Below are 55,522 nucleotides of genomic sequence, written 5' to 3'. Positions count from 1 at the left end.
TTCATGATCAACTGGATGGGGGGACGGCGCGGCGGGTGGGGGAGGGGATCCAGTCGACGAGCAGCAGGGTGGCGTCGTCGCGGGCGGGGCCGTGCTGGAAGTCCAGGACGCGGCGGGAGAGCATGCGGAGGGTTTCGGGGGCGGGGAGCTGGGACTGGGCGGCTTGCTCGGCGATGTCGGTGAGGCGCTCGACGCCGAACAGGTCGCCGTCGGGGTCGCGGGCCTCGATGACGCCGTCGGTGTAGAGCAGCAGGCGGTCGCTGGGTTCGAGCTGTTCCTGGCCCAGGTGCGGGATGTCGCTGTCGATGCCGAGGGGTAGGCGGCGGCCGCCGTCGAGTTCGCGTACCGCGTGCTGGCCGCGCAGCAGGAGCGGCGGCGGGTGCCCGGCGTTGAGGTAGCGCAGGCGGCCGTTGTCGAGGTCGAGTTCGGCCAGCACCGCCGTGGCGAATCCGGCCTGGCCGAACTGTTCGCGCAGCGCCTCGTCGGCGGCGCGGGCCATGGTGTGCAGCCCGTGCCCGTCGCGCCGCGCCGACCGGATCGCCGCGAGCGCCGTCACCGCCATCACGGCAGCCTTGAGTCCTCGGCCCATGGCGTCCAGCACGTGGAAGCGGGCGGTCGACCCGTCCAGCGCGTAGTCGAAGCCGTCGCCGCCGACGTCGTAGCTGGGCTGGAGCAGGCCGCTGACGACCAGCCGGTCGCAGGTGAACGTCAGCGGCGGCAGCATGCCCAGCAGCAGTTCGGCGGCGACGGTCATGGGGCGGGTGCGCCGGGTCTGGTGCAGCGTGTCGCCGTACGGCAGCTTCACCGCGATCAGGTGACCGGCCAGGTTCACGAAGTCCTGCGCCCAGCCCGGCAGGCTGTCCGGGTCGACCGCCTTCGGACCCCAGGCCAGCTCGACCACGCCGAGTCGCTCGGTGCCGTCCACCAGCGGCAGCCACAGTCGGCTTCCGTCGCCGCGCTGTGCCCGCACCAGCATGAACGCGCGTCCGGCGACCGTTCCGTCCACGGAGATCGGCTCACCGGTGGGCAGGCTGCCGCCCGGCAGCGGGTGCAGGCGCTGCTGCTCCTCGTCGACGAGATAGCACGTGGCGGCCAGGTCGAGCGGGGCGAGCGCCTCGCTGACGCACCCGGCCACGTCGTCGCCACGGGCCAGGTGGGTCAGCTGCAGCAGCCGCAGGATGGCGCGGTGGCGCGGGTCGTACTCCACCTGCTCTGTCTACCGCCGCGAGGACCCGGGCGTGTCCCGAATGGGCAGCTCAGCCTCCGACCGCGGCGCGGCGGACCTGCTTGATCACTTCGCGGGCCAGGTGGTCGGTGGGCAGGCTGTGGTAGTCGACCCGGACACACAGGGCGCCGTCGCCGCGGCCGTTGACCAGCCACGGCTCGACGACCAAGTACTTGATCAGGTGGCCGAGGCGGTCGGCGGCGACGGCGTCGGGCGCCTCGTAGACCAGCACCGCGTGCGGGTGCCTGTCGCCGGAAGCCGGGGTGCCCAGCGGGACGTACCCGTAGGCGCGCACGCCGGCCATCCGGCCACCGGTGTGCTCGACCGTGAACGCGAACGGCTCGACTGGGCAGTCCAGCGCGGCGGCGGCCTGCTCGGCAGTGACGGCGAGGTCGGCCAGGCCGTGCGGGAACTGGGCGGCGTGTCCGCCGGGGAAGTCGTTGACGGGGTCGGGCAGCCGCAGCGGCCGCAGGTGGGACACGTACCGCACCATCGGGGCGACCTTGAGCCGCACCTGCGCGCCATCCATGACCGAACGGAACTGGTCTCGGGTGACCCGGTGGCCGGAGATCCTCGTGGACCTGCCGTCGGTGTCGACAGCCAGCCAGTACTGGTGGGGCCCGCCGTTCTCGCCGGGCCGGATCCACCGGTGGATGACCTGGCCGATGACGGTGCGCCGCTTCGCGTACAGGGCGAGCGCGCCGCCCGCCCCGGCGAAGCCCAGCAGCGTGACCAGGGCCAGCAGTACCGTGCCGGTGCTCTGCCAGGCGCCGGGCTCGGTCAGGTTGGTGATGAGCAGCGCCAAGGCCGAGCTGCCGACGCCGAGGGTGACCGCCAGCACGGCGGGCCGCCATGGCGGTCGGCCGTGCCAGCCGCCGCGGCGGTAGCGGACGCGCACCGTACGCGGGACCCCGTACGCCGAGCGCACCTCGGCCCAGCTGACGGCGCGCCGCTCGCGGATGCCCAGGACCAGTCCCGCCAGGACGACCGCCACCAGGGCCGCGAGGCCGACGGTCTCGACCAGAGTCATATCTGGGAATGTGTCACAGCCTGCGATGCGACCGCATCGGACGGTCGGTGTAGGGGCGGCCGAACATCTCATGAACATCAGCGGTGCGCGCTGGTGCGTCCGGGTTGACCGGTGGCGTCATTGGAGGCCGAGCAGTTGCTGGAGCTGCGCGGCGTTGCGTTGGGCGTAGTCGGAGTAGCAGTTGTTCATCAATATGTGCGTCTGCCCGGCCTCGTCGGCGAGTTCGCGCAGCTTGGGTGCCCAGTCGCGCAGCTCGCGCGGCGAGTACAGGTAGCCGAACTTCTCGTGGATGTCCTTGCTGGTCCACTTGTCGCTGTGCCCGTGGAAGCGGATCGCGGCGACGTCGGCGGTGGCGGCCACCACCGGCGGCACCGACGAGCTGTGCCCCTGCGGCATGTCCACGCACACGTAGGGCAGCTCGTGTTCGCGCAGGAAGTCCAGCGTCTCGGCGGTGTTGTCGCCGTCGAACCAGGTGTGGTTGCGCAGCTCGACCGCGACCCGTAGCGGCGCGCACCGGCGGGCGACCTCGGTCAGGTACTGCTTGTTGTCGCGGCGGATGGTGAACCAGGGCGGGAACTGGAACAGGATCAGGCCGAGCTTGCCCGCGGCGTGCAGCGGCTCCAGCGCGGACAGGAACCGCGACCACACGTCCTCGTACGCCTGCGGGCTGAGCGCGTCGGGGTAGACGTTCTTCTTGTCGGTCTCGGGCCGCAGCTCCTTGGGCAACGCGGACACCTTGGTCGGGTGGCCGGTGAGCAGGCTGAAGGCCTTGATGTTGAAGGTGAACCCGGCCGGGGTGCGCTCGGCCCAGGACCGTGCGGTCGCCTCGGCGGGCGGGGCGTAGTAGGTGGCGTCCACCTCGACCAGGTCGAACTTGCTCGCGTAGTGGCGCAGGCGGGACTCGGGCGTGGTCGCGCTCTGCGGATACCAGCCGGAGGCGAGCAGGGTCGGATCGGTCCACGACGCGGTGCCGATCCGGAGCTCGCCCATACCCCCAGTTCAGCGCGGCTGGGCGCCGAACCGGGGGCGAACGGCGGAATCAGCCGTCGAGGCGGCGCACCATGTTCATGATCGTTTCGAGCTGCGGGCCGCCGTGGATGGGGTAGCTGGTGTAGCCGAGGTAGCCCCACCAGTCCCAGCAGCCGTACGGGTTCACCCCGGAGGCGGTGGCCTGCGGGTAGAGCACGACGAGGCGGTTGGTGTCGGCGTACTGGGCGAGGTTGGCGCGGTCGACGAAGGCGGTGCCGACGGCGTCGTACCCCTGGCTGCAGCCGTGCAGGGCGACCAGCAGCTTGCAGGCCTGCCCGGCCGCGCATGCGCTCGGCACGTACGCGAAGCCGCTGGTGCCCATGCTCAGCCCCGGCGCCCAGCCGTTGGTCGCGAACGTGCTCTGGTCGAACCGGATCAGGCTGCCGGACAGCGGCCCGGTGTTGCGGGCGCTGACCGAGCCGAGCAGCTTGCCGAGCATGGCCTGCTGCGGGTCGATGCCGCAGTCGTTCAGGAACGGGCTCGCGGTGACCGTGCACCCGCCGGTGCCGTACGGCGTGACCCAGGCGTGCCCGGCCGACGTGGTCGAGTTGTACTGCACGCTGGCGCCGAAGTACTGGTAGAACTTCACCAGGTCGTCGTTGACCGACTTCTTCACGGTCGTGTCGCTGTTGCCGTGGAACACGTAGACCGGCTTGCCGGACAGGTTGGAGATCGGGTCGATCCAGCCGTAGCCCGACCACAGCGACGCGTCTGCCTCCAGGGTGGCCAGCTGGTCGGACCAGATGTTGTCGCCGCAGGCGTAGAGGGCCTGGTTGGCGTTGTTCTGGGCGCAGTAGTAGGGCCCGGCGGCGAAGATCCCGGCGCCCTTGATCCGGCCGGAGTACGCCACCTGCAGCTGGGTGGCCATGTAGCCGCCGGAGGAGACCCCGGCGACGTAGACGGCGGAGATGTTGTACGGCTTCAGCGTTCCGCTCACCGGCGCGACCGTGTATGGCGTTGCCGCGCTTGCGGGGCTCGGCAGTCCTAAAACGACGGAAAGCGCCGTGATGAGGCAGATTGTCATCCGGGCACGTTGTAACATGACCGACTCCTTTCCGTAACGAGTGCGGTCACCGTACGCGTCCGTCCGTTCACGGCACAGCCAGTCGCGACACACCGTCGGCAGAGCGGAAATGGGGCCCGCCACCATGGCATTTCATCGACAGGTGCGAAACAACTGTTGAAAGAAACCGACCAGTGATGGTGGAATGTCGGCAAGAATTTTCACCCCCGCCCCCATGCCCCCCACGCGGCGGCCCGGACCCCTCCCCGCCGGGCCGCCGCTCCCCCCGAAAGGCAACCCATGCGCAGACTGCTCAAGGCTGGGGCAGCGTGCCTGCTCGCGGTCGGGCTGGTCACCGCCTCCAGTGCCGCCGCGCAGGCGGTCGTGGTGCCCACCCACGCGATCAACATCTGCCAGAGCGCCAGCTTCTACGACAACTACGACTCCGCCGGCGGGCCGTACGGCCTCAAGCGGGTCCTCGGCTACGGCGACAAGATCGGGCACACCCCCGGTGCCCACCCGGTCTACAACGGCTGGGCCGCCACGTTCGACTTCGGCCCCAACGACTGGGGCTACATGCGGATCGAGTGCATCGGAGGTTACAACTCATGGTGAGTCTGCGTCGCGCGGCGCTGGCCGCCGCGCTCGTCGCGGCCATGGTGACCGCGGTGCCCGCCCCCGCCCTGGCCGCCAACGGCCGGATCGGGGTGCGCGAGACCGTCTGCGCTCAGTCGCTGTTCGTGCGTACCGACCCCGGCGGCGCCTGGATGGGCACCCTCTACCAGGGTGAGACGTTCACGGTGCAGGGGCCGCGCAGCGGCGGCTACATCTACGGCTTCGCCTACGGCCACGTCAACCGACACGGATGGGTGCAGGACGGCTGGTTCTGCTGACCCGTGGTCAGCTCACCCGGCGCCGGTGCGGCGGCGCCGGGTGCTTCGCCGTGCCTGAATACAAAATCCCAGGCAGAGCCCGATTTTTGATTGAAAAATTCCAGTGTATGTATTGACGCATGTGTCCTTTTGTCCGCAGGATGTCAGCCATCGTCGATGGGCCCATCGCCGACCCGAAGAGGTAACCCACACCTTGAAAGGAGGCGACCATGGCAGCTCTCACAGGTGAGATGTCCTGGTTCTGCTGCGGCAGCTCATGGGGACCGTGTGGCACCGCCGGACACGGCGCCTGCGGCACCTGCAATTCCGGCAACCGCCAGCACGCCTGGCCGAACACCTCGGACGCGTGCTACGCCATCACCCGCCCCGACAGCTGCGGCATCAGCGGCATGTCGCGGCGTGGCTGCGGCTTCCAGCACACCACCACCAACCGGTGCAACGGCAAGTCCGTCACCACCTCGATCGCCGACTGCGGCCCGCAGACCGACCTGTTCTGCGGCGAGCGCGCCTGCTGCGGCGGCGTCTGCGGCACCAACCGGGTGATCGACCTGACCCCGGCCGCGTACAGCCTCATCGCGAGCCTCTCATCCGGCCTGCAGCCCTGCACGATCACGGCCTGACGGGAGACATCGACATGACCGACAACACCATGGACCGCCGCCGCCTGCTCACCTCCGCCGTCGTCGGCGGAGCGAGCCTGGTCGCCGCGACCGCGCTCGGCTCGCTCGCCCCCGAGGCGGCGTTCGCCGCCCCGCAGACCATCGACGCCGGCGCCCCCGACCCGAACTTCGCCGAGGGCCGCATCACCGGGATCGCCGCCGGGATGCTCTTCGTCACCGGCTCCGACACCGCGCTGCACCGCATCCGGATCACCAACGCCACCAGCATCTGGAAGCTGATCCCCACCGGCATCGACGCCGCCGCCGTCGGCGACGGCCTCTACGCCCGGGGCCTGCGCATGGACGACGGCACCCTGGCCGCCGACGCGGTCTGGATCAACATCGTCAACCTCCAGGGCCACATCGCGGCCATCGGCAAGAACCAGGTCCACCTGGACCACAAGGGCAAGCGCATCATCGGCCACGTCGTGCCCGGCCGCTCGGCCGTCAGCTACAACAACACCCCGGCCGTGGCCGACATGTCGATGCTCAAGGTGGGCCGGCACGTCCAGGTCATCGGCGCCTGGGTGCCCGACACCAACGAAATCCAGATCGCCACCGTGTACGCGGGTACGCACGGCCACTGACCACCCGGGGCGGGTGCCGGTACGGCGCCCGCCCCCACCCCCGAGGAGGAGTCATGCTCTCGTGGATCCCCGCGGTGCAGCCGCTGCTGCTCGCGGCCGTGCTGCTGTGGTCGGCCCGGCTCAAACTGGCCCACCCGCAGGCCGAGGCCGCCGCCCGGCGCTCGGCGCTGGCCCAGCTCGTCGGCGAGGCCCGCGCGCTGCCCGCGTACCGGGCGGTCGGCGCGGTCGAGGCCGCCGTCGCGGTCGCGCTGCTGGTCCCGGTCACCCGTCCGCTCTCCGGCTACGCGTCGGCGGCGCTGACCACCGGTTTCGTCGGTTACCTGATTTACGCGCGGGTCGCCGCGCCCGAGTCGTCGTGCGGGTGCCTGTCGGCGACCCGTACCCCCGTGAAATGGCGGGCCTTCGCCCGCGCCGCCCTGCTCGTCGCCGCGAGTGTGCTCGCCGCCACCGCCACCACCGGCTGGCCCGCCGTACTGGCCGCCCACCGTGGGGCGGCCGCCGCCGTGCTGCTCGCCGAGGTGGCCGCGGTGCTCGCGCTGTCGGCCGAGCTCGACCGGCACTGGCTCGACCACCTGCGCCAGCTCCGGGTACGCCTCACCCACCCGCTGCCGTCCGGCGGCTTCGACATCCCGCTCGCCTCCACCGTCGAGCAGCTGCACCGCAGCCCGGTCTGGCACGACACCGCCGGACTGCTCACCTCCGACCTGCGCGAACACTGGGACGAGCAGGAATGGCGGCTGCTGCTGTTCACCGCCCGCCACGGCGAGCACAGCGTCTCGGCGGTCTACGCCGTGCCCCGGCTGCGCTACGAACCGGCCTCCGTGCGCCTGGCCCTGGTCGACGAGCAGACCGGCCAGACCGTCGCCACCCACACCACGACCCCGGACACCCCACTACCCGACTGGGTACGCGACCGCCAACCCGTCGCCGCCTGACCCGCGGTCCACCTCGTGCGCGCTCGCGGCGGCGCCTGTCCCGCCGGCCGCGACGCCACGATGGTCAGTCCGCGAAGATCCGGTTCTCGGCGTCGGCGATGATCTCGTCCGGAGTCGGGGGATTGAGCAGGTGGCCGACGATCGCGTCACCGCTCGGGTCGCCGGTCATCCGGCACCGGTCCACGGCCTCCTGCACGTCGTAGCGGGTCTCCCGCAGTTGCACGTCCGGCCCGAGCAGCGCCCAGTACGCCGTGCCGGGCATGCCCAGGTGGTAGGGGAGCCCGACGCTGCCGGGGTTCACGCTGCGGCGTTCGGCGACCCGCCGGTCGAACTGCAGGTGGGTGTGACCGGTGACGATCACCTGCTCCTCGACGCCTTCGGACAACTCGGCGAACCGCTGCTCGCTGGTCTGCGGGGTCACGCACTCGGTGTCGTTGCGCGGCGAGCCGTGGCAGAACCGCACCGCGCCCAGGCCCTCGATTTCGACGGCCATGTTCAGCGGAAGCGCGGCGAGGAAGTCGACCGCCTCGGGGGTGTGCTGGGCGGGCATCCACGGATCGCGGGGCCTGGTGTGCTCACGATCGCCCCGGGCCAGCTCGACCACCGCGCGGTCGGCGTTGCCGCGTACCCCCACCGCCTTGGAGCCTAGGTCCTGGATCAGGTCGAACGTGGTCTGCGGCTCGGGTCCCCAGGTGAGGTCACCGAGGAACACGATCAGGTCGGCGCCGACGGCGTGCACGTCGTCGAGCACCGCCAGCAGCGCGGGGACGTTCCCGTGCACGTCGGCCAGGACGGCGACGCGGCGGACCGGACCGAGGCGCGGTGTCGTCACGGGCTCGATGCTCTCACATCACCTCCGCGCCCGTGCCCGGCGCCGGAAAGCCGGACGCCCTTTCGGTGGCTGCGGTTTCGGGGAAACCGCGCGAATCAGGGCCAAGATTCCAGCGCTTTCCGCGAAACTGCAGCCAGCCTGACGTGCCTGAGGGAGCGAGGTCGCGGGAGGTCGTCAGGTGTGCAGGCCGCGTTGGCGGGCGTTCGCGGCGACGGTGTCGAGGTGGGCGCGGGCCTGTCTGCTCGCCTCGAGCGCGATGTGCAGGGACTCGGCCTGTGCGTCGGTCAGGGCCTGAGCCGCGGTCGGGTCGTCGAGGAGAGAGATCTGGTAGCTCAGCAGAGCGTGCGCGACCTGGGCCGCGTCGGCCGCGCCCGCGATCGCGGGCACCGGGTGGCCGGACACCACGGAAGGCGGACGCAGCTGGTCGGAGGCGACGCCCAGCCGCTGGGCGACGAGCTGGACATCGGAGAGGGCATGCCCGGCGAGCTGCCGACCATAGGCGGCGGTGAACCGTTCCAGTTCGCGCACCTCGTTGAGGTGGTCGTGGACGGCGGCTTCGACCGTGGCGGTCAGCGCTCCGAGCAGGGCCGGGATGTCGTCGTCCGGAGGCTGGTCGGACTTGGCCACCGGCGCCCCGAGCGCGGCCAGGGCGCGCCGCAGCATGTCGGCGGTGAGGGCACCGCCGGGTCGCGTGCCGGGGACGTTCATGGAGATCACTTTAGGGTGTCTGCCTGGGCGGTGCCCGGCTATGGCGAGGTCACGGGATCCTTGCGCGCGGTCGCGTAGGCCAGGCCGAAGAGGCCGAGGCCGCCGAGCATGGTCAGCGCACCCATGACCCAGCCGAGCGGGTCGTGCCTGGTGAGGCACTCCGGATCCCCGGCGAATTCCGAGCCCGCGACGACCTCGACCGCGGCGGCCAGCAGCCCGAGCGGCACGGCCAGCCAGCGGGCCTGGCGCCGGGCCACCATGAGCACGATGCCGACCGGCAGTGCCGTCACGGCGGCGGCGAAGCCCGCGAACGTCACGGCTGTGCCCGCCGTCGGCCCGATCGCACCGCACATGGCGTCGGGGGAGTCCAGCCACAGGAAGGCGGGGCCGGCCAGCAGCACCCCGGCGACCACTCCCGAGTAGATCGGCAGGTCGCGGCGTGCCGCCTCAGCGGATCTCACCATGGATCCTCCGTACCGCAGAAGTCCGGTGAGGACAATGTACTGACCGGTGTCATGCCGCACCACGGGCCGAGGCCGGCCGTCCCGAGCCCGGCTCGTGGCGTGGGCCGCGACCGTAGAATCGAGTGGTGCCGGAGATCGTCGAGCTGCTGGCCTCACCGGTGCGCCGCTACCAGGGCCGCCCGAGTGACGGCCCGGCACCCGCGCCGCCGGGCGAGCTGGTCCAGCAGGTGCGAATCCGGGCGGGCCTGGGCATCGTCGGCGACCGGTACTTCGGCGGGCGGGCGCACCGCGACGCGAGCGTGACCGTGATCGCGCGCGAGTCACTGCCGCCCGGCGCCGGGCTGGCCCAGGTGCGCCGCAACATCCTGCTCGCCGGGGTCGACGTGGACAGCCTGGTCGGTTCGGTGCTGGCCCTGGACTCCGGCTATGGTCCGGTGCGGCTGCGCGTGAACCGGGCCGCCAATCCGTGCGCCTGGATGGACGTCGCCATCGCCCCCGGTGCCTGGCGGGCGCTGCGCGGTCGAGGCGGCGTCCGGTGCACCCCGCTCGACGACGGGGTGCTGCGGGTGGGGCCGGTGCGGGTCGTGGTCACCGACGCCTGAGCCGGGTCAGTCGCCGACCAGCCGGTAGACGTTGGTCTCGCGGAGCTGGAACCCCATCCGCAGGTACAGCCGGTTCGCCGCCTCGCGGGACGGCCGGGACGTCAGGTCCACGGTCCCCGCCCCGGCGGCCCTGGCCAGCCTGATCGCCTCGCGGGTCAGCGCGGCACCGACGCCCGCACCCCGGGCGGCCTCGTCCACGACCACGTCCTCGATCCAGGCCCGTACCCCGGTCGGGATCGGGAACAGCACGAGCGTCAGCGCTCCGACGATCCGGCCGTCGACCCGGGCGATGAGCAGGTGGTTGCCCTGCCATGCCACCAGCGTCGCCAGCGCGTCGAGATCGAGCGGTTTGGCAGACCGCGAGAGCTGCGGCAGCAGCCGCCCGAAAGCCTCGACGACCTCGTCGTCGACCTCCTGCAAGACCTCGACGTCCACACTCATGGCAGCGACTGTAGCGGTCCGGTGGTGACCCGGCGGTCCGTACACCACCGGCCGATCCGATGCCTCCGAACCAAATGTGACGCAGCTCACTGGAAGCATTCGATGTGGGACTGGGTTCACGCGGTCCGAATGGCGGCGCCAAGGGGTCTGGTGTCGTTTTGGAGTGCTCGGACACCATCGCTCGTATCCCCCTGAAGGGTCGCGCACTTTCGTGGGTGTGGTCGTTCTCTGGAGGCGATCCGGAGTCGCGACAGGCGGTCGAATCGGCGCCGCACCGTCACTACCGTGGCCGCATGCCTGAATTGATCCTGCCCACCACCCGCCTGCACGCCGCCTTCCTGGAGTGCCACGAGGAGTGGGGTCCCGGCCTGCACGAGGACGGCTTCGGCCTGGGCGCCGACGATGAGGTGAGGTCCCCGGAAGGCTTCGCCGCCTGGGTGGACGAACGGACCCGGCTGACCCACGCGCCCAGTGTGCCCTGCCCGCCCGAGCGGCACGCCTCGCCGCGATGGATCGTCGAGGACGGCCGGGTGCTCGGGGCGATCGCGCTGCGGCACTGGTCCGACCCGCTGCGCGGCTGGATCGGGTACGGGGTGCGGCCATCGGCGCGCCGCCGCGGGCTGGCCGCGTGGGCGCTCGGCGAGATGCTCAAGGAGGCCAAGGCGCTCGGCGTCGAGCGGGCGCTGCTGGTGTGCGGTGGACAACGTCGCCTCAGCCCGGACGATCGAACGCAACGGGGGCGTCTTCGGTGATGTCTGGGACGGCGGCCTCGGTCCGATTCGCCGGTACTGGGTGGATCTGTGACCGGCGGGACCGGCGCGGTGGCGGCCCGCGCCGGTCCCGCTTTGCGCGTCAGCCGAAGACGCGCAGCTCGTAGATGCGGGTGGCCACATCCGTGGTCTGGGTGGGGGTGCCGATGTTCAGCCGGACGTACCGGCCGGAGACGGTGACCGGGTGGACCGTGGTGGCGGCGGTGTTGGCGGTGACGTTGACGGCCTGGGTCCAGGTGGTGCCGTCATTGGAGACCGAGATCGTGAACGCCTTGGTGTTCAGTGCCGCAGCCTCACCGCCAGCCTGCGCGTGCGCGACCTCGAACCGGCTGATCGATTGGGTGCTGCCCAGGTCGACGCGCAGCCACGCCGCGGACACCGCCGAGCAGAACTTGTCGGAGTTGCCGCCGGTCACGGTGCCGTTGACGGCCTTCTCGGGGCCTTCCGAGGCGGCGCAGGCGGTGGTGCCGGTGGCCGGGCGGTTGAGGGCGAGGTTGACGCCCGCGCCGACGGCCGGGCCGACCGAGACGTTGTCGAAGGCGGCGGCGGCGTTGAAGACGCGTACGCCGTCACCGCCGGAGGCGTAGGTCGCGTCGGTGGTGTTGATCTTCGGGGTGGCCATGTCGTCGACGTACACCTTGATGGACGTGCCCACGGCCGTGACCCGCAGGTGGTAGGTCGTGCCGACGGCCACGGTCAGCGCGGTGGAGGCGAGCTGGGTCCAGTTGTTGGCGGCCCGGCCGAGCACGACCCGCCCCGTCGGGCTGATGCCCGCGTAGTAGCCGTGGTAGCTGTCGGTGCCGACCGCGGGCGCGCTGGTCCGGAACAGCAGGCCCGCGTCGCCGCTGCCGGAGGTCACCGACACGTCGGCGTCGTAGGTGAAGTCGCCGAAGTTGGTGTCCAGCAGCGCCTTACCGCCCAGCGAGCTGCCCGCGAGGTAGCGCCCGCCGCTGACCGACCAGGTGCCGCCGTAGGTCTTCCAGCCCAGGGCGTTGCCGTCGGCGAAGTTGTCCTTCACGCCCATCCTGATCCGCGGGATGGTGCCGTCGGCGTTGAAGTACATGCGGTCGTAGGCGAGCTGGCGGTGGTTGCCGTCGGTCTCGGCCAGCGGCCTGCGGTGGTAGAAGATGTACCAGATGTCGGTGCCGGGCACGTTGACCACCGAGTTGTGCCCGGAGCCCTTGGCCACGGCCGGGTCCTGGGCCAGCACCTTGTCCAGTTTGGTGAACGGGCCGGTCGGCGAGGTCGACATCGCGTACGACACGGAGTAGTCCGGGCCGGTCCAGCCGCCCTCGGACCACATCAGGTAGTACTTGCCGTTGCGCTTGAACATCTGGGAGCCCTCGACGTAGCCCGACGGGGTGATCTCCTTGAAGGTGCTGCCGTCGCTGAACGTGCCGAGGCTGGTCATGTCGGCGTTGAGCTTGGCCACGTTGGCGTGGCCCCAGCCGCCGTAGTAGATGTAGGCCTGGCCGTCGTCGTCGATGAAGACGTCCTGGTCGATGGGCTGCGCGCCGTTGTAGAACTGGCCGATCAGCGGCCTGCCGAGCGCGTCGCTGTACGGGCCCTGCGGCTGGTTGGCCATAGCCACCCCGATGCCGCCGAGGCTGGCGTTGTTCTGGATGTCGTTGGCCGCGAAGTACAGGTAGTACTTGCCGTTGCGCTGGACCGGCGCGGGCGCCCACATCGCGTACGACGCCCAGGAGACGTTGGCCTTGGTCAGCACGTTGGGGTATCTGGTCCAGGTGACCAGGTCGGTGGAGGCGAACGCGTCCAGGTAGGTCTGCTCGCTGTAGCCCTTCGACGTGGTCGGGAAGACCCAGTAGGTGTTGTTGTAGACGGCGATGTCCGGGTCGGCGTACCAGCCGTCGGCGAACGGGTTGCCCGCCTCGTTGGTGGTGAAGTCCGGCGCGGCCTGGGCCGCGCTCGCGGGCAGCAGTGCGGTGGCGAGCAGGCAGGCGGCCAGGGCGGCGACGGCTCTGGCGGCGATTCCTCTCGGGTGGGCGGTCATGTGAACTCCGATTTTCGGGGGACGGGCACGTAACACGCTGGTCATCGGCCCGTTATCCCGACCCGATCGGAATCGGATCGCACACGGTCCGTTTTGGAGTTATTTCAGATGTTGACATCGATGTCAATAACGTTCAATCTCGATGCAGCATTTGCGCGCGCAAGATCATTCGTGTTCACAGACTTCTTCATGATCGGGCAGGTGAACCATGTCCGGGTTCCGGCGCAAACAGGTGTGGCTCGGGATCGTCGCGCTGGCAGTGGGCTTCGCGGTCGGCGTCCCCGGCCCGGCCTCGGCCGCGGCGAGCGACTTCAGTTCCGGCTTCGAGGCCGGTGACGTCCAGCCGACCTGGACGAACACCAGCGAGACCAGCGCGAACATCGGCGGCTACTGCTGCGGGCTGACCGCGATGGAGAGCGGCACCCGCGACGAACGGGGGCACACGGGCACGGCGGCGCTGATGTACTCGGGCAACGACCTGAGCACCACGTCGTCATACTCGTACCAGCGGATCTTCGACGTCGACGTGTCGGTCTCGCCGACCACCACGCTGTCCTACTGGGTGTTCCCGCAGTCCGGCGGGCATCTGGACGTCGCGGTCGACCTGCTCTTCACCGACGGCACCCACCTGCGCGATTCCGGGGCCGTCGACCAGCACGGCGTGCGGGTGCACCCGACGTTCCAGGGCAGCGGCTCGGTGCTGAACTTCGACGTCTGGAACTTCGTCACCAGCAACATCGGTGCCAACGTCGCGGGCAAGACGGTCGACCAGATCCTGATCGGCTACGACCAGCCCCTCAACACCGGCACCTTCCGCGGCTATTTCGACGACATCCAGCTCGCGGCCAACGCGGGCGGGCGGCTGTCGGACTACCTCGAAACGCGGCGCGGCACCAACAACCAGGGCTCGTCGTACTCGCGCGGCAACACCTTCCCCGGCGCGACCGTGCCGCACGGGTTCAACTTCTGGACCCCGTTCACCAAGGGCAACAGCGACAACTGGCTGTACGAGTGGGCCGACACCACGGTGCAGGGCTTCGGCGTCAGCCACGAGCCCAGTCCCTGGATCGGCGACTACGCGCAGCTGCAGGTCATGCCGATGACCGGCACGGTCAAGTCCACGCCGGACGCGCGCAAGTCGACCTACAGCCACGCCAACGAGATCGCGCGGGCGCACTACTACAAGACGCAGCTGGACACGTACGGCATCACTGTCGAGATGGCGCCCACCGACCACGCGGGCGTGCTGCGGTTCACGTTCCCGTCCGCGGCGGAGTCGGTGATCCTGTTCGACACCATCGACAGCGGCACCGGCAGCCTGAGCGTCGACACCGCCAACCGGGTGATCTCGGGTGACATCACCCACCGCGGCCAGAAGATGTACGTCTACGCCACGGTCGACAAGGCCATCGCCGCCTCGGGCACCATCACCGGCCAGGGCGTGACCAGCTGGATCCGGTTCGCCACCAGCGCCGGCGAGAAGGTCACGCTGCGCATGGCGACTTCGTTCATGAGCGTGGCCCAGGCGCAGAGCAACCTGTCGCAGGAGGTCGGCACCAAGAGCTTCGACACGGTACGCGACGAGGCCGCCGCCCAGTGGGACAGCGCCCTCGGTGCCGTGAAGCTGGAGGGTGCCACCAACGACCAGCTGATCACGTTCTACTCGAACCTGTACCGGGCGTACATGTACCCGAACAACCGGTCTGAAATGGTCGGCGGGGTGCGGCGCCACTTCAGCCCGTACGACAACGTGGTCCACGACGGGCAGATGTACGTCAACAACGGGTTCTGGGACACCTCCCGGGCGGCCTGGCCGCTGTACACGCTGCTCACCCCGACGAAGTCTGGCGAGATGCTGGACGGGTTCGTCAACGCGTACAAGCAGAGCGGCTGGACGCCGCGCTGGTCCGGCCCGTGGAACGTCGGCGCGATGGTCGGCAGCAACCAGGACCTGGCCTTCGCCGACGCCTACATCAAGGGCATCCGCAACTTCGACTACAACGCCGCGTACGCCTCGGCGGTGAAGAACGCGACCGTCTACACCACCGCCAACGCCAACGGCCGCAACGGCATCGAGGTCAGCACCTTCAAGGGCTACGTACCCACCGACGTGCGCGGCGAGGCCGCCTCGTGGACCCTCGAAGACGCGGTCAACGACTTCGGCATCGCTCAGCTCGGCCAGGCCCTGGGCAAGACCGAGGACGCGGCGTACTTCCGCAACCGGGCGCTGGACTACGTGAACCTGTGGTCGCCGTCGGTCGGGTTCTTCCGGGGCAAGCAGACCAGCGGTGCCTGGCGCACCACCGACGCCAACTTCAAGCCAAACGAGTGGGGCTGCGACTTCACCGAGGGCGCGCCGTGGCACTACGCCACCCCGGCCCCGCAGGACCCGCAGGGCATGGCCAACCTGTACGGCGGCCGCGCCCAGCTCTCCGCCAAGATCGATGCGGTGTTCGCGGCACCGCGTGACTACCTGGTCGGCTGCTACGGTGGTGTCATCCACGAGATGCGCGAGGCCTACGACGCCAACCTCGGCCAGTACGCCCACGCCAACGAGCCGATCCACCACATGATCTACATGTACAACTACGCGGGCACGCCCTCGAAGACGCAGAACCGGGTGCGCCAGGTGCTCACCCAGCTCTACGGCCCCGGCACCGCCACCGGCAACGGCTACCTCGGCGACGAGGACAACGGCCAGATGTCGGCCTGGTACGTCTTCAGCGCCCTGGGCTTCTACCCGGCCCGCATGGCCAGCACCGACTACACCATCGGCGCGCCGCTGCACCCCAAGGCCACCATCACCCTGGAGAACGGCAAGACGTTCACGGTGGACGCACCCGGGGTCAGCGACACCAACCGCTACATCCAGAGCGCCACGCTCAACGGCGTCGCGTACCCGAAGAACTACCTCACCCACGCCGACCTGCTCGCGGGCGGCACGCTGTCCTTCGTGATGGGCCCGACTCCGTCGAGCTGGGGCACCGGGGCGGCCGACATCCCGGCCTCCATCACCACCGGCACCGGCGCGCCGGTCCGGATGCCCGACCGGGCTACCGGCGGCACCATCACCGTCAGCGGCGAGAACGCCCCCGGCGAGAGCAAGGCCCAGTTGGTCGACGACACGTCGCTGACCAAGTGGTTGACCTTCGCCAACACCGCGACGGTGACCTACCAGTTCTCCGGCTCGGCGGTCGCGGTCAAGCAGTACACGCTGACCTCGGCCAACGACATCCCCGGCCGGGACCCGAAGAACTGGACCCTGCAGGGCTCCAACGACGGCGTCACCTGGACCACCGTGGACACCCGCACGAACATCGACTTCGCGGACCGGCGCCAGACCCGGGCCTTCGTGGTCGGCAGTCCCACCGCGTTCCAGCGCTACCGCCTGCAGATCACCGCCAACCATGGCGCCGCGGAGACCCAGCTCGCCGAGTGGGAGCTCATCGGCTGACAGCCGGGGCCGGTGGGAGTACGCCGAACTCCCACCGGCCCCTCTCCCACTCATGATCACGCAAGTTGCCAGGCAATCGGGCGTATGAACACTCGTCGAGTGCCCGATTGCCCGGCAACTTCGGTGATCTCACGGGGCCGGCGGCGGCGGAGTGGCGGCGGGCGGCTCCGGTGTGATCGTGGTCCACCGGCCGCTCCGCGAGGTGACCATGGTCAGTGCGTCGTCGGTCAGGCCGACGTGGTCGTCGGGCATCATGTTGTACACCCCGGTCACACCGATGCAGCAGGCGCTCTCCAGTTGCTCGCGGGCCGTCCTGCGGTCGCGGTGCCCGAGGAACGCCTGGTTGAGCAGGGTGACCGCGTCGGCGGCGTATCCGGCGACAGGGTCTGCCTGGCCACCCGCGCCGAGCAGCCGCTCCGCGAACCGCCGCACCGCCATCAGCTGCGGCAGCGCCTCGGCCGCCGCACCGGCCACGGGCAGCCATGGACTGACCGCCTGGACACCCTCGGCGGCGGGGCCCGCCGCCTGCTGGAACGCCGGTAGCACCGCGTCCGGGGTGGTCAGGATCGGGCCGGTCCAGGACGCGGCACGGGCGGCCCCGGCGGCCTGCCCCGCCAGGGCCGCGGGCAGGTCCAGCACCAACGCCCCGGGGGTCACGGCCAGCAGCGCCGCCACCCTGTCCGCCAGGCCGGTGGCATCGGCCGGCGCCGCCTCAGTGGCGGCGACGCGAGCCCCCCGCGCCGCGGCCTCCGCGTCGACCGCCTCCCGCAGCGCCGGGGTGTCCCGTGGGGCCAGCCGCAGGATGCCCGCGGTGTCTCGGCCCGCGCCGGTCATCGCGGTGAACAGGGCACGGTGGACCTGCGCGTCGGTGGGGGCGCTGCGGAAGACGTACGGCAGGTCGGGGGCGGCGCCGATCGCGGGCAGCACGATCGGGGTGCAAGCCCGGTCGGCCTCGGCGGCGGCCGCGGCGCTCAGCCAGCCGACGGCTGGGCCGACGATGCCGTGCACGCCCTGGTCGAGCAGCCGCGACACCGCTTCGCGAGCCGTGCTCGCGGTCTGTCCGATGTCCTGGGTCAGCAGCTCGATCGGGGCGGCCATGCCGTGCCCGCCCGTTCCGGCCAGCGCCGCGACGCGCTGCTGCACCCCGACCAGGAGTTGGCGCCCGTAGTCGGCCGACGCGGCCGCCTGGCTGGTGAGCACGCCCAGGCGCAGTGGCGGCAGTGCCGCCCCGGCCGGACCGGGCCGCAGGAGTGGTACGGCGGCGAGGCCCAGGCCACTGATCAGAGCGGTCCGGCGGGTCAGTTGACGGGACATGGCATACCTCCGCGCAGCTCGGTCGTTGTCGCCGATGATCGGCCGGTGGTGGCCAGGCTGGCACCCCTTATGTCCGTATTGCGACATCGCGCACGATCGTGGCTCCTGCCGGTCGACCGCGCTCGGTGATCCGGCCGCCGACCAGGCGGTGTCCGTTTCGGAACTGCCACTGCAGGTTGTCAACACCTTCGTCGCCGCCGATCGATCCGAACTTCTACGAGCACCGCGGCATGCCGCCGGGCGCGTCGCTGATCACCCGGCGATACATCGTGACCCTCCGCCGAGATGGCGGCGGACGAGGTCTCCACCTGGCGTACCCGGATCATGGTCATGAAGCTTGACGACAAGTACTCCCGCCAGGAGATCCTCGGCTTCTACCGGAGCTGTGCCGACTTCGGCCAGGGCGCGCGGGGTCTGGTCGCCGCCGTCCGAGCCCACTTCGGCAGGACCCCGGCGCGGCTGACCATCGAGCAGGCGGCGGTGCTCGCCGTGCGGCTCGACCCGGCCCGCCCCGAGCCGCGCGCAGGCTGGGACCGGGTGCTCGACAGCATGGTCGAGCAGGGCAGGCTCGAGCCGTCCGTGCGCGGGTCGATGGTCTACCCCGGCTGACCCCGCCGGTGCTCACCGCGCGGCCCGGTCGTCGCCGAGCTCGCGTCGGCGGGGCGGCGGCCGCGCGGTGCCTTGACTAATCTTCGGCGCATGGCTTTGCGACCCCACGAGTTCTACGAGCACGCCCTCGCCGCCACGGACGAGCAGCGGCGGCTGCCGCTGTCGCGGATGACCGGCTGGGACATCAGCCCGTTCGAACAGGACGGGCTGCGGGTGACCGCGTTGCGGCCACCCGTGCTGCCCGAGTCGCCGCGCCAAGGCGAAGACCCGGCCGACTGTCACTCGTGCCAGCGCCAAGACCAGGGGATCTGGTTCGACGACCACTGGCGGCTGACCCGGGTCGCGAAAGTGGGCGTGCCACTGGTGCTGATGCTGCACCCGCGTACCCACCACGACCTGGAGGACCTTCCCGACGAGCTGGCGGCCGAGCTGGGACGGCTGAGTGCCCACATCGCCCGGCACGTGGGGGCGCTGCCCGGCGTGTCCCGGGCCCATGCGCACCGCTTCGGCGATGGCGGCGCGCACCTGCACATCTGGTTCTTCGCCCGGCCCGAAGGCCAGGGCCAGTTCTTCGGATCGTGGCTGATCGTCTGGGACGACCTGCTGCCCGAGTATCCGGCCGACCTCGCCGAGGCGGACGCGGAGATCGTCGTCGACGCGCTCATCGCCTCCTACGGCGGGCGCCGCACGCCCTGACCCGCTGCGTCGCGACGTGGTTCGATCACCGTGCTACGGACGGATGTTCTGGTTGAGGTGGAACAGGTTGCCGGGGTCGACGCAGAGGATCGACCTGCCACCGGCGACATGACACCCTTTTTGTTCGTATTGCGACATATGGAGATGCGGATGTCGTAGGTCCGTGGTGGAGTGAGTCAATGCTGTTCGACTACTTTCGCGCGGCCGACGACACCGCGGCCGTCCAGCTCGTCCAGGATCTGGACGGGGGGCCGGTCGTCGTTCCGGGCTCGCCCGCAGACGCCGTGGACCTGCAGATGATCGATCCGGTGCTGATCCTCGGCTACCTGGTCGGCTTCGCGCGCGGCGATGAGGGCACCGTCGATTTCGCACTGCTGTGGCGCAGCGCCGGGGACAGGGGCCCGTCGGTGGTGTCCCTGGACGATGCCACCAGGGACACGCTCGCCGCGATCACCGAGGACGAGATGCTCGCGCTGTCGGCGCGGTGGGGGCAGGTCGAGGAACTGAACTGGGACGAGCCCCTCGCTGACGACGAGATGGTCACCACGATCGAGGCACTGTCCGGGCTGGCCCAGCGCGCCCAGGCCGCTGACGAGCACCTCTACTGCTGGTCCAGCCACTGACCCGGGCTGGCGGACCTGCTCCAGATCGCCCGCCTCGACTGCGTGGATCAGGCCCGCTCGAAGGATTCAAGGTCGCCACCTACCCGAACGGGTCAAGACTGCTGTCGAATGTTCGCGAGTTCGGCCCGCACTGCATCGACGGACATCAGGGTGACTCCTCTCTCCATGGCGAACTCGCGGCGACGCTCGTCGATCACCTCGTTGCGAACCAGAAGCCATGAGGCATCGGCATCGCCTTTGTCGCGAGCGGCGACGAGCCTTTCGACGCGGTCGGCGAAGGCGGCCATCTGGGGCCGCGTGACCCAGGACGCGACCTCCAGGTCGATGCGCCGCCCACTGGGAAGGCGTACGACGTAGTCGATGCCACGCTCGCCGCCCTCTGTGATGGACGCGTCCGGAATGCGGCTGACCATGTCTCGGACCGCGGCACTGGTGGTGCTGATCTCGTAATCGCGGAGTGCGCGGAACAGCTCACGATAGGAGGACGTCACTACTAGGGCGCCTTCCTTTTCGAGCGCAAGCCCGTACTGCTCCACTGCGGGTGGCCCAGCGTAGAAGAATGTGGGCGTCCCCTGAGGCGGGCTGAATTCATTGACCAGTCTGAGCAGCCGTAGCCCCGCGTCCGGCACGTGGTGTTCGTCTTCGTCTCTGGAGATGTCGGAGATCAGTGCGTCGACGTTTCCTGCACGCAGTGCCTGGAGGGCCTGCCGCGTGTCGGTGACCACCGTGACGTTTGCTATGGTGCGCAAAGCGTCCAACTCGTATGAATTGTTTACCGGGTGGTCGTCGACCCACAGGATGTCCCTCAGCGTGCGCGGCACGGGAGGGGTGTTTCCGGCAGCCGGAGTGTTGATCCCGGACGACTCGCCGTCTCTGTCCGAGAGGCCCGACAGACCGTCTCGGTATATCCGATCAATCGTCTGATGCTGAAGCTCGATGATGGTCAGTACCTGCGTGATGCCGGTAGTGGCGTTCTCCTGCCATTGCGCCTTGGCGCCGCCTAGTTCCAAGGCTCGCAGTCTGTGCACGAAGGGGGCGATCAGTATCACCGCCAGGAGGGCGACAGAGGTCGCGTCAATCTTCGGACTTTCGGTCTCGAAAAACGTGTGTACAAGAAGTCCGGCGATTGCAAGGGAAGCAACAATTACTATAACAAGACATGCTAAGGCGCCAGGCCGGGAAGGCTCTGTGGAGGTCTTCTGAAGGTCGGCTATCGCTGCTCGTGCCCGTTCGAGCAAATCCGTGATGCCGCTCGATGGCTCGCGGATGGGTTCGCCCGATCGGCCCGTCATGTTCTCCATGCTAGATGCGGCTTTGGTTCCTTCGAGGGGTGTTCCAGAGCAGAAACAGCGGCTTTGGGCGAGTATTTCGCTTGGCGGTTTGGTTTCCGCCTTCAGCCAGCGCACACACTGGCGCGGACTGGCCACCCCACTTCGACAGCCGGCCAGCACTACCAGGCCACACTCGACCTCGTCGAGGCATTGGACTGGCTACGCGCCGTGCCCCACGGCCATGACCCGGAGACAATCTAGGGGCGGATGTTCTGGTTGAGGTGGAACAGGTTGTCGGGGTCGTAGGTGCGTTTCACGTCCACCAGCCGCGCGTAGTTGCCTCCGTAGTTCGCCTTGACCCGGTCCTGGTCGTCACCGGCCATGAAGTTGACGTAGCCGCCCGCCTCCGACAGCGGTGCCGTGGCCGCGTAGTAGTCGCGTACCCACGCGATGTTCGCTTCGTTGTCGGCCGGGTCCGGCCACATGCCCGCGATGACGGTGGCGAATTTCGCCTCGCGGTAGGCGAACGCGGTCGCGTCGGGCGCGACCCGGTGGCAGGCCCCGTTGATCGGGTAGATGTGCACCGTCGAGTTGACCACCGGCACCTTGGGGCCGAAGCGCAGGTGCGCGTCGATCATGTCGTCGGTGAGCTCCGTGACGAAGTTGGCCTTCCAGTAGTGCTGCAGGCCAGGCGGCACCAGGGCGTCGAACGCCGAGTTCAGCGCCGCGTACGGCATCGGCCCGACCATTTGCGCCACCGGCTGGGCCACTGCCCGGATCCGGTCGATGATCCGCTCACCCTCGGCGTGGTTGCCGGTCCAGCAGTTGACCACGGCCAGGAACGGCTCCCCGTGCCGGTCCTCGGGGATGAAGGGCAGCGGGGGCGCGATCTGGAAGGCGGGGAAGCCGCCGTACTGCTCGGGCGCGTCGGCGATGAAGTCCCGGAAGAACCGCAGCACGTCCCGGGCGTCCTTCAGGTCGAAGAAGATCGGGCCGCCGTAGATCTCGGCGACCGGGCCGAGGCGGAACTCGAACGCGGTCACCGCGCCGAAGTTGCCGCCGCCGCCGCGCAGCGCCCAGAACAGGTCGGCGTGCTGGTTCTCGTCGGCGGTGACGATCCGGCCGTCGGCCAGCACCACCTCGGCCGAGACCAGGTTGTCGCAGGACAGGCCCAGGGCGCGGGCCAGGTAGCCGATACCGCCGCCCAGGGTCAGCCCGCCCACGCCGGTGGTCGAGATGATGCCGCCGGTGGTGGCCAGGTCGTGCGCGCCGGTGGCGGTGTTGAAGTCACCCCAGGTGGCGCCGCCCTCGGCGCGGGCGGTGCGCCTGCCCGCGTCGACGGTCACGGTACGCATCCCGGACAGGTCCGCCACCACGCCGCCGTCGACCGTGCCGAAGCCGGGCACGCTGTGGCCGCCGCCGCGCACCGCCAGGTCGAGCCCGTTCTCGCGGGCATAGTCGACCGTCGCCCGCACGTCGTCGACTCCGGCGCAGCGCACCACCACGGCCGGGTGCCGGTCGATCATCGCGTTGTACACGGTGCGCGCCTGGTCGTACCCCGCGTCGTCAGGGGTGAAGACCTGTCCCTTGACCAGGTCGCGCAGCGTCTGGACACTCGGCCCGCTCATGATCGGTCCCCCGTCCGTCGAGAGGTGGCACCAGTCCACGCTAGCCGGGTCGGCCCTCCCGGCGGCGCTGTTCGGCCAGCGCGGCGGCCACCCGGCCGACCAACTCGTACGGGATCGGCTTGGACAGCGGGAACTTCAACGTCCCCTTGCCCGCCCGGTATGTCGCCATGTCCTGATCGAGCCCATCGTCCCCGCCCGGCACTGGATACACGCTGACGTGGCTTTTCCAGCCGGAGAAGTACACGACGGACTTTCCGTTCAAGGTCACCGTCGGGATGCCGTAGCTGATCTTCTCCGCGCCGTCGGGCACAGCCGCGAGCACCGTCTGCCGCACCCGGCGCAGCACCGCCTGGACGTCGTCCGGCAGCGCGGCCAGGTAATCCTCGACGGTCGCGTACTGAGTCGCCATGGGAGCCATTGTCCGACACCGCGCAGCGAGGCGCCGGGCCGCCGACGGACGGCGGCCCGGCGTACCGCGGTCAGCCGCAGGCGGCGGTGACGCTGCGGTCCTTGACCAGCGGACCGGTGCGGTAGGTCTTGGTCGTGGTGCCGACGCAGGTGTAGGAGGCCGAGCCGAGCCCGCTGGCGACGGTGACCCAGGTGCCCGCGGCGTCCTGACGCTGGATGTCGACCGGCCACGGCGTGTCCTCGCCGGTCGAGTAGCAGTAGCGGTCGGCCTCGGCGTAGACGGCGCCGCTGTAGAAGTAGATGTCCTTGATCACGATGCAGTCGGGGGCGGCGACGGCCGGCGCGGCGCCCACTCCGACGAGGGTGCCCGCGGCGAGCGCGAGCACGCCCAGTCCACGACCGACGGCTTGGCGTACGTGCATGAGAACCTCCGGGACGGATGTCGATGGATGTGCCGCCACATCGGACCATCGAGGCCGGTCGTGCGTCGACAGTCTCAACTCAGTCTCAAACCGCAGGTCATCGACGGTTGACACCATTGATCTACGTGGCTATAAAAGCGCGATGGAAACGATGGGCGGGCAGAGCTCGGCGCGGGCGGCGGTGCTGGCGGCACTGCGTGCCGAGGACTGTCGGCTCGTGAACGTGGTCGGCCCGCTCGGCGTCGGCAAGACGCGGGTGCTCGCCGGGCTGGGCGTCGGCGAGGCCGTGCTCGTCGACGGAGTGGACGGCGCGGCGGCCGTCGCGAACCTGGCCGAGGCGGTGCGGACGGCCCCGGCAGGCTCGCGGTGGATCGCGGCAAGTCGACGTCCCCTGGCCGGCTGGGAGCACTGGCCGCATCCGCCGCCGGTCACCGTGCCGGTGCAACCGTGGCGCCCCACGTCGATCGAGGCGCTGGTGCGGGACCTGGGCCTGCGCCAACCCGGCGAGTTGCGGCTGGTCGCCACGCTGTCGGGCGGAATCCCCCTCGTCGCGGCCCAGGTGGCTCGCGCGCTGCTCAGCGGCGTGCCGGTGGACGCGCGGGGTGCCGCCGCCGCACCGGCCGCCCGGGAGGTGCTGCGCCGGCTGGAGTCCGAGGGCGCCGGGGCGGCCGCGGACCGGCTCACCGCGCTCGCGACGCTGCGCTCGGCCGACGAGGAGATGCTGCAGCGGCTCACCGGGATCACCGCCGCCGAGTTCGACCTGCTGGGTGAACTGAGCGTGGTGCGGCGCGCGGAATTCGGGCTGGTGCTGCGGGAGCCGTACCGGACGCTGCTCGATCTCGGCGCGCGCTGGCGCCGACCGCTGGCCCGGCAGTCGCTGCTGTCCGGCGGAGTGCAGCACCGGATGCGCCAGGCCGCCGCTCGGCGCGACCATCGCGAGCAGGTGGAGATCGTCGGGCAGTCCCTGGCGCTGGTGGACGACCCGGTGGTCCGGGAGACCCTGTTCCCCGCCGCCGAGCCCAGGGTGCGGATCCGGCCCGCCGAACCCGGCGACGAAGCCGACATCGTCCGGCTGACCCGCCTGTGGGCACGCCGTGGCCACCTGGACGCGAAGGCCTGCGGTCGGATGCTGGAGACCTGGTGGGCCTGCCAGCCGACGGGGTTCTACCTGGCGGTCGGCCCCGACGGCGAGGCGCTGGGACTGTCGAACGTGCTGCCGCTGCGGGAATCGGCCACCCCGGCGCTGGAACTGCTGCTGCAGCAGCACACCGCCGCCCTGCGCGCCGACCCCGACGGCACCACGGGTGTGCTGGTGGGCCTGTCGGTGAGCGGGGACGAGGACCCGGCCGTGCACGCGGCGATCCTGCGGCACACCCTGGGGATCGGCATGCTGGCCGAGCGGGTGCTGGTCTCGACCCCGTGGCTGCCGTACCAGCGGCTGTGCGAGCAGCTGGGCATGAGCCACCAGGGCGATACGCGGCACGACGTCTACCGGTGCGGCCGGATGAACCGGATCTATCTGCAGGACTTCGCGGTGGAGGCGCTGCCATCGTGGCTGGGCCGGTTGGGCGCGGGCGGGCCGGGGGCGGGTTTCGACTGGGAACGGCACGTACGGCAGGCGCTGGGCGACCTGGACCGGCCCGGCCGCCTGGCCGCGAGTCCGCTGTCGGCGCTGCCGGTGACCGGCTCGGGCGCGGCACTGGCGGCGCTGCTGCGGGCGGCGGTGGAGTTGCTCGGCGGCTCGGGTGCGCCGCAGGATGTGGAGGCGGCACAGGCGTTGACCTGGCGGTACCTGCGCGGCGGAGTCGGCGAGCCGGTGCGGCTGGGACGCAGCCGGGCCACCTACTTCCGACGGCTGCGGCACGGCGTACGCAGGGTCACCGAGATCGTGCAGGCACTGGCAGGGGAGGGTGCCGGACCGGCGGGACACCGCTGATGAAGCGACCGGGTCGGCTCCGTGGCGCTGCCGGCCACGATGCGGTGGTCCACATGGGATCTCGGCTCGTCCGGGGGCCATGGGGCGTGGCTGTTTCGTGGTAGCGTGCGCTTCCTTTTGGGTCCTTTGGACAAGCGGGGAGTCTGCATGCGGTGGCTGCGTGCCGTCGTTTCAATCCTGTTGGTGTCGGTCGCGGTGGCGGGCGCAACACCCGCCTACGCGTCAGGCAACGTCTCCGATCTGGCGGTCAGGTTCAGTGAGGAGATCCGCTACACGGACAACCCGCCGGACCTCTACACCGTCAGATTCCTGCGGTACAACTACGGACCCGGCGACACCGACTCCGATGCGGTGAAGTTCGAACTGCAAGCCCCCACCGGAACCGTCTTCGACAGCAAGACCGAAGGATCCCTGGTCCGAGGGCCGTACTTCAACTGCACGATCATCAAGGCACACACGCACTTCCGGTGCACCCTCGTCGGTTCGATCTGGCTTTCCTCCTACGGCTGCGACCCCGGCAAGCTCTGCCCGAACAAGGTGACGTTCGGCTTCATCAAGAAGGCGAAGTGCTTCGGATCGGGCCGGATCACCTACAGCTATCCGCACGACCCGAAGAGTTCGAACAACTCGGCCCGGATCCCGGCTCCGAAGAGCCCGGCGAGCTGCACCGCCAAACCGTCGCCCAGACCCGCGGCGGCCGCGCCATCCGCTTCGGCTTCCGCGTCCCCGTCACCGAGCGTGTCGGCCCTGCCGAGTGACACGCCGTCGGCGGCGCCGTCGAGCGTCGAGCCCGCGACGGGCGAGACGGCAGCGCCGAGCGCCGCACCGGCAGCCGGCCCGACGGCGACTTCGCTGGTGGCGTACGGCGGCGGGGTGGTGCTGCTCGGCTTGGGCGGTGGGATGTTCTGGTGGCTGCGCCGCCGCCGCGTCGAGAACCAGGCTGACGACCCCGCCGACGGGTCGGCGGACTAGCGCGAATCAGGTGAGCTGTTCGCCGACCGTGGTGCGCCGGTAGCGCAGTCTGCGCCCGGTGCGCTCGGCGGCGACCAGGCCCGAATCGCGCAGCGTGGTCAGGTGATGCGACGCGGTCGCGGGGGCGAGACCGAGCGTGGCGGCGATCTCGCCGGTGCTGGCGGGCACGGCGAGCGCCGACAGGACCGCGGCGCGGGTCGGGCCGAGCAGCGCGGCCAGCGCCTCCGCGGGCTGCGGCACCTCGGCGTCCCACATGCCGCCGTAGCCGCGCGGGGCGTACCAGAGCGCGCGGCCGTGCACGGCCTCGGTCATGGTGTGCAGCACCGATCCGGCGAACCCGGTCGGCAGCAGCGCCAGGCGGTGGCCGTCCAGGGTCCACTGCCGGGACTTGGCGCTGGCCAGCAGCAGCGCCGACCCATCCCAGTCCAGCCGCGGATGCAGCCCGGCGAGCAGGGTGCGCGGGCCGTCGTCGGCGGCGGTGCGGGCCCGGTGGGCGAGCTCGGCCTCGACAGCGGCGCGCAGCCTCGGCCATACCGGCGCGATGGCCTGGGTGAAGTAGTGCCGGACCTGGCCGACCAGCTCGGCCAGCGCGGTGGCCGGATCGGTGTCGAACCGGGCTGCTTCCGGTGGCGCGGCGTGCCCGGCCCAGGCGGCCTGGACCTCGAACGCGACCCGGTCGAGCGGGGTCGCGGCGACGGCGGCCAGCTCGTCGTCGAGGCTGGGGCGGGCCGTGGGCAGCACCGGGGTGAGGAAGTCCGGGATGTAGCAGGGTCCGGACACCACAGCCCGGAGGACGGCCAGCTCGGGGGCGGTGAACAGCGGCGCGGTCCGCTCGCGCCAGGCCGCGTACAGCCAGTGGTCGGTACGCCGGGTCAGCACCATCGTGCTGGTGACCACCTCGACCATCGGCGAGTGCGCGAACCGCACGTCCACCAGGTCGGCGGCCCCGAACTCGATCTCGATCACGCTGGTATTCGAGCACAGTCGAACGGCTGCGGGCCAGCCCGCACCGGCTCCTACGGTCACCGGCATGGAATACACCCACCTGGGCCGCACCGGCCTGCGCGTCAGCCGCCTGTGCCTGGGCACGATGAACTTCGCCTGGCAGATCGACGAGGCGGCCAGCCACGCGATCCTCGACCGGGCGCTGGCCGACGGCGTCAACTTCGTCGACACCGCCAACATGTACGGCAGCGAGCGCGGCGACGGCCTGAGCGAGCGCTTCCTCGGCAGTTGGTTCGACCGCTCCGGGCAGCGGGACAGGGTGGTGCTGGCCACGAAGGTGTACGCGCCGATGAGCGACTGGCCCAACGACGGCGGGCTGTCGGCCCGGCACATCATCGCCTCCTGCGAGGCGTCGCTGCGGCGGCTGCGCACCGACTGGATCGACCTGTTCCAGCTGCACCACGTGCAGCGCGACACGCCGTGGGAGGAGATCTGGCAGGCCATGCAGACCCTGGTCACCCAGGGGAAGGTGCGTTACGTCGGCTCGTCGAACTTCGCCGGGTGGCACCTGGCGGCGGCGCAGGCCGCGGCGTCGCGCTGGCACCTGCTCGGGCTGGTGTCGGAGCAGTGCAAGTACAACCTGCTGACCCGGCACGTGGAGCTGGAGGTGCTGCCGTCGGCGATCGCGCACGGCATCGGGGTGCTGCCGTACTCGCCGCTGCACTTCGGGGCGCTGTCGGGGGCGCTGCGCAAGCAGCGGGCGGGGGAGAGCGGGCGCAGCGTGCAGCACGCGGCCGACCGGGTCGAGCCGCACCGGGCCGCGCTCGAACGGTACGAGCGGCTCTGCGCCGACCTGGGCCTCGCCCCGACGACCGTGGCCCTGGCCTGGCTGCTGTCGCGGCCGGGCGTGACCGCGCCGGTGGTCGGACCGCGTACGCCCGAGCAGCTGGAGCTGCCGCTCGCGGCGCTGGCGACCGAGCTGGGCGCCGATGTGCTGGCGCGGCTGGACGAGATCTTCCCGCCGATCGGCAACGGCGGGCCGGGTCCGGAGGCGTGGGCCTGGTGACGGTCAGCGGGCCAGTGGGGCGGCGAACACCTCGGTGTAGTCGTGGCTGACCGGGTGGTCGCTGCGCATCAGCACGACGCGGTCGGCGGGCCAGGCCGGTCCGGCGTATGCGTCGAGCCGATCGAGCACGTCGCGCAGCTCGTCGGGTTCGAGGCGTTCGCCGGGGCGGGCCAGGGTCAGGTGCGGCTGGTAGGGGCGCGGGTCGAACGGGACCTCGGCGGCGGTCAGCGCGGCGCGCAGCCGTTCGGCCAGGTCGTGCAGCCCGGCCAGGTCGCCGCGTACGCCGGTCCAGACCGCGGCGGCGCGGCCGTTGTCGAACCGCCCGCCGCCGCCCAGCGACAGCACGGGCGCGGGCCGCTGCGCGGCCGCCGTCATCGCGGCGCATGCCGAACCGGCCTGGGCGGGTGTGATCTCACCGAGGAACGCCAGCGTGATGTGCCACTGCCAGGGCGGCACCGGGCGCAGTGACAGCCCGTCGGGGTGCGGCCGGTTGAACGCGAGCTGCGACGCGACGGCGGCGAGGTCGGCGACCGCGGCCGGCGGCGGGTAGACCGCGATGAACAGTCGCTGCTTGAGCACGGGTGTGCACGTTACCGAGCGCTCCCGACGGTCGGCGCCCGGGTCGGCCCCTGCTCACCTTCCCCCTCACCGCCTTGAAGTTAGGAAGGGCACCTTCTTAACGGACGTCCGTTAAGAAGGTGCCCTTCCTTACCCTTGGGTCACGGGTCAGGGGGTGCGGGGGCGGGCGAGGGTGTAGGCGGCTGCCGTGAACGCGCAGAGCACCGCGCATCCGGCCCAGCCGGGCAGCGGGAAATACCCGGCGTACGGCGCGTAGTGCGAGATGACCTGCGGATACTCGTGCACGGTCTGCAGCATCGCGAACCCGGCCGCGGGCGTGACCCGCAGCAGCCACGCCGTGACCGTCTCGGGCAGGAACGGGACCACCCCGAGCAGGTACGGCACGACGACCACGCCGATTCCGGCCAGGGCGGCGAGCCACCGGCGGCGTACCAGGGCCCCGAGCCCCAACGCGAACACCGCGACCGCGCCCGCCAGCACGGCCGCCCCGACGACGACCCGTACCTGCGTGAACACCCCGACGGTCAGCACGTCCACGCCCGCGCGGCGCAGCAGCCACGCGCCGGTCGGCAGCGCGATCGCGGCGGTGATCAGCGCGCCGGTGAACACGGTCGCGCCGAGCACGACCGCCCGCGCGGCCAGCTCCCGCCGCGACCCGGCGGCGGCGAACCGCACCGCCACCACGATGACCACGATCAGCCCGGCGAACAGGCCGATCAGGGCCTTCTCGACATCGCTGCCGCCCTCGAAGCCAATCGGGCCGATGTCGCCCGTGCCGCTGACGGTGAGCTTGTCGTCGATCTCGACCAGCCCGGACGCGTGGTGGTACTTCTCCCAGTCGGTGTGGTTCATGCCGCCGACACTGTCGCTGCGCCACGGCCCGGCCGCCGCCCGCCCGTCCACGGCCACGTGGTCGAACACACCGACGGCCTGCGTGAACCGCGCCTGCCCGACGTGCCCGCCGAGGCCGACCTCCTGCAGCGTGAGGTCGCTGGGCGAGGCGGCGAACACGCCCACCTCGACCGTCGCGGGCAGGCCGGGCAGCCGTGCCGTGCCGACCCGCGACCAGGTCGTGCCGTCGGCCGACTCGTACCCGGTGATGGTGTCGCCGGACCTGGTCAGCCGCAGCCAGCGTGGCGCGGCCGCCGACACGCCCCCCGGTGCGCCCGGCGTGTCGTTCACGTAGCTGTCCTGCATGCGCACGCCGTGCGCGCCGGTCAGCATGATCGCCGCGTACGGCGAGCCCTGGCGCAGCCCGTCCTTGACGATGATGCCCGTCTTGGCCCACGGCACCAGGCCGGAGACGATCTGGTCGTGGTTCGGCGGCGGGTATGTGATGGTGCCGGTCATCTCGGTCAGGCGCGCGGTCACGGTGCCGTCGCCGTCGAGCTGCCGGTGCCCGAACCAGAACACGTCGGCCACGGAGCGGCCCGCGTCGTCGCGCGGATCGGTCGGGCACGTCACTTCTACCGGCCCTTCGCTGCACGAGGAGTGGGTGATCAGGCCGGGCACCAGCGCGAACAGCAGCACCAGCAGCGCGGCGGCGGCCAGCGCCAGCACCCGGCCGCGCCGCGCGAACGCGGCCCAGGCCGCGCGCAGCGCGGGGGCGAAGGACTCATCGGGGGTATGCATGCCGACCGTTCTACGGATCGGCCGCTAACACGGCCCGAACCGCCACTGTCATGCCCCTGTTAGGTGCCGGCGGGCATGCTGGAACGGGCACCGACCAGGGGAGAGGACGAATGAGCAGGTCACGCGGAACGGTCCGGTGGCGGTTCACGCTGCTCTACACGGCGATGTTCCTGGTCTCCGGAGCGGCCCTGCTGCTGCTGACCAACATCTTCGCCGCGGTCGAGAACACCGAGCCCGTACCCGGGCAGGTGCCGTCCGTCCAGACCGACCTGGCCGCGGCCCAGCAGCAGATCCACCGGCTGCAGGACCAGCTAGCCGTGGCCGAGACCGAACAGTCGCGGCGGCTGCTGCTCGGCTCGCTGGCCGCGTTGCTGGTGCTGGCCGTGGTGTCCGTGCTGGCCGGACGACTGCTCGCGGTACGGGTGCTGCGCCCGCTGCGCACCATCACCGCCGCGACCCGCCACATCTCCGCCGACAACCTGCACCAGCGGCTGGCCGTCACCGGCCCCGACGACGAGGTCAAGGACCTCGCCGACACCATCGACGGGCTGCTCGCCCGGCTGGAGGCATCGTTCGCCGCGCAGCGCCGGTTCGTCGCCGACGCCTCGCACGAGCTGCGCACGCCGCTGGCGACCATGCGCGCCCGCATCGACGTGGCGCTGGCCAAGCCTGAACCGCCCCCACCGCCGACCGTGACCCTGGCCGGGCGGCTGCGTACCGACCTCGATACCGTCGACCACCTGCTCGACGGGCTGCTGATCCTGGCCCGCGTCCAGCACGGCGCGTTCGCCGACCGCGCGACCGTCCACCTGGACCGGCTCGCCGGGCAGGCCCTGGCGGCGCGGGAGGCCGACATCGTCGCGCGCCGGCTGACCGTCGACCCGTCCGACCTGCGCCCGGTCGCCGCCGAAGGCAGCCAGGCACTGCTGGCCCGGCTGGTGCAGAACCTGATCGACAATGCGGTGGTGCACAACCGGCAGGACGGGTGGATCCGGGTCGCCACGGTGGGTGGCGCCGCCGCGGAACTGGTGGTGGAGTCCGGTGGACCGCTGCTGGACCAGGCGCAGGTGGACGGGCTCGGGCGGCCGTTCCGGCGGCTCGGCATGGCGCGTACCGGGTCCGACGACGGGTCGGGGCTGGGGTTGGCCATCGTCGCCGCCGTGGCCCAGGCGCACGGCGGCGGGCTGGAGCTGATGGCCCGCCCCGAGGGTGGGTTGCGGGCGACCGTACGGCTGCCGGGGACGGCGGGATCGGCATGAGGGTGCTGGTGGTCGAGGACGCGCGGGCGCTGGCCGAGGTGGTCGCCGAAGGGCTGCGCGACCAGGGGATGGCCGTGGACGTCGCGTACGACGGGCTGGCGGCCGCGGTCAAACTCGACGTCAACTCGTACGACGTGGTCGTGCTCGACCGGGACCTGCCCGGCATCCACGGCGACACCCTGTGTCAGATGATCACCGATCGCGACCCGCGACCCATGGTGATCATGCTGACCGCGGCCGACTCTCCCGGCGACCGGGTCGGCGGGCTGACCCTCGGCGCCGACGACTACCTGGCCAAACCGTTCCACTTCCCGGAGCTCGTGCTGCGGGTGCGCTCGCTGGCCCGGCGCCGCCCGGCCGCCCACCCGCGTACGCTGCGCGCCTGCGGGATCGAACTCGACCCGGCCCGGCGCACCGCCAGCCGCGACGGGCGCCCGCTGGACCTGTCGGTGAAAGAGTTCGCCCTGCTGGAGGCGCTGCTGCTGGCCAGTCCGGCGTACCTGAGCACCGAGGCGCTGCTGGAGCAGGTATGGGACGAGCACGCCGACCCGTTCACCAACACGGTCACCGTCACCGTCGGACGGCTGCGCCGCAAGCTCGGCGACCCACCGATCATCACCACCACCCCAGGCGTCGGCTACCGCATCCCCGACGCCTCGGAGTAAGGAAGGGCAAGTTCTTATCGCTTTACGTAGCGGAAGGGCCCCTTCTCAACACCTCCGGCAGCCATCGGCTAGACCATGGCGGGGTCGTCGCGGGCCGGTGTGGCCGACCGCAGCGCCAGTGCCGTGACCACGGTCAGCGCCGCCGCGGCGACCAGCACCGCGCGGTGGTCGACCACGGAGATGGCGCCCGCGCCGAGAGCGATGGTGAGGGCGGTCGGTGCGAACACGGCCGTATTGGCGCCCGCCGCGACCCGCCCGATCAGATTCCCCGGGGTGTACCGCTGCACGGCGGTCACCGCCGCGATCACCGTCCAGGGCAGACCGGCCCCGATCAGCACCCGTCCCGCCGTGACCACGCCGATCATCGGCAGGCACTGGGTCACCGCGCCCAGCGCGCTGAGCACCGCACCCCACCAGCAGGTGAACGCCTCGCCGCGCCGTTGCAGCAGCCAGCCGCACAGCAGCCCGCCCGCGATGGATCCGGCGCCCTGCGCCCCGGACAGCACCCCGGCGAACGCGGCCGGGCGCCGCAGATCGTCGGTCACCACCAGGTAGGCCGCGGCGTTGCCCCAGGCCGGACATCGCCACCGCACCCGCGGCCGCGCCGACGAGCCGTCGCAGCTCGCGATGCCGCCACAGGAAGCGTGGGCCGTCGCCGGTGCGTCCCAGCAGCGACCGATCGTCGGCCAATGCCGCCACGGGCGTCGGCCCGGTCCGGAGCGCGGCGTAGCAGCAGGCGGTGATACCGAGCATGGCCGCGGCGAGCAGGGCCACGGCGGCTCCGCCGCGCAGCGTGAACAGCGCCGCGCCCACGGGCGGGGCGATCAGCTTCATCCCCTCCTGCAGGCTGCGCCGCAGGCTGTTGAGCACACCCAGACCTCGTATGGGCAGCGCGGACTGGACGATCGCGGTCTCGCCCGCGTCGAGCAACACGTAGCTGACGCCGTAGCCGAGCATCACCGCGAAGATGAGCCAGGTGGTCGCCGCACCGGTGACCGTGAGCAGAGTGAGCAGCAGCATCGCCATCGCGGTGCTGGTCGCGATGAGCAGGCCGCGTCGGGGCAACCGGTCCACGAGGGTGCCGAGCAGCGGTCCGGCCAGCGTCGGGGCGTACGCGCAGAGGCCGCACATCGCGGCTAGAGTTGAGCCACAAGGGCTCACATCATGGAGAGTGGCCGAAGGGCTGTCAATGTGGACGGGGGTGCCGCGGTGCCGGAGCGGCGTCCTCGAACGCTTCCCGCAGCCGGGCGACCGCCACCCGCACGAGCACCGGTCGACCGATCAGCTCCACTCCGGACAGATCGCCGATGACGTGCTTCACCAGCGAATACAAGGAGCCGGGTGGAGCCTGGGCGGCTGCGTGGAGATGTTCGCGGGCGAGGGTGGCCCGCGGATACGCACCGTCCCAGGATGGATCGGCAATGAGCTGCGCGTATGTCTCCCGGACGGCTCGTCGCAGCGCCTCCATCGGGATGGTGTCAACGCAGTGTTGACATTCGACTTCGGGAACGCCCGACCCGACCTGCTCGGCCAGCCGGGCGGCGCGTTGCTCGGCCGCCTGACGCGAGCGCAGCCCCAGCGCCGACGCGATCCGGGTCCAGCTCACGCGGTGTCGCCGTGCGCCGGTGAGCAGTCTCAGTTCCGCCTGGTCAAGCTTGGCCCGCAGGTCATTGAGCCGGGCGAGTGCGGCCACGATCGCGTCCGGGTCGTCGGAGTCCGCGGCGGCCAGGACGCGGCGGTGGGCGTCGAGCACGGCGGCGGTTTCATGATGTCGGTGCGCATCGGACATGCTGCGCATCTTCACGGCGCGGCCTCATGTTGTCAACGTGTCGTTGACTGATCGCATCGGGCGGCAGGTTGTCCGGCGTTGGTAGCGTGCTCGGTCGGCGCGGAACTGCTTGCGGCCGCGAATGCTATGCGATCGGGGACGAGGTCGAATGGATGAGGTGCGCAGTCACCCCCGCTATCGGGGGATGATCGCCGCGGCGCGGTTCGCGGCGGCCTTCCCGCTCGTCGCCGTCGCCGCGATGCTGGTACGGCACCTCTTCTGGCCTGAGGACGCGGGCCCGCCGCAGGGATCCATGATCGGGACCATCGTGGTGTCCATCAGCGGGATGTCGATGTTCCTGGTGGTCATCGCCCAGGGTATCGAGCGGATTCGGCGGGAACTGGGTCTGCCGTCGCAGGGGTGGCCGGAGGAGGACATTCAGCGGGCGATGAAGGACGTCTTCCGGCGGCACGGACGCTGACGGCGGGACCGGCTCAGCGGGTGGCCTCCGTGGCGCGCCCGGCCTGGCGGCGCAGTACGGCGGCGACGTCCGGCGCCTGGTAGTCCGGGCCCTTGAGGACCTTGCCGTCGGCGCGGTAAACAGGACGCCCGTGTTCGTCGAGCTTCGACATGTTCGCGCGGTGCACCTCGGCGACGACCGCGTCGAGGTCGATGCCGAAGCTGGCGGCGGTGCCGTAGAGGACGTAGACCAGGTCGGCCATCTCCCAGGCGGTGTGCACCAGATCGCCGGAGGCGATGGCCTCGTCGACCTCCTCTGCCTCCTCACGTATCAGGTCGAGCCGATGTTGGGCCAGCTCCGGCGACGGCGGCGTCGGCATCACATGCCGGGGCAGCCCGAACGTGCGATGGAACTCCCACACCGCGGCGGCCGGGGACGGCCCGTCGAACCCGTTCTCCACTATGACCTCCTTCACCGACCGACCGGATGCTACCCGCCGCGCCGCCTTCCCGGGGGCCCCGCACGACACGATCGGCATCAGCGGTTAGAACTCCGCCCATCCTTCGGGCGTGATCGCCGCCAGCGGTCCACATGCGGGCCGACCGCCGACATCCTGACCACCAATCGCGATCATCGCCGCGCCGCGCCGGGCGGCCGAGGCGGGCGGCTCGGAGTAGGGCTGGGTGTCAGGAGCGGAGGAAGGTGAGGACGGCCAGGACGCGGCGGTGGTCGTTGTCGTCGGGTGCCAGGCCGAGTTTGGTGAAGATGCTGGTCACGTGCTTCTCGACGGCGCCCTCCGTGATGACCAGCCGCCGGGCGACCGAGGTGTTCGAGCGGCCCTCGGCCATCAACGCCAGCACCTCCCGCTCGCGCGGGCTCAGCACGGCCAGCGGGTCGGCCTGGCGGCGGCGTACCAGGAGTTGGGCCACCACCTGCGGGTCGAGCACGGTCCCGCCCGCCGCGACCCGGCGCACCGCGTCGACGAAGTCGGCCACGTCGGCGACCCGGTCCTTGAGCAGGTAGCCGACCCCGCCGGGCCGGGGCCCGCTCATCAGCGCGAGCAGGTCGTCGGCGTAGGACACCTCGACGTACTGCGACAGCACCAGGATCGGCGCCTCCGGGTACGTCCGCCGGATGGTCACCGCCGCCCGCAGCCCCTCGTCGGTGTGCGACGGCGGCATCCGTACGTCGACGACGCTGACGTCGGGCCGCAGCCGGGCGACGGCGGCCACGAGGGCCGGTCCATCGCCGACGGCGGCCGCGACGGTGCAGCCGTTCTCCTCCAGCAGCCGGATCAGGCCCTCGCGCAGCAGCACCGCGTCCTCGGCGAGGACTACTCGCACGGCAGTTCCCAGCGCAGCGTGGTCGGCCCGCCCGCGGGGCTGTCGACGGTCATGTGTCCGCCGAGCGCCTCGATGCGGTCGGCCAGTCCGGCCAGCCCGTGTCCCTTCGACATGTGCGCTCCACCCCGTCCGTCGTCGATCACCGACGCGACCACGGTAGCGCCGTCGGCGGCGACCGTGACGCTGGCGATGCCCGCGCCGCTGTGCTTGGCCACGTTGGTCAGCGCCTCGGCGACGGCGAAGTACACGCCGGTCTCGACGGCGTCGGGCAGGCGCCCGCCCGCGGCCAGGTTCTCGTCCAGCCGCAGCGCGACCGGGACCGGGCAGCGGCTGGCCACGGCGGTGAGGGCACTGGCCAGGCCGCGGTCGGCCAGGATCGGCGGGGCGATGCCGCGCGAGAGCGTACGCAGCTCGTCGAGGGTCTCCCGGGTGAACTCGATCGCCTCGTCCAGGGTCTCGCGGACGCGCTCGGGGTCGGCGTCGAGCTGCTGGCGGGCCCGGCCGAGGTCGAGCGCGAGCCGGACCAGGCGCTGCTGCGGTCCGTCGTGGATGTCGCGTTCGAGCCGCCGCAGCGCGGTCGCCTCGGCCGAGACCGCGGCCCTGGTCTGGGCGCGGGAGCGTACGAGCTGGATGCGGGTGTCGGCCAGGTCGCTGAGCAGGGTCGCGGCGGGACGGGCGGTGAGCAGGGCGCTGCCGCGCACCACCCAGGGCAGGCTCAGGGCCAGCGCCGTACCGATGGCGAACTGCAGCCAGCGTTCGGCGGCCAGGCTGTCGCCCAGCCCGATGAGCTCGGCCAGGCCGTGCTGGTCGGGGCCGTCGGGCAGCCACCGCGACCAGAACCAGAAGGTCAGGCCGCCCAGCGCGCCGGCCCACCAGGTCACGGTCAGGGTGAACCCGATGACGGCCAGTGGGTACTGCAGCACGCTCCAGAGCAGGTCCAGCCAGGACTGGCCGTCGCGCAGCGGGGTGAGCAGGCGCCGGATGGTGGAGTCGGTGGGCTCGGAAGCGCGGTAGTGCGGGCGGGGCAGCGGGCGGTCGAGCACCCGGGCGGCTCGCAGCCGCTCGAGGTCGGCCAGGCCACGCGCCACCATCAGGGTCCCGGCCAGCACGAGCAGGCCGACCCCGGCGAGGACCACGGTGCCGACGCCGACGGAGAAGCCGACCAGGGCGAAGACCAGGGTCGGGACGGACAGCAGCATGCTGACGACGACGTACACGGTGTCGGCGCCCAGTCGGCGCACGGTGGGGGTCATGGTCGAAACGGTAGAGCCCGGCCAGGTCGGCGCCCATGCGGCCAGCAGGCGAACCGGGGTGGGGTTAACCCGAGCTCCGGCTCGGTCCAGAACGTGCCAAATTGAATCGGCATGGTAAGGAGTATTTACTGTTAGGAATCTTGACTTTACATTTCTATGAACCAGCGTCGATGGCTTCCCACCCCGGCGACCGGCGCGAACCTCTCCAACCAAGTGAGGAGGAGCCATGCGTAAACGTCTCGCCGTACCGGTGCTGTCGATCCTCGCGGTCGCGGCATCCCTGCTGGTCGGCGTACCTGCCGACGCCCACGGGTACATCTCGTCGCCGCCCAGCCGGCAGGCCAACTGCGCCCAGCACAAGACGTCGTTCGACTGTGGCGACATCGTCTGGGAGCCGCAGAGCGTCGAGGCCCCCAAGGGCTCGATGCAGTGCAACGGCGGCGGCAGCCGGTTCGCGATCCTGAACGACAACTCGCGGCCGTGGCCGACCACGTCGGTGGGCAACAACGTCACTTTCAACTGGGTGCTCACCGCCCGCCACCGGACCAGCACCTGGGAGTACTTCGTCGGGAGCACCCGGATCGGGGTCGTCAACGACAACGGCGCCACCCCCGGCGCGACCGTGTCGCACAACATCAGCCTCGGCGGGCGCACCGGCCGGATCACCGTGCTGGCGCGCTGGAACGTCTACGACACCGGCAACGCCTTCTACTCCTGCGTGGACCTGCAGGTAGGCGGCGGTGGCGGCGGCAACCCGACGCCCAGCCCGACTCCGCCGACCAACCCGACGCCGTCCCCGCAGCCGTCGTCCAGCCCGAACCCGCCCTCGGGTACGAGCTGGTCCGCCGGCACGTACTACCCGGTGGGCGCGACGGTCACCTACGCCGGTCTGAGCTACCGGTGCCTGCAGGCGCACACGGCACTCGCCGGCTGGGAGCCGCCGAACACGCCCGCGCTCTGGCAGCGCATCTAGTCCCATCCGACCACCGGGTCCGTCGCCCCCGCCAGGGCGGCGGACCCGGCACCGTACCCCCGAGGAGAACCATGAAGCGCATCGTCGCGCTGGCCGCCGCCGTACTCGTACTGGCCGGATGCGGGAGCACCGACGGAGCGACCCCGGCGGCGCAGCCGCCTGCCGCGTCGCCGCTCGGCTCGCCGCCGCCACCGATCTCGCCCTCGGGGGCGTTCAACGACACCGACGTGATGTTCCTGCAGATGATGGTCGCCCAGTACGGCCCCGCCGCCGAACTGCTCGAGTTGGCGAAGAGCCGCAGCGCCGACCAGAAGGTGCGCGAACTTGCCGCCGCCATCGCGGTAACCCAAGCGGACGAGGCCAGGACCATGCGCGACTGGCTGTCGACCTGGAAGCAGTCGCCGTCGCCCGCCGCCGACCCGCATCTGCACGAGGGGCACGGCGGGCTGCCCGCCACCGGTCCGAAGGAGATCGAGGCGCTGCGCGATGCCGCCGCGGCCGACTTCGACAAGACGTTCCTCAACCTGCTCCTCGGCCACCAGCACCAGGCGGTCGAGTACGCGCGGATGGAACTGGGCGGCGGCATCCATTCCGGCGCCCTGGAACTGGCCACCCGCGTCGACCAGACCCGGTCGTCCGAGATCACCATGATGCTCGGCATGGTCGCCTGACCCGCGTCCCCGTGTCGCACCACGCCACGGGTCGCGCTTTCGGGGAAACTGCACGTATCCGCGCCGCGATGGCCGCAGTTTCCCCGAAGGTGCGGCCGCCGACCCCCGGCGGCGGGCGGAGCACAGGGGATGGTGCGCAATGGACCTGCCTGCGGCGGAGATCAACTACCTGAACCAGGTCGGGCGTCGGCTGCGCGAGGTGTTCCGTCGGAATCTGGTCGGGTTCTACGCGACCGGGTCGCTGGCGCTGGACGGATACCGGCCCGGCCGCAGCGACTTCGACATCATCGCGGTGGCGGACGGGCCGAACGCGGAAGAGATCGACGAGGTCATCGAGTACCTGGACCACGACGAGCTGCCGTGCCCGGCGACCGGGCTGGAGTTCGTGCTCTACGACCGGACCGTGCTCGCCGGACTCACGATCGAGGACGGGTTCGCGCTCAACTTCAACACCGGCCGCGAGCTGCCGCGCCTGGTCGAGGTGGGGCCGCAGGGGAGGCCCGGGTTCTGGTATCCCATCGACCGCGACGTCGTACACCAGCGGCTGCCGTACTACTCCTTCGGGCGCCCTTTCGGAGAACTGTCGACCCGCGTGCCGTACGAGCGGCTGCTGCCGGTCGTCGTCACCTCGATCGAGGCGCACCGCGACAGCGGCGCGGAACTGGGCGACAACAGCGTGCTCAACGCGTGCCGCGCGCTGCGCTACCACGCGCTGGCCTCCTGGACCGCGAAGCCGCAGGCCGGTGCCTGGGCCCGGGACCGCTTCCCGCGGTTCGCCCCGGTGATCGACGAGGCGCTGGGCAGTCACCTGCGCGACCGGGCGGCCGGGGACGACGGCGACCCGGTGAAGATCCAGGAGTTTCTGGATTTCGTCATCGCTACCATCCGATTTCCATCCCGTTGACCAGCGGTGTCCATCCGCGACCTCGATCAATCACGCCCGGTCACGCCAAGATCGCTGAAAGTTCTTGCACGCCTTGCGATACGAGGTATTCCCACCCGGCATAGAAGCTGGTATCTATACGTGCACGATCGACCCCCTAGCCCGGAGGACGACTTGCGCCGATCGCGTCTCGTGACCCTCGCGGTGGGATTCGCCACCGCATTCGCCGTGACGGTCACCCTCGCAGCCACACCCGCACAGGCTGCGTCAACTGTCCAATATGTCGCTCTCGGCGACTCCTACTCCTCGGGAGTGGGAGCCGGCTCCGAGAGCGGCACCTGCCAGCGCAGCCCCAACGCGTACCCCGCGCTGTGGGCCGCCGCCAACGCCCCCGCCTCGTACACGTCGGTCGCCTGTTCCGGGGCGACCACCACGACAGTCATCAACTCCCAGCTGTCCGCGCTGAGCAGCAGCACCACGTTGGTCAGCATCTCCATCGGCGGCAACGACATGGGTTTCAGCAACATCATGTCGACCTGCGCGCTGCAGGGCACCACCCAGTGCGTCGCCGCGGTCCAGGCGGCCGAGGACAAGGCTCGCTCCAGCCTCACCGGTCTGTTGAACAACGTGTACAACGGCATCCGGTCCAAGGCGCCCAACGCGCGCGTCGTCGTCCTCGACTACCCGGTCTTCTACCAGCTTGGCACCACCTGTGTCGGGCTCAGCGCCACCTCGCACGCGAAGATCGATGAGGGCATCAACCTCATCGACGACATCATCCGGTCCGCCGCCCAGGCGCACGGGTTCGTGTTCGCCGACGTCCGCTCGATCTTCGTCGGACACCAGCTGTGCAGCGGGGACAAGTGGCTGCACGCGCTGAACTTCGCCAGCCTCAGCATCTCGTACCACCCGACCAGCAAGGGCCATTCGAGCGGATACCTGCCGGTGTTCCGCTCGGCGGCGGGCTGACACGAGTCCGGCGCGGGCGGGCACCTCCCGGCCCGCTCGCGCCGGACTGATCGACTCCCCGGCCCCGCTCGGGTGGCAGTGACCTCCCGAAGCCCTTTGCTCTGCACCTGAAGCCTTGCTCTGCACCCGCGGACGCGTCGTGTCGCGCCGATGGGTGCAGAGCAAGCCAATGGGTGCAGAGCAAGCCAATGGGTGCAGAGCAAAGGCAATCGATGTGGGTATCGACCGAGGACAGCTCGGTGTCCACCGGCCGTCGATCAACCAAGCGCGATCACCAGCTCGCGGTCCAGGTGTACCAGGGGCCGCGGAGATGACGGAAGATCAGGCCTTCGTACGGCCCACCGCGCCTGAGAGCGGCGGTTGGGCCGCCGGGCAGATACGCGAAGCCCGCGTCGTCGACCACGCCGGAACCGTTCGCCTCCTCGAAGACCGCGCCACCGGGCACCCGGTAGGCGCGATCGATGCGGTATGCGCCGACGGTCGTCGGGACGTCGAACGGGGTCCAGTCCGCTCCGACGGGCAGCGCGATGACCAGCCGGTCGAACGCGTCGCTGCTGAGCGCCCAGCGGGACTGCAGCGGAGCGCCGGTGGCAAGCGCGACGGCCGTTGCCGCGACCAGCAGCGGCGCGACGGGGTACCACCACGACCAGCGCCGCCGCCGGACCGCGGACCAGCCCACGCGTACCAGCCAGACCAGGCCGAACAGCGCGACCGTCAGCACCGCGCCGCCGATTCGCAGGGTCAGCACACCGGGCCCGCTGGCCACCCACAGCAGCCACAGCAGCACGGCCGCGAGCAGGGTGTGGAACACGCGCCGGGGCGGATGCTCGAACCAGTCCATCTGGTGATCATGAGGCTTCTGGTGGTGCGGGGCAATTCCGGGTTGTGGCCCGCGACGGCCGGTGGTGGCGGTATTGGTGGATGTGCGGCATTGACGAATCCGGTACGGCGGGGGAGGGTGATCACGTGGCGACAGCGGGTGAGACACGCGACGGGGTGTCGCTGACCAACCTCGATCAGCCCCTGTTCGACGGGGCCGACGCGACCAAGCGGGATCTGGTCGACTATCTGGACGCCGTACACCCGATGATGCTGCCGGCGCTGCGGGGCCGACCGCTGTCGGTGGTGCGGATGCTGCGCGACCAGCCGCCGTTCATGCAGAAGAACCTGCCGAAGTACACCCCGGACTGGGTGGAGTCGGTGGCGCTGTGGGCCGAGACGTCGCACCGCGAGGTGAACTACGCCCTGTGCGACGACCGCCGCACCCTGCTGTGGTTCGCCAACCAACGAGCCATCGAGTATCACCCGACGCTGGTGCTCGCCGGCGACTTCACCCACCCGACACACCTCGTGCTGGACCTCGACCCGCCGGACGTCCATGAGCACGCGGCCGACGGATTCGCCGCGGCTGCCCAGGCGGCGCTGCTGGTGCGCCAGGTGCTGACGGAGGCGGGCCTGGACGGCGCGGTCAAGACCAGCGGCGCCAAGGGCGCGCACGTGTTCGTGCCGCTGGACGGCAAGCTCGGCACCGACGACGTTGCGGCCGCCACCCGGGCGATCGCCGCCCGCGCCGAACGGCTCGACCCCGCGCTGGCCACCACCGCGTTCATCAAAGCCGACCGGGGCGAGCGGGTGTTCCTCGACTCGACCCGGGCGGGCGGCGGCACGGTCGTCTCGGTGTACAGCCCGCGCCTGCGTCCCGGGGTGCCGGTGTCGTATCCGGTCGGCTGGGCCGACCTGGCCTCGGTCACTCCCGCCGACTTCACCATTCGCACCGTGCCCGACCTGCTCGGCGGGGTCGACCGCTGGGCCGGGTCGATGCCCGCCCCGCAGGCGCTGCCCGAGGATCTGATCGCGGAAGGCCACACCATTCCGATCGCCCGGGTCCAGGCGATGCACGAGGGAAAACGCCGTGCCAAGGCCCGCCGGGAGCAGTCCGACTAGCGGTGGTACCTGGTCAGGGTCCGCCACACGTATCTCGACAGATCCCACAGCAGCAGCGCCCCCATGCCGGGCCAATAGATCATGCGGGCCGTCTGCCACGACCACACGTCGCACCAGGCCAACACACCCGCGACGGCCATCACCACCAGAGCCGCGCAGCCGAGCCGTTCACGTAGGCGTTCGGTGGGGGTCTCCGGTGCGTCGGGGTCGGTCTCGTCGCTGTCCACGGGCGCTTCCTCTGCTGGGGTGCCAGCACGATATCCGGGTGCGGCAAGGATTGGGCGGGCCGGAGTCGGGTATGTGATCTTCATGGTGACGAACGTGACCGCCCCGCCGGGCGGGGTGATGACAGACGAGGTCGGGACCATCACCGGGGACCTGACCCTGGAACCGCAGGTGGCCGCCGACGGACGGGTCACGCTGCGGGTGCAGTATCAGGGCGCCGAGGAGTGGTACACGGTCACCGGGGCGAGCACGAAGGTGCCGAATCCGGCCGATGCTGAGGCGGTGCAGGCGGCCGAAGAACAACTACTTGCCCGGTTCGCCGGATAGGTACCGTCCAGATGGGATGATCGTTATGGCGCGAAGCCGGTATGGTGCAACGCATGCCACCGACGATCCAGGTCACCGACCTGCGCAAGGCCTACGGGGAACTCGTGGCCGTGGACGGGGTGTCGTTCGAGGTCCAGGCAGGGGAGTTCTTCGGCATCCTCGGCCCGAATGGCGCCGGTAAGACCACCACCTTGGAGATGCTCGAAGGACTGCGTCAGCCCGATGCCGGGCAGGTCACCCTGTTCGGCGAGAAGCCCTGGCCGCGCAACCCGAAGCTGCTGCCCCGCATCGGGGTGCAGTTGCAGGCCAGCGCGTTCTTCGAGCGACTCACCGCCCGCGAGCAGATCCGCACCTTCGCCTCGCTGTACGGCGTCTCCGCCAAGAAGGCCGACGAGTGGCTCGACCACGTCGGCCTGTCCGACATGGCGGGCAAGCGCAACGAGGACCTGTCCGGCGGTCAGCAGCAGCGGCTGTCGATCGCCTGCGCGTTGGCGCACGAGCCGGACCTGGTCTTCCTCGACGAACCCACCGCGGGGCTGGACCCGCAGGCGCGCCGCAACCTGTGGGACGTGCTGCGCGACATCAACTCCCAGGGCCGCACCGTCGTGCTGACCACGCACTACCTGGACGAGGCCGAGTCGCTGTGCGACCGGGTCGCGATCATGGACCACGGCAGGATCCTGGAGTCCGGTCCGCCCGCCACGCTGGTGCGTGACCTCGACGCACCCACCCGCATCTCCGTGGAGAGCGGCACCATGACGTTGGACGCGGCCCGAGGGCTGGTCGACGGCGTGGAGGTGGACGACGACGGGGTGTCGCTGACCTTCGCCACGCGTACCCCCGCGCCTGTGCTCTCCGCTCTGGCCGAGCAGGACGCGCTGCGCGGCCTGTCGGTGCGCGGCGCCACGCTCGAGGACGTCTTCCTGCACCTGACCGGACGGGAGTACCGGGCATGACCGGTCTGATCAGTCTCTCCAAGGCGATGGCGCGAGGGTTCTTCCGCGACCGCACCGCGCTGTTCTTCACCATCCTTTTCCCGCTGATGTTCCTGATCATCTTCGGGGCGCTGTTCAAGTCGCCGGGCGCTTCGAAGACCGACGTGGTGCAGATCGGGTCGGTCGCGGCGTTGGACAACCTGCCCGCCGACGCGAAGGCGCAGCTGTCGGACGTGCTCGCGGTGACCCGCGAGGATGACCGGGCCGCCGCGCTCCAGCAGGTCCGCGACGGTGACGTCGCCGCGGCGCTGGAGCAGCAGGGTGACCAGATCATCGTCCACTTCTCCGCCGCCGACCAGGTCAAGGCCGCCACGGTGCACGGCATCATGCAGGCGCTGGTGCAGCAGACCAACCTCGCCCTCGCCGGGGTGACTCAGCCCGCGCTGACGCTGACCACCAAACAGGTCGAGGACGAGTCGCTCAAGGCGATCCAGTACATGACCCCGGGCCTGCTGGGCTGGGCGATCGCCAGCGGCGCGACGTTCGGCGCCGCGCTGACGCTGGTGTCGTGGCGGCAGAAGAAGATCCTGCGGCGGCTGCGACTGTCCCCGGTGCCGCTGGCGTCGGTGATCGGCGCCCGGGTGTCGGTCAGCGTACTGCTCGCGCTGGTGCAGTCCGGTGTCTTCATCGGGGTCGCGCTGCTGCCGACGTTCGGACTGCAACTGTCCGATCAGTGGTACGCCTTCATCCCGCTCATGGTCGTCGGAACACTCGCGTTCCTGTCGATCGGCCTGCTCGCCGGGGCCGCCGCCAAGACGTCCGAGGCCGCCAGCGCCATCGCCAACCTGATCGTGCTGCCGATGGCGTTCCTGTCCGGCGCCTTCTTCCCGCTCGACGGCGCGCCCAAGTGGCTCCAGCAGATCTCCGACCTGCTGCCCCTCAAGCACCTGGTCAGCTCGATGCAGGACGTGATGGTGCGCGGCGAGGGCTTCACCGCCACCCTGCCCGCCATCGGCATCCTGGCCGGGTTCTCGGTGGTGGTTTCCGGCATCGCCGCGCTGCTGTTCAAGTGGGACGACGCCTGATCGCTCAGCGCCGCGCGCCGCGCTCGCTGCCATCGTGGCGCGAGCGCGGCAGCGGCAGCTTCACACCCCGTTTGCGTAGCAGGCTGGTCAGGTAGACCAGGGCGGCGGCGAGCACACCCATGTCGTCGAGGTAGATCGGGTCGGGCAGCAGGTCGATCGGCAGGAACGTGTAGATCAGCGCGCCGTAGAAGGCCCACTTGCCACCCGCGCCGACCTGGTCCAGCAGGCGCTTGGTGACGAACAGGCGCTTGCCCAGCTTGATGGCTCCCCAGAGGGTGAGCAGGCAGAAGATACCGCCGATGACGGCGATGAGGATCCAGGTCTGTCGGGACACATGCGCTTTCTACCCCATGCGGGTCCGGTTAAGCATGAGCCGATCGACCCTGATCGCCGGGTGCGGCCGTACCGCACCCGGCGAGGCGGTTCAGCCGAGCGTGGCGGCGACCATCGGTACCAGCACCCGGTACGGCTCGGCGGCGAGGAACGGACCGACGACCCCGGGGAGATCCGACTCCGTCGTGATCAGTGCCGCCGCGTCGAAGGACCACTGCGGCGCGCTGTCGCCGGGCACCACGATGACCGCCCGAGCCTTGACCGTACGCGTTCCCGACATCTCCGCGACGGCGTTCTGGCAGGCCGCACGCCATCCGTTGAGACTGGCGTCCATCTCGGGCAGGCTGTTGGCAGACCGTGCGAGGTGGACCAGCACCACACGGGGCCCGGCTGTGATCGCGTACGTGAAGATCGGGTCGCGGGCCAGCTTCACCACCCGGACCGCGGGCAGCCGCAGCAGCGGTTCGAGCATCGGCGGCACCTGCGCCTTGATCATGCCGAACAGACGCTCCTCGCCGACCCGCTTGCGCGCGTCGCGCAGCCGCTTCAGCTTGTCTTCGATCTCGGTCCGCTTCCGGTTGGCGGTCCATTTGTCGAGGTCGGCATCAGTCAGCATGACCAGCAGAGTCAGGCCCGACGCCAGAGCCACTATCCCGAGCACGGCCGGTAGCCAGTTGGCGCCGAAGCCGTTCATGACCGCGCGCTTGACGTAGAGCGCAGCGCCACCCACCATCATCAGACCGCTGAGCACCGCAGTGGTCGCGGCGAATGCCTCCGTGGCCGAGGGCCATGGTTCCGGACGCCGCGAGACCAGCATCACCCTCAAGGCCGCGGCGACCAGCGCCACGGACCCTGCGGCCCAGTAGAGGTTCCAGTATTGAGTGGCCAGCGCGACCGACGCCACCGCCCAGATCAGGAACGGCGCCCAGAACCGACCCGCCGGCTTGCTGGTCAACTTGGGGACCGTGGGTTCGATCGCGTACTCGTACGCCGGATTGCGGCGGCTGTCCACGTTGGTCGGATCCCAGCGGGGCGACTCCGCACCGGTGCGGGTGCCGCCCTGGGTAGGGGCCATGTCCACGATCGTCGGCGCGACCGCGGCCGACTGGTCGGGGACACCGGCCAGTGCCCGAGCGCGGAGCACGGCGCCGTTCACCGTGGCCAGGTGCGAGTCGTACACCGAACGCGGCGCGCGTCCCCAACTCTGCTGGAGGCGCTGGCGCACCAGCGGTATCACACTGGATCCGCCCACCGGCAGCACAGCCGAGACACCCGCCCAGCTCATGCCCAGCCGCTCCAGCAGTGCGGTGCACTCGCGGATCGTCTCGTCGATCGAGGGGGCCACCAGCTGCTCGAACCGAGCCCGGGTCAACTCGAACTCCACCGGCGGCCGCAGTTCGGTGAGCATCTCGAACGCCTGCTCCGAGTTCGACAGCTGGCACTTGAGGCGCTCGCAGGCGGCCCGAACCTGGAGCAGCCGCAGCAGGTCCGAGGAGGTCTTGGCCTGCTCGGAGAACAGTTCGGCGGTCTGCTCCGGATGGCGTGCCCGCAGCTCGGTCTGCACCACCTCGTCGAACAGGGTGCCGCCGATGTCGCAGCCGCCGTAGTCCAGCACCTGCAACTCGCCCTTGTCGCGCCGCTCGGCCACGGCGCAGTCGAAGGTGCCGCCGCCCAGGTCGTACACGAGCAGGCGGCCCTGGCCCTGGCCGACCATGTTCTGCGACAGCGCGTAGGCGCCGGCCGCGGCAGGCTCGGCCATCAGCTCGATGGTGGCCGCACCCATCCCGGCGTTGATGGCGGCGGTGCGGATCACCTCTTTCTTGTCCCGGTTCCACGACGCCGGGACGGTGATGACCACGACCTCCGGCTCGGAGTTGGTGATGGCCTTGGCACGCTGGTGCAGGAAGCCCAGTGTCGCCGTGACGAGTTCCTCGACGCGGCGCCGCTGCCCGCCGAGGATGATCGGGCTGCTGTGCCCGACATACCGTTTGAAGTTGTCCAGGTAGCTGCCCGGCGAGCTCTGCTTGCGGTTGACGGCCTGGCGGCCGACGACGAGCGTGCCGTCGTCCAGTGCGCACACGGCGGTCGGGATCTGGTAGTTGGCTCCAGCGGCACCCGCGACGTCGCCGACGTACCTGTTGCCCGCCCGGGGCATCCCGATGGCCAGCGCAGAGTTGGACGTGCCGAAGTCGATGCCGTAGACGACGCCTGTCACGAAACCGTTCTCCTCTTCACGGACTATCTCGGACGTGACTCGAGCGATCCGACGTCGTCGCCGAGTTCGGACAGTTGGTTGGCCAGTTGCTGATGCCGCTCACGCCGCGGCGCCAGCTCCCGTCGTAGTGCGGCGCGAGCGGACGCGTCCGCGGTGAGTGTCCGGTCGACCAGCGTGATCGACCGGGTCAGGCTGGCCCGGTCGAGGGCGATACCGCGGGTCAGGGTGTCGCGAAGCACCTCGAGCCGTCTGGCCGCTTCGGCGACGAACCGGTCGTCGGCGTCGCGCGCGGCCTGCTCGACGAGCTTGGGCAGCCGCTCGGTCAACCGGTGCGCGATCTTGCGCCGATGATCGGCGCGGGCGGTGCGGATGTGTTCCCAGGTCACCACGACCCAGCCGGCGAGGTGCCCGACGACACCGCCGATCAGCGCACCCGCCGCGTTGCCCACACCCGGGGCGACCAGACCGCCGATGACCCCGCCAACGGTCGCGCCGACGCCCGCGATGGTCACGCCGGTGCGAACGCTGAGCTTCAGGGTCTGCGCGGGCTGGATCGAGGGGGTTCCCGACGGCGTGCCCTGGCGCACCACCTGCGGCGGTGACCAGAACTGCTGCGACGCCTGCGCGGTCACCAACTCGATCTGCGCCAGCGCCGCCGCGTCGGCGGCGAGTCCACCGCAGAGCGCGCTCAGCGCGCGCTCCGCCTCCAGCGCCGCGTCGATCATCGCCCGCTGTGCCCGCTGCACGACGTCATCCGGGTCCTGGTCGTCGCCGTACAGGTCGGTCTGGGTGCGGATGTTGAGCACCAGGTGCTGGAAGGCGGCCGCCATGTCCTGTCTGATCATCGGCGAGCGGCGCTCGAACTCCTTGTCCAGGTGCTGCAGCCAGGCGCTCTCGCCCCGGCGCAGGTTGTCCAGCTGCAGCTCCAGCCGGGTCAGCTCCGCCGACTGCACGCCGGCGTCGGCTTCGGCGAGTTCCTGCCACGCGTTGGCAACCGGGGCGGCCTCGTGCTCCAGGGCCTGCGCCAGGCCCGACAGCGCCGCCGAGATCCGCGCCTTCTCGCAACCGATGGTCAGCTGGCCCCACAGCACCTCCTCCAGTTCGGGCAGGCCCGAGCGTTGACGCAGCGCCGGGTCGTGCTCCGCGGCGGCGTCGAATGCCCGGTAGGCGGACACCGGCAGCACCGTGACGTCGGCGCGGTTGCGGCGCACCGCCGTGGCGATCTTCGTGCGTGCGTCGTCCACGATGGGGCGCCAGTCGGGCACGTCGTCGATCTGCGCCACGACCGCGGTGAATGTCGGGCACTGCGCCACCACGTCGTGCAGGAACGCCAGCTCATACGCGGTGAGCGGTTCGCGCGCGCCGGTGACGAACAGCACCGCGTCCGCGGTGCCGAGGAACGCGTACGTCGCCTCGGTGTGCGCCGCCCGGATGCTGCTGATCCCCGGCGTGTCGACCAGCACCAGGCCGGAGCGCAACTGCGGGATGGGGGCGAACATCTCCACCACCGCGACCGCCTGGGCGTTGCCGGGATCGGCCTCCTCGGTGGCGTAGCGGGAGACCTCCGAAAGGGGCACCTCGAACCGCCGCCCGGGGCGGCTGGTCGCCGGATCGGGGTGGGTCGTGACGAACGCCCGCTCCTGCGCTCCCCAGGCGAGCTGGGTGACCACACTGGTGGTCAACCCGCCCTCCGGGAACAGGCCGGGCCGTCCCATGAGTGCGTTGAGCAGGGTCGACTTGCCACGCGAGTATTCGCCGCAGACCACGACATAGAACGGCTGGGTCAGGGCCGAACGGGCCCGGTCGATCGCGTCGTGGGCGCCTCGGTCGGGCTCGTCCGGCAGCAGCTCGACCAGGTCGCGGGCGAGCCCGTCGAGTCTGGCCCGCAACTCGTCGGCGCGTCTCATTCGGCCGCCGGCGCCGTGTACAGCACCACCAGCTGCGGTTGCAGCAGGCTGCCGTCCAGGCGCAACCCAGGACGCACGCTGTGCGCGATCTCGCCGATCCTTCGCTCGTCGGTGGTGGGCACGGTGTGCGCCACCTCATGGGTGGCCGGATCGAACTGGCCGTCATCCTCGAAGGTCGTGACTCCGGCCAGGCTCATCACCCCGTTGAGCCGCTCGGCCAGCCACCTGATGAAGTTGCGTGCCTCGATCTCGGCATCCTGGTCGACCGCGTCGCGCACCGCCCGCACCCGCTCGTCGATCACCACGAGCTCCTTGGCCAGGCCCAGCCGCGACCGCTGCGCGTCGGTGAGGCCGCGTTCCAGCTCCAGCCGCGCCAGATCACCCTCCCGGGCGATGTAGGCGTTGCCCTCCGCGAGCATGCTCATGCTGGTCATGGCCACGCGCAGCAGTCCCTTCACCGACATGTGCTCGTCGGGTACGGCCTGCCCGACCAGCCTGGCCCCGTACGAGGCGACCGTCCGGGCGAGGTCGTGGACCTCCCGGTCGTGGCCATCCCGGCCGGGGCGTCCCCTACCGAACACAGTTTCCTCCCGTGTACGTGGAATCGGACCGGCTGTCGTCGAGCAGCCGTGCGGCGAGGTCGCCGTAGCTCTTGCGGATCACTCCGGCCGCGCGCTGCGTCGCGCCGTCCACCGCCGGGTCGATCGATCGGCGGGCCCACTGCTCGACCGCGGCGAGCGCGACGGCGAGCTGCTGGTCGGTCGAGGCGTCTTCGGGAAGGCCGAGCCGCGCGGCGACGCTGGTGCCGCGCTCGCCGATCACACACAGCAGTTCGTGCCGGCTCTGCTCGTCCAGCCGCAGCCGCTCGTAGTAGAGGTCCCGCAGGACGGCGAGCTCGGCGAACGCGTGCTGGTTCTCCCTGGTCTGTTCAAGACTGGCGGCGACGCGGTCGAGCACCTGCGGGTGGTCGGCGCCGCGCAGGTTGCAGGCTCGGATGAAGTCGCGGATGCGCCGCTCGGGCAGGCTGAGCGCCCGTTCGAGGGCGATGAGGTCGGCCCGGTCGCCGAAGTGGCGCACGATCTTCTCCTCCAGCTGCGGTACACCGCTGCGCTGTAGCAGCCGATCGCGGACCTCCTGCTCGGGCACGTTCTCCCGCAGGTACAGGCAGGCCAGGTAGATGCCCCAGGCGCCCAGCCCACGGGCCAGCTCACGCGCCGTCGCCGCCGAGATGGGGCTGCCCGGAAGGTCCGGTCGGGAGAACTCGCCGATGTCGCGCAGCCACCGCAGCAGCCGGCCGGGCTCGACCTGGGCCAGCTCCCTCAGGGCGCCGAACAGGGGCGCGGGCAGGGTCAGCGCGCCCTCGGCGAGCAGCCCCGAGACCGGCAGGATGGTGTGGAACAGGTGGCGGACCTCCGGCTCGCGTTTGAGGAAGCCGTCGATCTGCGGCTGGGCGTCGTCGACCAATGGATCGAACTCGTTCGGCTTCGCGCCGCTGCGTATCGCCTTGCTCCAGGCCAGGTCGCACGAGCTGAGCACGCCCAGCGACCGCAGCGGACTGCCCCGGTCCGCGGTGGCCGCGCCGGAGTCCAGGAAGCGCAGCACCACGTCGCGGTCGCGGGCGTGCAGGCGGCTGCGGGAGAAGAGGTACAGCACCGCGTCGGCTGAGCCGATCTCGCCCTCGCTGTCGGCTCCCACCTGCTCGGGTTGCCGTCCCAGCACCTCCAGGATGCGGGCGTCCTCCTCGGACAGGGATATGCCGAGGTAGGTGAGTGTGGCGGCGGAGTCGCCGTACACACTGCCCAGGCCGGGCGTGTCCACCAGGGTGATCTGCCGCAGCAGCTCGTTGCCCACCTCGAACACGATCCGGTCCACACCGCGCAGCACGTCGAGCCTGTCCCGTTCGGCCAGGGTCAGTTTCGCCAGCTCGGCGCGGGAGACGGTGCGACGCCCACCGTCGCGGTAGACGATCGTCGTCTGCTCGGCATCGGCGGCCGGGTAGACGAACTCGTTGACATTGAACGTCAGCTCCAGTTGCGCCGTCGCGGCCAGGCGGCGCTTGAGCAGGGCGTTCACCAGAGTGGACTTGCCTCGCTTGATCTGGCCGACGACCGCGACCCGGATACTGCGGTCCAGGCTGTCGGCGGCGGCTCGCACGGCGGAGCTGATCTCGCGCACCGCTTCGGCGTGGCGGTCGCCTTCCAGTGCGGCCAGTGCCGTGGCCAGTACGCCATGAGCCGTGGTGATTTCGGCCCTGCGGTCCCGTCCTTGCATCAAAATATGCCTCGCCGCCGGGCGTGCCACCTGGATGAGACCAGCATGCTAACGCCCGTCGACATCGGATATCCAGGTCGGCGGCGGCTCGACCGTCGCTTTTGGCCGGTCGGCGGAGGTGCCGGTCAGACGGTGGGTCAGAACGCGTGTGCGGCTCGCGTTGCGGTTCCGCCGTACCCCCGAACCAGCTCCGATGGTGGCCGCGGTTCGGCAGACGGACCGCGGGCACCGGAGGCATCCGGTGCCCGCGTCATGACCCTAACCGACGGTCACCGGCTCCAGGGCCGGCTCCGGCTGGTGCAGGCGCTGGCCCTCGACGTCCATGTCGGGCAGGACGCGGCCCAGCCAGCGGGGCAGCCACCAGGCCGCCTTGCCCAGCAGTGACATCACCGCGGGCACGATGGTCATGCGGACCACGAACGCGTCGACCAGCACGCCGAACGCCAGCGCGAACCCGATCGACTGGATGAGCGTCTCGCCCGAGAACACGAACCCGCCGAAAACGCTGATCATGATGATCGCCGCGGCGGTGACCACCCGGGCCCCGTGCCGGAACCCGGTCACGACAGCCTCGCGGGCCGGGGCACCGTGTACGTAGTCCTCGCGCATCCGGGTCACCAGGAACACCTGGTAGTCCATGGCCAGGCCGAACAGGATGCCGATGAGCAGCACCGGCAGCATGCTCATGATCGGGCCGGTGACCTCGACGCCGAACACGTCGCCCAGCCAGCCCCACTGGAACACGGCCACCACCGCGCCGAACGTGGCCGCGACGCTGAGCAGGAACCCGAGCGTGGCCTTCAGCGGCACCAGCAGCGAGCGGAACACGAGCAGCAGCAGGAGGAACGCCAGCCCGACCACGACCGCCAGGTACGGCACGAGCGCGTCGTCCAGGCGGGTGGACACGTCGATGGCCAGCGCCGTGACGCCGGTGACCGCGAGCGTGGCGCCCGTACCGGCGGCGATGTCGGCCCGGTGGTCGCGGATGCGGTGCACCAGCTCGGCGGTGGCCTCGTCGTTCGGACCGGTCTTCGGGATGACGGCCAGCAGCGCGGTGCGCGCGTCAGGGCTCAGGCCCTGCGGCGCGGCGTAGGCGACGTTGGGCAGGCCCATCAGCTTGCCGGCGAGGGCGCCGGTCACGGCCTGCGGGTCGGCGCCCGCGGGCAGCTCGGCGACGATCACCAGCGAGCCGTTGAAGCCCGGTCCGAAACCGGTGCTGAGCAGGTCGTACGCCTTGCGCTGGGTGGTGGTCGAGGGCTGCATGCCGTCGTCGGGCAGGCCGAGGCGCAGGTCCTTGGCCGGGATCGCGATCACGGCGAGCGCGGCGATGGCCAGGATCAGCACCGGGATGCGGAAGCGCACCACGAATCGGGCCCAGCGCTCGCCCATCGGCACCGGGCCGCCGTCGGCCTCGGGGTCGGGGGTGGCGTGCCCGAACAGGCGGCCCTTGACCAGGCGGTTGCCGGAGAAGCCGAGCAGCGCGGGCAGCAGGGTGATGGCGACCAGGACGGCGATGGCGACCACACCGGCGGCGGTCAGGCCCATACCGCGCAGCAGCGGGATGCCGACCACCGACAGCGCCGCCAGCGCGATGATCACGGTGAGTCCGGCGAACACGACCGCCGAACCGGCCGTGCCGACCGCACGCCCGGCCGCCTCGGCGCCGTCCTTGCGTACCAGCAGTTCATGCCGGAACCGGGACACGATGAACAGGGCGTAGTCGATGCCGACAGCCAGGCCCAGCATCAGCGCCAGGATCAGGCTGTTGGAGTTGATGTCGGCGACGCGCGCGACGATGAGGATGCCCGCCATGCCGACCGCCACACCCGCGAACGCGGTCAGCAGCGGCAACCCGGCCGCGACCAGCGACCCGAGCGTGATGATCAGCACGAGCGCGGCGATGGCCAGGCCGATGACCTCGACGATGCCGGTCTCCGGGTTGGCCCGCAGCGCGTCGCCGCCGACCTCGACGGTCAGCCCGGCGTCGCGGCCGGTCTGCGCGGCGTCCATCAGCGCCTCGCGGTCACCGTCGGTCAGCGCCATGCCCTGCACCGAGTAGGAGACCTGGGCGAAGGCGTAGCGGCCGTCCATGGAGATTGACTTCGCCGTGTACGGGTCCACTACCCGCGCCACCTGCGGCGCGTGCTGCAGTTGCGCCACCACCTGGCCGATGGCGGCCTGGACCGCGGGGTCGGCGACGGTCTTGCCCTCGGGCATGGCGAACACGACGCGGGCGCTGGCCCCACCGGCGTGCGCCTCGGGGAAGCGCTCGGCCAGCTGGTCGATGGCCCGCTGCGCCTCGGTGCCCGGAATCTTGAAGTCGTTGGACATCTTGCCGGACAGGGTGGCCGCGCCGGCGCCCGCGAGGGCGAGCAGCAGCACCCAGACGCCGAGCACCAGCCAGCGACGGCGGTACGAGAACCGGCCGAGTCGGTAGAGGAACGTTGCCACGGTGGAGAACTCCAGACGAGGGAAGGGTGGCGGTCATCACGGCGAAACACGCTGTTCACACTGCGTGGAGGGAGTCGCCGCGCACGGCCAGACACTAGCCGTTCGGCAAGGCCGGAGCAAGCCGATCGGCAAGGCGTGAACTTGACGTTCGGCAAGTTTTCAGCTTGCCGAACGGTAAGTTCGCAGCTAGCCAAACGGCTGGGTGACGGCTTGCCGAACGGCTAGCCTTTACTCGAACAGGGACTTTCCCTAGAGTGAGTGATCTGGTAAGGAGTACGCCGTGACAGCTGTGGCCCAGGCCGACTCGCGCGGTCCGGAGCGCACCCGGCAGCGCCTGATCGACGAGGCCTGCCGGTTGTTCGCCATGCACAGCTTCGCGGGCACCTCGCTGCAGATGATCGCCGACAACCTCGGTGTCACGAAGGCGGCGATCTATCACCACTTCAAGACCCGCGACGACATCCTGACCGCGGTGATCCAGCCCGCGATCGAGGAGCTGCGCGGCATCATCACCACCGCGCAGGCGCAGCGGACCCCGGCCGGGCGGGCCGACGCGATGCTGTCCGGCCTGGTGGACCTGACGGTCAAGCATCGGGCGCTGATCGCCATGATCGGCACCGACCCCGGCGTGACCAGCGCGCTGGAGAGCCACCCCGACATCGTGGATCTGTTCCGGCGCCCGGCCGAACTGATGACCCTCGACGACACCCCGGCCGCGGAGATCAACGCGGTGGCGGCGCTGGCGGGCATCGCCACCACGGCCTCGTCGCCGATCCTGCAGCACCACGAGTCGTCGGTGCTGCGGGAGTGCCTGATCGCGGTCGGCCGCCGCATCCTGGGC

55 protein-coding genes and 1 pseudogene (1 of these 56 running past the window's edge) are annotated in these 55,522 nt (G+C 70.8%); 26 read left to right on the top strand and 30 right to left on the bottom strand.

The features are described from left to right. Positions 1 to 7 precede the first annotated feature (7 nt). The 4 genes from KUA19_RS44605 to KUA19_RS21590 form a co-directional block, all read right to left on the bottom strand. Positions 8 to 1,207, bottom strand: a complete 1,200-nt coding sequence (locus tag KUA19_RS44605; protein ID WP_217398286.1) for a PP2C family protein-serine/threonine phosphatase — start codon at positions 1,205 to 1,207, stop codon at positions 8 to 10. 49 nt (positions 1,208 to 1,256) lie between these two features. Continuing rightward, complete coding sequence (locus KUA19_RS21600) at positions 1,257 to 2,255, bottom strand: hypothetical protein (protein WP_217398284.1); 999 nt, start codon at positions 2,253 to 2,255, stop codon at positions 1,257 to 1,259. A gap of 117 nt (positions 2,256 to 2,372) precedes the next feature. Further along, positions 2,373 to 3,245, bottom strand: coding sequence for a DUF72 domain-containing protein (locus KUA19_RS21595; RefSeq protein WP_217398282.1), 873 nt, complete (start codon positions 3,243 to 3,245; stop codon positions 2,373 to 2,375). Positions 3,246 to 3,294: 49 nt separating this feature from the next. Further along, entirely contained in the window at positions 3,295 to 4,221 is a 927-nt protein-coding gene (locus KUA19_RS21590) for an extracellular catalytic domain type 2 short-chain-length polyhydroxyalkanoate depolymerase (protein ID WP_308167559.1), read from the bottom strand. A gap of 366 nt (positions 4,222 to 4,587) precedes the next feature. On the opposite strand from KUA19_RS21590, the gene KUA19_RS21585 reads away from it, so the two are divergent. The 5 genes from KUA19_RS21585 (at position 4,588) to KUA19_RS21565 (ending at position 7,361) form a co-directional block, all read left to right on the top strand. Then, a complete protein-coding gene (locus KUA19_RS21585) occupies positions 4,588 to 4,902 on the top strand; it encodes a hypothetical protein (RefSeq protein ID WP_217398280.1) in 315 nt (104 codons plus the stop codon). Next, positions 4,896 to 5,180 (top strand): hypothetical protein, encoded by a 285-nt coding sequence (locus KUA19_RS21580; RefSeq protein WP_217398277.1) that lies wholly within the window; start codon positions 4,896 to 4,898, stop codon positions 5,178 to 5,180. Before KUA19_RS21585 ends, KUA19_RS21580 begins: the two co-directional genes overlap by 7 nt. A gap of 209 nt (positions 5,181 to 5,389) precedes the next feature. Then, a complete protein-coding gene (locus tag KUA19_RS21575) occupies positions 5,390 to 5,800 on the top strand; it encodes an RlpA-like double-psi beta-barrel domain-containing protein (RefSeq protein ID WP_217398275.1) in 411 nt (136 codons plus the stop codon). Positions 5,801 to 5,814: 14 nt separating this feature from the next. Next, positions 5,815 to 6,426, top strand: coding sequence for a cell wall protein (locus tag KUA19_RS21570; RefSeq protein ID WP_217398273.1), 612 nt, complete (start codon positions 5,815 to 5,817; stop codon positions 6,424 to 6,426). A gap of 53 nt (positions 6,427 to 6,479) precedes the next feature. After that, entirely contained in the window at positions 6,480 to 7,361 is an 882-nt protein-coding gene (locus tag KUA19_RS21565; RefSeq protein WP_217398271.1) for a MauE/DoxX family redox-associated membrane protein, read from the top strand. A gap of 64 nt (positions 7,362 to 7,425) precedes the next feature. On the opposite strand, the gene KUA19_RS21560 is transcribed toward KUA19_RS21565, so the two are convergent. From KUA19_RS21560 to KUA19_RS21550, 3 genes are all read right to left on the bottom strand, one after another. Next, positions 7,426 to 8,193, bottom strand: coding sequence for a metallophosphoesterase family protein (locus tag KUA19_RS21560; protein ID WP_308167558.1), 768 nt, complete (start codon positions 8,191 to 8,193; stop codon positions 7,426 to 7,428). A gap of 174 nt (positions 8,194 to 8,367) precedes the next feature. Continuing rightward, a complete protein-coding gene (locus KUA19_RS21555; RefSeq protein ID WP_217398269.1) occupies positions 8,368 to 8,901 on the bottom strand; it encodes a hypothetical protein in 534 nt (177 codons plus the stop codon). A 38-nt stretch (positions 8,902 to 8,939) separates the two neighbouring features. Next, positions 8,940 to 9,365: a hypothetical protein gene (locus KUA19_RS21550; RefSeq protein WP_217398267.1), complete on the bottom strand. Its 426-nt coding sequence runs from the start codon at positions 9,363 to 9,365 to the stop codon at positions 8,940 to 8,942. Positions 9,366 to 9,490: 125 nt separating this feature from the next. Between KUA19_RS21550 and KUA19_RS21545 the strand changes: the two genes are divergently transcribed. Continuing rightward, the gene (locus KUA19_RS21545) at positions 9,491 to 9,967 is read left to right on the top strand and encodes a molybdenum cofactor biosysynthesis protein (protein ID WP_217398265.1); all 477 of its coding nucleotides are present in this window, start codon (positions 9,491 to 9,493) and stop codon (positions 9,965 to 9,967) included. Between the two features lie 6 nt (positions 9,968 to 9,973). Here KUA19_RS21545 and KUA19_RS21540 read toward each other — a convergent pair whose 3' ends face one another. Beyond that, entirely contained in the window at positions 9,974 to 10,408 is a 435-nt protein-coding gene (locus tag KUA19_RS21540) for a GNAT family N-acetyltransferase (protein WP_217398262.1), read from the bottom strand. A gap of 293 nt (positions 10,409 to 10,701) precedes the next feature. On the opposite strand from KUA19_RS21540, the gene KUA19_RS21535 reads away from it, so the two are divergent. After that, the gene (locus KUA19_RS21535) at positions 10,702 to 11,160 is read left to right on the top strand and encodes a GNAT family N-acetyltransferase (RefSeq protein WP_254549862.1); all 459 of its coding nucleotides are present in this window, start codon (positions 10,702 to 10,704) and stop codon (positions 11,158 to 11,160) included. A 100-nt stretch (positions 11,161 to 11,260) separates the two neighbouring features. On the opposite strand, the pseudogene KUA19_RS21530 reads toward KUA19_RS21535, so the two are convergent. Continuing rightward, positions 11,261 to 13,051 (bottom strand): annotated as a pseudogene (locus tag KUA19_RS21530) (family 43 glycosylhydrolase); the annotation flags it as partial. Between the two features lie 346 nt (positions 13,052 to 13,397). On the opposite strand from KUA19_RS21530, the gene KUA19_RS21525 reads away from it, so the two are divergent. Continuing rightward, positions 13,398 to 16,643, top strand: a complete 3,246-nt coding sequence (locus KUA19_RS21525; RefSeq protein ID WP_217398258.1) for a GH92 family glycosyl hydrolase — start codon at positions 13,398 to 13,400, stop codon at positions 16,641 to 16,643. Between the two features lie 129 nt (positions 16,644 to 16,772). On the opposite strand, the gene KUA19_RS21520 is transcribed toward KUA19_RS21525, so the two are convergent. Continuing rightward, the gene (locus KUA19_RS21520; RefSeq protein WP_217398256.1) at positions 16,773 to 17,957 is read right to left on the bottom strand and encodes an ABC transporter substrate-binding protein; all 1,185 of its coding nucleotides are present in this window, start codon (positions 17,955 to 17,957) and stop codon (positions 16,773 to 16,775) included. Between the two features lie 285 nt (positions 17,958 to 18,242). Here KUA19_RS21520 and KUA19_RS21515 point away from each other — a divergent pair, with 285 nt between their 5' ends. The 3 genes from KUA19_RS21515 to KUA19_RS21505 all read left to right on the top strand — a co-directional run bounded on the left by KUA19_RS21515 (position 18,243) and on the right by KUA19_RS21505 (position 19,885). Beyond that, a complete protein-coding gene (locus KUA19_RS21515; RefSeq protein ID WP_217398254.1) occupies positions 18,243 to 18,566 on the top strand; it encodes a transglycosylase domain-containing protein in 324 nt (107 codons plus the stop codon). A gap of 90 nt (positions 18,567 to 18,656) precedes the next feature. Continuing rightward, a complete protein-coding gene (locus KUA19_RS21510; RefSeq protein WP_217398252.1) occupies positions 18,657 to 19,262 on the top strand; it encodes an HIT family protein in 606 nt (201 codons plus the stop codon). A gap of 179 nt (positions 19,263 to 19,441) precedes the next feature. Continuing rightward, a complete protein-coding gene (locus KUA19_RS21505; RefSeq protein ID WP_217398250.1) occupies positions 19,442 to 19,885 on the top strand; it encodes a hypothetical protein in 444 nt (147 codons plus the stop codon). 92 nt (positions 19,886 to 19,977) lie between these two features. Here the strand turns inward: KUA19_RS21505 and KUA19_RS21500 are convergent, their stop codons facing one another. The 4 genes from KUA19_RS21500 to KUA19_RS21485 all read right to left on the bottom strand — a co-directional run bounded on the left by KUA19_RS21500 (position 19,978) and on the right by KUA19_RS21485 (position 23,614). Then, positions 19,978 to 21,177: a response regulator gene (locus KUA19_RS21500; RefSeq protein ID WP_217398248.1), complete on the bottom strand. Its 1,200-nt coding sequence runs from the start codon at positions 21,175 to 21,177 to the stop codon at positions 19,978 to 19,980. A 236-nt stretch (positions 21,178 to 21,413) separates the two neighbouring features. Further along, on the bottom strand, positions 21,414 to 22,784 hold the full coding sequence (locus KUA19_RS21495; protein ID WP_217398246.1) for an FAD-binding oxidoreductase: 1,371 nt from the start codon (positions 22,782 to 22,784) through the stop codon (positions 21,414 to 21,416). 40 nt (positions 22,785 to 22,824) lie between these two features. Further along, positions 22,825 to 23,193: an iron chaperone gene (locus tag KUA19_RS21490; protein ID WP_217398243.1), complete on the bottom strand. Its 369-nt coding sequence runs from the start codon at positions 23,191 to 23,193 to the stop codon at positions 22,825 to 22,827. Positions 23,194 to 23,263: 70 nt separating this feature from the next. Continuing rightward, on the bottom strand, positions 23,264 to 23,614 hold the full coding sequence (locus KUA19_RS21485; protein WP_217398241.1) for a hypothetical protein: 351 nt from the start codon (positions 23,612 to 23,614) through the stop codon (positions 23,264 to 23,266). A 142-nt stretch (positions 23,615 to 23,756) separates the two neighbouring features. Between KUA19_RS21485 and KUA19_RS21480 the strand changes: the two genes are divergently transcribed. Both KUA19_RS21480 and KUA19_RS21475 read left to right on the top strand, forming a co-directional pair. Continuing rightward, on the top strand, positions 23,757 to 25,550 hold the full coding sequence (locus KUA19_RS21480) for a hypothetical protein (protein ID WP_217398239.1): 1,794 nt from the start codon (positions 23,757 to 23,759) through the stop codon (positions 25,548 to 25,550). A 147-nt stretch (positions 25,551 to 25,697) separates the two neighbouring features. Then, complete coding sequence (locus KUA19_RS21475) at positions 25,698 to 26,522, top strand: hypothetical protein (protein WP_217398237.1); 825 nt, start codon at positions 25,698 to 25,700, stop codon at positions 26,520 to 26,522. A gap of 6 nt (positions 26,523 to 26,528) precedes the next feature. Here the strand turns inward: KUA19_RS21475 and KUA19_RS44600 are convergent, their stop codons facing one another. After that, the gene (locus KUA19_RS44600; RefSeq protein WP_217398235.1) at positions 26,529 to 27,488 is read right to left on the bottom strand and encodes a helix-turn-helix domain-containing protein; all 960 of its coding nucleotides are present in this window, start codon (positions 27,486 to 27,488) and stop codon (positions 26,529 to 26,531) included. A 64-nt stretch (positions 27,489 to 27,552) separates the two neighbouring features. On the opposite strand from KUA19_RS44600, the gene KUA19_RS21465 reads away from it, so the two are divergent. Further along, entirely contained in the window at positions 27,553 to 28,533 is a 981-nt protein-coding gene (locus KUA19_RS21465; protein WP_217398233.1) for an aldo/keto reductase, read from the top strand. Positions 28,534 to 28,536: 3 nt separating this feature from the next. On the opposite strand, the gene thpR is transcribed toward KUA19_RS21465, so the two are convergent. Both thpR and KUA19_RS21455 read right to left on the bottom strand, forming a co-directional pair. After that, positions 28,537 to 29,112, bottom strand: a complete 576-nt coding sequence (gene thpR, locus KUA19_RS21460; RefSeq protein ID WP_217398231.1) for an RNA 2',3'-cyclic phosphodiesterase — start codon at positions 29,110 to 29,112, stop codon at positions 28,537 to 28,539. A gap of 147 nt (positions 29,113 to 29,259) precedes the next feature. Further along, entirely contained in the window at positions 29,260 to 30,744 is a 1,485-nt protein-coding gene (locus KUA19_RS21455) for a DUF1349 domain-containing protein (protein ID WP_217398230.1), read from the bottom strand. Positions 30,745 to 30,854: 110 nt separating this feature from the next. Here KUA19_RS21455 and KUA19_RS21450 point away from each other — a divergent pair, with 110 nt between their 5' ends. Then, a complete protein-coding gene (locus KUA19_RS21450) occupies positions 30,855 to 32,003 on the top strand; it encodes a sensor histidine kinase (RefSeq protein ID WP_217398228.1) in 1,149 nt (382 codons plus the stop codon). After that, complete coding sequence (locus tag KUA19_RS21445) at positions 32,000 to 32,668, top strand: response regulator transcription factor (protein ID WP_217398226.1); 669 nt, start codon at positions 32,000 to 32,002, stop codon at positions 32,666 to 32,668. Before KUA19_RS21450 ends, KUA19_RS21445 begins: the two co-directional genes overlap by 4 nt. A gap of 68 nt (positions 32,669 to 32,736) precedes the next feature. Here the strand turns inward: KUA19_RS21445 and KUA19_RS21440 are convergent, their stop codons facing one another. Beyond that, positions 32,737 to 33,261 carry an MFS transporter gene (locus KUA19_RS21440; RefSeq protein WP_217398224.1) on the bottom strand — a complete coding sequence of 175 codons (525 nt, stop codon included), beginning with the start codon at positions 33,259 to 33,261 and terminating at the stop codon, positions 32,737 to 32,739. A 593-nt stretch (positions 33,262 to 33,854) separates the two neighbouring features. Further along, a complete protein-coding gene (locus tag KUA19_RS21435) occupies positions 33,855 to 34,457 on the bottom strand; it encodes a hypothetical protein (RefSeq protein ID WP_217398223.1) in 603 nt (200 codons plus the stop codon). A gap of 157 nt (positions 34,458 to 34,614) precedes the next feature. Between KUA19_RS21435 and KUA19_RS21430 the strand changes: the two genes are divergently transcribed. Continuing rightward, the gene (locus tag KUA19_RS21430) at positions 34,615 to 34,917 is read left to right on the top strand and encodes a hypothetical protein (RefSeq protein WP_217398221.1); all 303 of its coding nucleotides are present in this window, start codon (positions 34,615 to 34,617) and stop codon (positions 34,915 to 34,917) included. A 13-nt stretch (positions 34,918 to 34,930) separates the two neighbouring features. Here the strand turns inward: KUA19_RS21430 and KUA19_RS21425 are convergent, their stop codons facing one another. The 3 genes from KUA19_RS21425 to KUA19_RS21415 all read right to left on the bottom strand — a co-directional run bounded on the left by KUA19_RS21425 (position 34,931) and on the right by KUA19_RS21415 (position 37,492). Beyond that, positions 34,931 to 35,371 carry a pyrophosphohydrolase domain-containing protein gene (locus KUA19_RS21425; protein WP_308167557.1) on the bottom strand — a complete coding sequence of 147 codons (441 nt, stop codon included), beginning with the start codon at positions 35,369 to 35,371 and terminating at the stop codon, positions 34,931 to 34,933. A gap of 211 nt (positions 35,372 to 35,582) precedes the next feature. Then, positions 35,583 to 36,239 (bottom strand): response regulator, encoded by a 657-nt coding sequence (locus KUA19_RS21420; protein ID WP_217398218.1) that lies wholly within the window; start codon positions 36,237 to 36,239, stop codon positions 35,583 to 35,585. After that, complete coding sequence (locus KUA19_RS21415) at positions 36,230 to 37,492, bottom strand: sensor histidine kinase (protein ID WP_217398217.1); 1,263 nt, start codon at positions 37,490 to 37,492, stop codon at positions 36,230 to 36,232. The genes KUA19_RS21420 and KUA19_RS21415 overlap by 10 nt, the downstream gene beginning before the upstream one ends. A gap of 226 nt (positions 37,493 to 37,718) precedes the next feature. On the opposite strand from KUA19_RS21415, the gene KUA19_RS21410 reads away from it, so the two are divergent. The 4 genes from KUA19_RS21410 (at position 37,719) to KUA19_RS21395 (ending at position 40,988) form a co-directional block, all read left to right on the top strand. Then, positions 37,719 to 38,465 (top strand): lytic polysaccharide monooxygenase, encoded by a 747-nt coding sequence (locus tag KUA19_RS21410; RefSeq protein ID WP_217398216.1) that lies wholly within the window; start codon positions 37,719 to 37,721, stop codon positions 38,463 to 38,465. A 71-nt stretch (positions 38,466 to 38,536) separates the two neighbouring features. Further along, entirely contained in the window at positions 38,537 to 39,136 is a 600-nt protein-coding gene (locus tag KUA19_RS21405; protein ID WP_217398215.1) for a DUF305 domain-containing protein, read from the top strand. A gap of 139 nt (positions 39,137 to 39,275) precedes the next feature. Beyond that, positions 39,276 to 40,040, top strand: a complete 765-nt coding sequence (locus tag KUA19_RS21400; RefSeq protein ID WP_217398213.1) for an aminoglycoside adenylyltransferase domain-containing protein — start codon at positions 39,276 to 39,278, stop codon at positions 40,038 to 40,040. Positions 40,041 to 40,160: 120 nt separating this feature from the next. Further along, the gene (locus KUA19_RS21395; RefSeq protein ID WP_308167556.1) at positions 40,161 to 40,988 is read left to right on the top strand and encodes an SGNH/GDSL hydrolase family protein; all 828 of its coding nucleotides are present in this window, start codon (positions 40,161 to 40,163) and stop codon (positions 40,986 to 40,988) included. A gap of 271 nt (positions 40,989 to 41,259) precedes the next feature. Here KUA19_RS21395 and KUA19_RS21390 read toward each other — a convergent pair whose 3' ends face one another. Next, positions 41,260 to 41,829, bottom strand: a complete 570-nt coding sequence (locus KUA19_RS21390) for a hypothetical protein (protein WP_217398208.1) — start codon at positions 41,827 to 41,829, stop codon at positions 41,260 to 41,262. A gap of 125 nt (positions 41,830 to 41,954) precedes the next feature. Between KUA19_RS21390 and KUA19_RS21385 the strand changes: the two genes are divergently transcribed. Continuing rightward, complete coding sequence (locus KUA19_RS21385; RefSeq protein WP_217398206.1) at positions 41,955 to 42,932, top strand: DNA polymerase domain-containing protein; 978 nt, start codon at positions 41,955 to 41,957, stop codon at positions 42,930 to 42,932. On the opposite strand, the gene KUA19_RS21380 is transcribed toward KUA19_RS21385, so the two are convergent. Continuing rightward, the gene (locus KUA19_RS21380) at positions 42,929 to 43,159 is read right to left on the bottom strand and encodes a hypothetical protein (protein ID WP_217398204.1); all 231 of its coding nucleotides are present in this window, start codon (positions 43,157 to 43,159) and stop codon (positions 42,929 to 42,931) included. The genes KUA19_RS21385 and KUA19_RS21380 overlap by 4 nt on opposite strands. A 94-nt stretch (positions 43,160 to 43,253) precedes the next feature. Here KUA19_RS21380 and KUA19_RS21375 point away from each other — a divergent pair, with 94 nt between their 5' ends. From KUA19_RS21375 to KUA19_RS21365, 3 genes are read left to right on the top strand one after another with little or no spacing between them, the layout of a single operon-like run. Further along, positions 43,254 to 43,484: a hypothetical protein gene (locus KUA19_RS21375; protein WP_372451819.1), complete on the top strand. Its 231-nt coding sequence runs from the start codon at positions 43,254 to 43,256 to the stop codon at positions 43,482 to 43,484. Between the two features lie 53 nt (positions 43,485 to 43,537). After that, the gene (locus tag KUA19_RS21370; RefSeq protein ID WP_217398200.1) at positions 43,538 to 44,440 is read left to right on the top strand and encodes an ABC transporter ATP-binding protein; all 903 of its coding nucleotides are present in this window, start codon (positions 43,538 to 43,540) and stop codon (positions 44,438 to 44,440) included. After that, entirely contained in the window at positions 44,437 to 45,504 is a 1,068-nt protein-coding gene (locus tag KUA19_RS21365) for an ABC transporter permease (protein ID WP_217398198.1), read from the top strand. The genes KUA19_RS21370 and KUA19_RS21365 overlap by 4 nt, the downstream gene beginning before the upstream one ends. 4 nt (positions 45,505 to 45,508) lie before the next feature. Here KUA19_RS21365 and KUA19_RS21360 read toward each other — a convergent pair whose 3' ends face one another. The 6 genes from KUA19_RS21360 to KUA19_RS21335 all read right to left on the bottom strand — a co-directional run bounded on the left by KUA19_RS21360 (position 45,509) and on the right by KUA19_RS21335 (position 54,681). Next, positions 45,509 to 45,838 (bottom strand): YkvA family protein, encoded by a 330-nt coding sequence (locus tag KUA19_RS21360; protein WP_217398196.1) that lies wholly within the window; start codon positions 45,836 to 45,838, stop codon positions 45,509 to 45,511. A gap of 90 nt (positions 45,839 to 45,928) precedes the next feature. After that, positions 45,929 to 48,052 (bottom strand): Hsp70 family protein, encoded by a 2,124-nt coding sequence (locus KUA19_RS21355; RefSeq protein ID WP_217398194.1) that lies wholly within the window; start codon positions 48,050 to 48,052, stop codon positions 45,929 to 45,931. A gap of 23 nt (positions 48,053 to 48,075) precedes the next feature. Continuing rightward, on the bottom strand, positions 48,076 to 49,959 hold the full coding sequence (locus tag KUA19_RS21350) for a dynamin family protein (RefSeq protein WP_217398192.1): 1,884 nt from the start codon (positions 49,957 to 49,959) through the stop codon (positions 48,076 to 48,078). Further along, positions 49,956 to 50,540: a nucleotide exchange factor GrpE gene (gene grpE / locus KUA19_RS21345; RefSeq protein ID WP_217398190.1), complete on the bottom strand. Its 585-nt coding sequence runs from the start codon at positions 50,538 to 50,540 to the stop codon at positions 49,956 to 49,958. The genes KUA19_RS21350 and grpE overlap by 4 nt, the downstream gene beginning before the upstream one ends. After that, positions 50,530 to 52,230, bottom strand: a complete 1,701-nt coding sequence (locus KUA19_RS21340; protein WP_217398188.1) for a dynamin family protein — start codon at positions 52,228 to 52,230, stop codon at positions 50,530 to 50,532. Before KUA19_RS21340 ends, grpE begins: the two co-directional genes overlap by 11 nt. A 258-nt stretch (positions 52,231 to 52,488) precedes the next feature. Beyond that, complete coding sequence (locus KUA19_RS21335; protein WP_217398186.1) at positions 52,489 to 54,681, bottom strand: MMPL family transporter; 2,193 nt, start codon at positions 54,679 to 54,681, stop codon at positions 52,489 to 52,491. A 280-nt stretch (positions 54,682 to 54,961) separates the two neighbouring features. Between KUA19_RS21335 and KUA19_RS21330 the strand changes: the two genes are divergently transcribed. Then, positions 54,962 to 55,522: the 5' portion of a TetR/AcrR family transcriptional regulator gene (locus tag KUA19_RS21330; protein ID WP_217398184.1), read on the top strand. The gene runs 21 nt beyond the window's last position; only the first 561 of its 582 coding nucleotides appear in the window; its start codon is at positions 54,962 to 54,964; its stop codon lies beyond the right edge, outside the window.

It is taken from the genome of Catellatospora tritici (genome assembly GCF_019083965.1).
GTDB classification, from domain to species: Bacteria; Actinomycetota; Actinomycetes; order Mycobacteriales; family Micromonosporaceae; genus Catellatospora; species Catellatospora tritici.
Note: the sequence above shows the minus strand (reverse complement) of the source record. Positions and strands in the feature narration are given on the sequence as shown.

What these genes read in the sequence shown, in the direction of transcription:
- KUA19_RS21365 (WP_217398198.1), top strand. Translation starts at nt 44,437, where the DNA reads ATGACCGGTCTGATCAGTCTCTCCAAGGCGATGGCGCGAGGGTTCTTC.
- KUA19_RS21490 (WP_217398243.1), bottom strand. Translation starts at nt 23,193, where the DNA reads ATGGCGACTCAGTACGCGACCGTCGAGGATTACCTGGCCGCGCTGCCG.
- KUA19_RS21505 (WP_217398250.1), top strand. Translation starts at nt 19,442, where the DNA reads ATGCTGTTCGACTACTTTCGCGCGGCCGACGACACCGCGGCCGTCCAG.
- KUA19_RS21525 (WP_217398258.1), top strand. Translation starts at nt 13,398, where the DNA reads ATGTCCGGGTTCCGGCGCAAACAGGTGTGGCTCGGGATCGTCGCGCTG.
- KUA19_RS21370 (WP_217398200.1), top strand. Translation starts at nt 43,538, where the DNA reads ATGCCACCGACGATCCAGGTCACCGACCTGCGCAAGGCCTACGGGGAA.
- KUA19_RS21465 (WP_217398233.1), top strand. Translation starts at nt 27,553, where the DNA reads ATGGAATACACCCACCTGGGCCGCACCGGCCTGCGCGTCAGCCGCCTG.
- KUA19_RS21415 (WP_217398217.1), bottom strand. Translation starts at nt 37,492, where the DNA reads ATGACCCCCACCGTGCGCCGACTGGGCGCCGACACCGTGTACGTCGTC.
- KUA19_RS21480 (WP_217398239.1), top strand. Translation starts at nt 23,757, where the DNA reads ATGGAAACGATGGGCGGGCAGAGCTCGGCGCGGGCGGCGGTGCTGGCG.
- KUA19_RS21455 (WP_217398230.1), bottom strand. Translation starts at nt 30,744, where the DNA reads ATGCATACCCCCGATGAGTCCTTCGCCCCCGCGCTGCGCGCGGCCTGG.
- KUA19_RS21595 (WP_217398282.1), bottom strand. Translation starts at nt 3,245, where the DNA reads ATGGGCGAGCTCCGGATCGGCACCGCGTCGTGGACCGATCCGACCCTG.
- KUA19_RS21565 (WP_217398271.1), top strand. Translation starts at nt 6,480, where the DNA reads ATGCTCTCGTGGATCCCCGCGGTGCAGCCGCTGCTGCTCGCGGCCGTG.
- KUA19_RS21575 (WP_217398275.1), top strand. Translation starts at nt 5,390, where the DNA reads ATGGCAGCTCTCACAGGTGAGATGTCCTGGTTCTGCTGCGGCAGCTCA.
- KUA19_RS21535 (WP_254549862.1), top strand. Translation starts at nt 10,702, where the DNA reads ATGCCTGAATTGATCCTGCCCACCACCCGCCTGCACGCCGCCTTCCTG.
- KUA19_RS21520 (WP_217398256.1), bottom strand. Translation starts at nt 17,957, where the DNA reads ATGTCCCGTCAACTGACCCGCCGGACCGCTCTGATCAGTGGCCTGGGC.
- KUA19_RS21445 (WP_217398226.1), top strand. Translation starts at nt 32,000, where the DNA reads ATGAGGGTGCTGGTGGTCGAGGACGCGCGGGCGCTGGCCGAGGTGGTC.
- KUA19_RS21450 (WP_217398228.1), top strand. Translation starts at nt 30,855, where the DNA reads ATGAGCAGGTCACGCGGAACGGTCCGGTGGCGGTTCACGCTGCTCTAC.
- KUA19_RS21405 (WP_217398215.1), top strand. Translation starts at nt 38,537, where the DNA reads ATGAAGCGCATCGTCGCGCTGGCCGCCGCCGTACTCGTACTGGCCGGA.
- KUA19_RS21340 (WP_217398188.1), bottom strand. Translation starts at nt 52,230, where the DNA reads ATGCAAGGACGGGACCGCAGGGCCGAAATCACCACGGCTCATGGCGTA.
- KUA19_RS21550 (WP_217398267.1), bottom strand. Translation starts at nt 9,365, where the DNA reads ATGGTGAGATCCGCTGAGGCGGCACGCCGCGACCTGCCGATCTACTCG.
- KUA19_RS21390 (WP_217398208.1), bottom strand. Translation starts at nt 41,829, where the DNA reads ATGGACTGGTTCGAGCATCCGCCCCGGCGCGTGTTCCACACCCTGCTC.
- KUA19_RS21485 (WP_217398241.1), bottom strand. Translation starts at nt 23,614, where the DNA reads ATGCACGTACGCCAAGCCGTCGGTCGTGGACTGGGCGTGCTCGCGCTC.
- KUA19_RS21600 (WP_217398284.1), bottom strand. Translation starts at nt 2,255, where the DNA reads ATGACTCTGGTCGAGACCGTCGGCCTCGCGGCCCTGGTGGCGGTCGTC.
- KUA19_RS21515 (WP_217398254.1), top strand. Translation starts at nt 18,243, where the DNA reads ATGGCGGCGGACGAGGTCTCCACCTGGCGTACCCGGATCATGGTCATG.
- KUA19_RS21555 (WP_217398269.1), bottom strand. Translation starts at nt 8,901, where the DNA reads ATGAACGTCCCCGGCACGCGACCCGGCGGTGCCCTCACCGCCGACATG.
- KUA19_RS21410 (WP_217398216.1), top strand. Translation starts at nt 37,719, where the DNA reads ATGCGTAAACGTCTCGCCGTACCGGTGCTGTCGATCCTCGCGGTCGCG.
- KUA19_RS21350 (WP_217398192.1), bottom strand. Translation starts at nt 49,959, where the DNA reads ATGAGACGCGCCGACGAGTTGCGGGCCAGACTCGACGGGCTCGCCCGC.
- KUA19_RS21540 (WP_217398262.1), bottom strand. Translation starts at nt 10,408, where the DNA reads ATGAGTGTGGACGTCGAGGTCTTGCAGGAGGTCGACGACGAGGTCGTC.
- KUA19_RS21585 (WP_217398280.1), top strand. Translation starts at nt 4,588, where the DNA reads ATGCGCAGACTGCTCAAGGCTGGGGCAGCGTGCCTGCTCGCGGTCGGG.
- KUA19_RS21510 (WP_217398252.1), top strand. Translation starts at nt 18,657, where the DNA reads ATGGCTTTGCGACCCCACGAGTTCTACGAGCACGCCCTCGCCGCCACG.
- KUA19_RS21495 (WP_217398246.1), bottom strand. Translation starts at nt 22,784, where the DNA reads ATGAGCGGGCCGAGTGTCCAGACGCTGCGCGACCTGGTCAAGGGACAG.
- KUA19_RS21475 (WP_217398237.1), top strand. Translation starts at nt 25,698, where the DNA reads ATGCGGTGGCTGCGTGCCGTCGTTTCAATCCTGTTGGTGTCGGTCGCG.
- KUA19_RS21570 (WP_217398273.1), top strand. Translation starts at nt 5,815, where the DNA reads ATGACCGACAACACCATGGACCGCCGCCGCCTGCTCACCTCCGCCGTC.
- KUA19_RS21400 (WP_217398213.1), top strand. Translation starts at nt 39,276, where the DNA reads ATGGACCTGCCTGCGGCGGAGATCAACTACCTGAACCAGGTCGGGCGT.
- KUA19_RS21500 (WP_217398248.1), bottom strand. Translation starts at nt 21,177, where the DNA reads ATGACGGGCCGATCGGGCGAACCCATCCGCGAGCCATCGAGCGGCATC.
- KUA19_RS21580 (WP_217398277.1), top strand. Translation starts at nt 4,896, where the DNA reads ATGGTGAGTCTGCGTCGCGCGGCGCTGGCCGCCGCGCTCGTCGCGGCC.
- KUA19_RS21435 (WP_217398223.1), bottom strand. Translation starts at nt 34,457, where the DNA reads ATGTCCGATGCGCACCGACATCATGAAACCGCCGCCGTGCTCGACGCC.